General features: G+C 50.6%; 66 protein-coding genes and 1 riboswitch (1 of these 67 cut by a window edge). Of the genes, 55 read left to right on the top strand and 11 right to left on the bottom strand.

The window, feature by feature from the left end; translation table 11 throughout:
• Positions 1-130 precede the first annotated feature (130 nt).
• Together FE783_RS12420 and FE783_RS12415 are read left to right on the top strand one after the other, a co-directional pair.
• Positions 131-889, top strand: a complete 759-nt coding sequence (locus FE783_RS12420) for an HAD family hydrolase (RefSeq protein WP_138879662.1) — start codon at positions 131-133, stop codon at positions 887-889.
• 154 nt (positions 890-1,043) lie between these two features.
• Positions 1,044-1,370 carry a cupin domain-containing protein gene (locus tag FE783_RS12415; RefSeq protein ID WP_338015842.1) on the top strand — a complete coding sequence of 109 codons (327 nt, stop codon included), beginning with the start codon at positions 1,044-1,046 and terminating at the stop codon, positions 1,368-1,370.
• Positions 1,371-1,452: 82 nt separating this feature from the next.
• On the opposite strand, the gene FE783_RS12410 is transcribed toward FE783_RS12415, so the two are convergent.
• Genes FE783_RS12410 through FE783_RS12395 form a run of 4 tightly spaced genes read right to left on the bottom strand, consistent with a single transcriptional unit; the run spans position 1,453 to position 3,830 of the window.
• On the bottom strand, positions 1,453-1,752 hold the full coding sequence (locus tag FE783_RS12410) for a metal-sulfur cluster assembly factor (RefSeq protein WP_138879660.1): 300 nt from the start codon (positions 1,750-1,752) through the stop codon (positions 1,453-1,455).
• A 30-nt stretch (positions 1,753-1,782) separates the two neighbouring features.
• Positions 1,783-3,015 (bottom strand): hypothetical protein, encoded by a 1,233-nt coding sequence (locus FE783_RS12405; protein WP_138879659.1) that lies wholly within the window; start codon positions 3,013-3,015, stop codon positions 1,783-1,785.
• A gap of 13 nt (positions 3,016-3,028) precedes the next feature.
• Positions 3,029-3,583, bottom strand: coding sequence for a DUF2249 domain-containing protein (locus FE783_RS12400; RefSeq protein ID WP_138879658.1), 555 nt, complete (start codon positions 3,581-3,583; stop codon positions 3,029-3,031).
• A gap of 13 nt (positions 3,584-3,596) precedes the next feature.
• Positions 3,597-3,830: a DUF2249 domain-containing protein gene (locus FE783_RS12395; protein WP_138879657.1), complete on the bottom strand. Its 234-nt coding sequence runs from the start codon at positions 3,828-3,830 to the stop codon at positions 3,597-3,599.
• Between the two features lie 192 nt (positions 3,831-4,022).
• Here FE783_RS12395 and FE783_RS12390 point away from each other — a divergent pair, with 192 nt between their 5' ends.
• From FE783_RS12390 to FE783_RS12335, 12 genes are all read left to right on the top strand, one after another.
• Positions 4,023-5,063, top strand: coding sequence for a hypothetical protein (locus tag FE783_RS12390; RefSeq protein WP_138879656.1), 1,041 nt, complete (start codon positions 4,023-4,025; stop codon positions 5,061-5,063).
• The gene (locus tag FE783_RS12385) at positions 5,050-7,233 is read left to right on the top strand and encodes a molybdopterin oxidoreductase family protein (RefSeq protein WP_138879655.1); all 2,184 of its coding nucleotides are present in this window, start codon (positions 5,050-5,052) and stop codon (positions 7,231-7,233) included. The genes FE783_RS12390 and FE783_RS12385 overlap by 14 nt, the downstream gene beginning before the upstream one ends.
• An 18-nt stretch (positions 7,234-7,251) precedes the next feature.
• Entirely contained in the window at positions 7,252-7,815 is a 564-nt protein-coding gene (locus FE783_RS12380) for a 4Fe-4S dicluster domain-containing protein (RefSeq protein ID WP_138879654.1), read from the top strand.
• Positions 7,816-7,842: 27 nt separating this feature from the next.
• A complete protein-coding gene (locus FE783_RS12375) occupies positions 7,843-8,379 on the top strand; it encodes a Rieske 2Fe-2S domain-containing protein (RefSeq protein ID WP_138879653.1) in 537 nt (178 codons plus the stop codon).
• On the top strand, positions 8,369-8,557 hold the full coding sequence (locus FE783_RS12370; protein WP_138879652.1) for a hypothetical protein: 189 nt from the start codon (positions 8,369-8,371) through the stop codon (positions 8,555-8,557). The genes FE783_RS12375 and FE783_RS12370 overlap by 11 nt, the downstream gene beginning before the upstream one ends.
• Positions 8,554-10,083: an MFS transporter gene (locus tag FE783_RS12365; protein ID WP_138879651.1), complete on the top strand. Its 1,530-nt coding sequence runs from the start codon at positions 8,554-8,556 to the stop codon at positions 10,081-10,083. The genes FE783_RS12370 and FE783_RS12365 overlap by 4 nt, the downstream gene beginning before the upstream one ends.
• On the top strand, positions 10,076-10,396 hold the full coding sequence (locus FE783_RS12360) for a hypothetical protein (RefSeq protein ID WP_138879650.1): 321 nt from the start codon (positions 10,076-10,078) through the stop codon (positions 10,394-10,396). The genes FE783_RS12365 and FE783_RS12360 overlap by 8 nt, the downstream gene beginning before the upstream one ends.
• A complete protein-coding gene (locus tag FE783_RS12355; RefSeq protein ID WP_138879649.1) occupies positions 10,372-10,695 on the top strand; it encodes a hypothetical protein in 324 nt (107 codons plus the stop codon). Before FE783_RS12360 ends, FE783_RS12355 begins: the two co-directional genes overlap by 25 nt.
• A gap of 203 nt (positions 10,696-10,898) precedes the next feature.
• On the top strand, positions 10,899-11,903 hold the full coding sequence (moaA, locus tag FE783_RS12350; protein ID WP_138879648.1) for a GTP 3',8-cyclase MoaA: 1,005 nt from the start codon (positions 10,899-10,901) through the stop codon (positions 11,901-11,903).
• A gap of 27 nt (positions 11,904-11,930) precedes the next feature.
• Complete coding sequence (locus FE783_RS12345) at positions 11,931-13,223, top strand: molybdopterin molybdotransferase MoeA (RefSeq protein WP_238403002.1); 1,293 nt, start codon at positions 11,931-11,933, stop codon at positions 13,221-13,223.
• Positions 13,220-13,957 carry a YwiC-like family protein gene (locus FE783_RS12340; protein ID WP_138879646.1) on the top strand — a complete coding sequence of 246 codons (738 nt, stop codon included), beginning with the start codon at positions 13,220-13,222 and terminating at the stop codon, positions 13,955-13,957. Before FE783_RS12345 ends, FE783_RS12340 begins: the two co-directional genes overlap by 4 nt.
• Positions 13,958-14,472: 515 nt before the next feature.
• Positions 14,473-14,952 carry an NUDIX domain-containing protein gene (locus FE783_RS12335; RefSeq protein WP_138879645.1) on the top strand — a complete coding sequence of 160 codons (480 nt, stop codon included), beginning with the start codon at positions 14,473-14,475 and terminating at the stop codon, positions 14,950-14,952.
• A 43-nt stretch (positions 14,953-14,995) separates the two neighbouring features.
• Here the strand turns inward: FE783_RS12335 and pdxR are convergent, their stop codons facing one another.
• Positions 14,996-16,459 carry a MocR-like pyridoxine biosynthesis transcription factor PdxR gene (gene pdxR / locus FE783_RS12330; protein ID WP_138879644.1) on the bottom strand — a complete coding sequence of 488 codons (1,464 nt, stop codon included), beginning with the start codon at positions 16,457-16,459 and terminating at the stop codon, positions 14,996-14,998.
• Between the two features lie 213 nt (positions 16,460-16,672).
• Here pdxR and FE783_RS12325 point away from each other — a divergent pair, with 213 nt between their 5' ends.
• Positions 16,673-16,933, top strand: a complete 261-nt coding sequence (locus FE783_RS12325) for a DUF2164 domain-containing protein (RefSeq protein WP_138879643.1) — start codon at positions 16,673-16,675, stop codon at positions 16,931-16,933.
• Between the two features lie 175 nt (positions 16,934-17,108).
• Here the strand turns inward: FE783_RS12325 and FE783_RS12320 are convergent, their stop codons facing one another.
• Positions 17,109-18,191 (bottom strand): RNA-guided endonuclease InsQ/TnpB family protein, encoded by a 1,083-nt coding sequence (locus FE783_RS12320; protein ID WP_238403020.1) that lies wholly within the window; start codon positions 18,189-18,191, stop codon positions 17,109-17,111.
• Between the two features lie 324 nt (positions 18,192-18,515).
• Here FE783_RS12320 and FE783_RS12315 point away from each other — a divergent pair, with 324 nt between their 5' ends.
• From FE783_RS12315 to FE783_RS12220, 21 genes are all read left to right on the top strand, one after another.
• The gene (locus FE783_RS12315) at positions 18,516-19,064 is read left to right on the top strand and encodes a GNAT family N-acetyltransferase (RefSeq protein WP_138879641.1); all 549 of its coding nucleotides are present in this window, start codon (positions 18,516-18,518) and stop codon (positions 19,062-19,064) included.
• Between the two features lie 27 nt (positions 19,065-19,091).
• On the top strand, positions 19,092-19,262 hold the full coding sequence (locus FE783_RS37495) for a hypothetical protein (RefSeq protein ID WP_158301761.1): 171 nt from the start codon (positions 19,092-19,094) through the stop codon (positions 19,260-19,262).
• A 58-nt stretch (positions 19,263-19,320) separates the two neighbouring features.
• Positions 19,321-19,701: a VOC family protein gene (locus FE783_RS12310; protein WP_138879640.1), complete on the top strand. Its 381-nt coding sequence runs from the start codon at positions 19,321-19,323 to the stop codon at positions 19,699-19,701.
• A gap of 36 nt (positions 19,702-19,737) precedes the next feature.
• Positions 19,738-20,118: a VOC family protein gene (locus FE783_RS12305; RefSeq protein WP_138879639.1), complete on the top strand. Its 381-nt coding sequence runs from the start codon at positions 19,738-19,740 to the stop codon at positions 20,116-20,118.
• 65 nt (positions 20,119-20,183) lie between these two features.
• Complete coding sequence (locus tag FE783_RS12300; protein WP_138879638.1) at positions 20,184-20,954, top strand: methyltransferase domain-containing protein; 771 nt, start codon at positions 20,184-20,186, stop codon at positions 20,952-20,954.
• A gap of 38 nt (positions 20,955-20,992) precedes the next feature.
• Entirely contained in the window at positions 20,993-21,424 is a 432-nt protein-coding gene (gene fosB, locus FE783_RS12295) for a metallothiol transferase FosB (RefSeq protein ID WP_138879689.1), read from the top strand.
• A gap of 428 nt (positions 21,425-21,852) precedes the next feature.
• On the top strand, positions 21,853-22,098 hold the full coding sequence (locus FE783_RS12290) for a hypothetical protein (RefSeq protein ID WP_138879637.1): 246 nt from the start codon (positions 21,853-21,855) through the stop codon (positions 22,096-22,098).
• Positions 22,099-22,127: 29 nt separating this feature from the next.
• Positions 22,128-22,799 (top strand): 3'-5' exonuclease, encoded by a 672-nt coding sequence (locus FE783_RS12285; protein WP_138879636.1) that lies wholly within the window; start codon positions 22,128-22,130, stop codon positions 22,797-22,799.
• A 40-nt stretch (positions 22,800-22,839) separates the two neighbouring features.
• The gene (locus FE783_RS12280) at positions 22,840-23,409 is read left to right on the top strand and encodes a hypothetical protein (protein ID WP_138879635.1); all 570 of its coding nucleotides are present in this window, start codon (positions 22,840-22,842) and stop codon (positions 23,407-23,409) included.
• Between the two features lie 25 nt (positions 23,410-23,434).
• The gene (locus tag FE783_RS12275; protein WP_138879634.1) at positions 23,435-23,944 is read left to right on the top strand and encodes an NUDIX hydrolase; all 510 of its coding nucleotides are present in this window, start codon (positions 23,435-23,437) and stop codon (positions 23,942-23,944) included.
• A gap of 10 nt (positions 23,945-23,954) precedes the next feature.
• Positions 23,955-24,311, top strand: a complete 357-nt coding sequence (locus FE783_RS12270) for an NUDIX hydrolase (protein WP_138879633.1) — start codon at positions 23,955-23,957, stop codon at positions 24,309-24,311.
• A gap of 10 nt (positions 24,312-24,321) precedes the next feature.
• Entirely contained in the window at positions 24,322-25,137 is an 816-nt protein-coding gene (locus tag FE783_RS12265; protein ID WP_138879632.1) for a metallophosphoesterase family protein, read from the top strand.
• Positions 25,138-25,236: 99 nt separating this feature from the next.
• Entirely contained in the window at positions 25,237-25,542 is a 306-nt protein-coding gene (locus tag FE783_RS12260; RefSeq protein ID WP_138879631.1) for an NUDIX hydrolase, read from the top strand.
• 46 nt (positions 25,543-25,588) lie between these two features.
• A complete protein-coding gene (locus FE783_RS12255; protein WP_138879630.1) occupies positions 25,589-26,155 on the top strand; it encodes a histidine phosphatase family protein in 567 nt (188 codons plus the stop codon).
• Positions 26,156-26,228: 73 nt separating this feature from the next.
• Positions 26,229-26,867: an adenylate kinase gene (locus FE783_RS12250; RefSeq protein ID WP_138879629.1), complete on the top strand. Its 639-nt coding sequence runs from the start codon at positions 26,229-26,231 to the stop codon at positions 26,865-26,867.
• A 37-nt stretch (positions 26,868-26,904) separates the two neighbouring features.
• Positions 26,905-27,492 (top strand): histidine phosphatase family protein, encoded by a 588-nt coding sequence (locus tag FE783_RS12245; RefSeq protein ID WP_138879628.1) that lies wholly within the window; start codon positions 26,905-26,907, stop codon positions 27,490-27,492.
• 23 nt (positions 27,493-27,515) lie between these two features.
• The gene (locus FE783_RS12240; RefSeq protein WP_138879627.1) at positions 27,516-28,034 is read left to right on the top strand and encodes a hypothetical protein; all 519 of its coding nucleotides are present in this window, start codon (positions 27,516-27,518) and stop codon (positions 28,032-28,034) included.
• A 16-nt stretch (positions 28,035-28,050) separates the two neighbouring features.
• Complete coding sequence (locus FE783_RS12235; RefSeq protein WP_138879626.1) at positions 28,051-28,290, top strand: DUF3977 family protein; 240 nt, start codon at positions 28,051-28,053, stop codon at positions 28,288-28,290.
• Between the two features lie 16 nt (positions 28,291-28,306).
• Positions 28,307-28,600: a MazG nucleotide pyrophosphohydrolase domain-containing protein gene (locus tag FE783_RS12230; RefSeq protein ID WP_138879625.1), complete on the top strand. Its 294-nt coding sequence runs from the start codon at positions 28,307-28,309 to the stop codon at positions 28,598-28,600.
• Positions 28,601-28,693: 93 nt separating this feature from the next.
• The gene (locus tag FE783_RS12225; RefSeq protein WP_138879624.1) at positions 28,694-29,191 is read left to right on the top strand and encodes an NUDIX domain-containing protein; all 498 of its coding nucleotides are present in this window, start codon (positions 28,694-28,696) and stop codon (positions 29,189-29,191) included.
• 37 nt (positions 29,192-29,228) lie between these two features.
• On the top strand, positions 29,229-29,804 hold the full coding sequence (locus tag FE783_RS12220) for a plasmid pRiA4b ORF-3 family protein (RefSeq protein ID WP_138879623.1): 576 nt from the start codon (positions 29,229-29,231) through the stop codon (positions 29,802-29,804).
• 57 nt (positions 29,805-29,861) lie between these two features.
• Here the strand turns inward: FE783_RS12220 and FE783_RS12215 are convergent, their stop codons facing one another.
• Positions 29,862-30,263 (bottom strand): YmaF family protein, encoded by a 402-nt coding sequence (locus FE783_RS12215; RefSeq protein WP_138879622.1) that lies wholly within the window; start codon positions 30,261-30,263, stop codon positions 29,862-29,864.
• Between the two features lie 176 nt (positions 30,264-30,439).
• On the opposite strand from FE783_RS12215, the gene FE783_RS12210 reads away from it, so the two are divergent.
• The 7 genes from FE783_RS12210 (at position 30,440) to FE783_RS12180 (ending at position 38,173) form a co-directional block, all read left to right on the top strand.
• The gene (locus FE783_RS12210; protein ID WP_138879621.1) at positions 30,440-31,171 is read left to right on the top strand and encodes an ABC transporter ATP-binding protein; all 732 of its coding nucleotides are present in this window, start codon (positions 30,440-30,442) and stop codon (positions 31,169-31,171) included.
• Positions 31,155-32,180 carry an efflux RND transporter periplasmic adaptor subunit gene (locus tag FE783_RS12205; protein WP_138879620.1) on the top strand — a complete coding sequence of 342 codons (1,026 nt, stop codon included), beginning with the start codon at positions 31,155-31,157 and terminating at the stop codon, positions 32,178-32,180. Before FE783_RS12210 ends, FE783_RS12205 begins: the two co-directional genes overlap by 17 nt.
• Before the next feature lie 39 nt (positions 32,181-32,219).
• Positions 32,220-35,108, top strand: a complete 2,889-nt coding sequence (locus FE783_RS12200; RefSeq protein WP_138879619.1) for an ABC transporter permease — start codon at positions 32,220-32,222, stop codon at positions 35,106-35,108.
• Between the two features lie 3 nt (positions 35,109-35,111).
• Positions 35,112-36,017, top strand: coding sequence for an ABC transporter ATP-binding protein (locus tag FE783_RS12195; RefSeq protein WP_138879618.1), 906 nt, complete (start codon positions 35,112-35,114; stop codon positions 36,015-36,017).
• Between the two features lie 203 nt (positions 36,018-36,220).
• Positions 36,221-36,868, top strand: a complete 648-nt coding sequence (locus FE783_RS12190; protein WP_138879688.1) for a peptidylprolyl isomerase — start codon at positions 36,221-36,223, stop codon at positions 36,866-36,868.
• An 81-nt stretch (positions 36,869-36,949) separates the two neighbouring features.
• A complete protein-coding gene (locus tag FE783_RS12185) occupies positions 36,950-37,492 on the top strand; it encodes a ribonuclease FAU-1 family protein (RefSeq protein ID WP_138879617.1) in 543 nt (180 codons plus the stop codon).
• Between the two features lie 48 nt (positions 37,493-37,540).
• The gene (locus FE783_RS12180) at positions 37,541-38,173 is read left to right on the top strand and encodes a YdcF family protein (RefSeq protein WP_238403000.1); all 633 of its coding nucleotides are present in this window, start codon (positions 37,541-37,543) and stop codon (positions 38,171-38,173) included.
• A 16-nt stretch (positions 38,174-38,189) separates the two neighbouring features.
• Here the strand turns inward: FE783_RS12180 and FE783_RS12175 are convergent, their stop codons facing one another.
• Positions 38,190-39,476, bottom strand: coding sequence for a polysaccharide deacetylase family protein (locus FE783_RS12175; protein WP_158301760.1), 1,287 nt, complete (start codon positions 39,474-39,476; stop codon positions 38,190-38,192).
• Between the two features lie 294 nt (positions 39,477-39,770).
• Between FE783_RS12175 and FE783_RS12170 the strand changes: the two genes are divergently transcribed.
• The 7 genes from FE783_RS12170 (at position 39,771) to glnA (ending at position 48,589) form a co-directional block, all read left to right on the top strand.
• Positions 39,771-40,742: an AAA family ATPase gene (locus FE783_RS12170; protein ID WP_138879615.1), complete on the top strand. Its 972-nt coding sequence runs from the start codon at positions 39,771-39,773 to the stop codon at positions 40,740-40,742.
• Positions 40,743-41,080: 338 nt separating this feature from the next.
• Positions 41,081-41,749: an HAD family hydrolase gene (locus FE783_RS12165; protein WP_138879614.1), complete on the top strand. Its 669-nt coding sequence runs from the start codon at positions 41,081-41,083 to the stop codon at positions 41,747-41,749.
• Between the two features lie 131 nt (positions 41,750-41,880).
• Positions 41,881-41,967, top strand: a riboswitch (cyclic di-GMP riboswitch).
• A 112-nt stretch (positions 41,968-42,079) separates the two neighbouring features.
• The gene (locus tag FE783_RS12160; RefSeq protein ID WP_138879613.1) at positions 42,080-44,077 is read left to right on the top strand and encodes a diguanylate cyclase domain-containing protein; all 1,998 of its coding nucleotides are present in this window, start codon (positions 42,080-42,082) and stop codon (positions 44,075-44,077) included.
• 93 nt (positions 44,078-44,170) lie between these two features.
• Positions 44,171-45,487, top strand: a complete 1,317-nt coding sequence (gene hflX, locus FE783_RS12155; RefSeq protein WP_138879612.1) for a GTPase HflX — start codon at positions 44,171-44,173, stop codon at positions 45,485-45,487.
• A gap of 31 nt (positions 45,488-45,518) precedes the next feature.
• On the top strand, positions 45,519-46,742 hold the full coding sequence (locus FE783_RS12150; RefSeq protein ID WP_420799734.1) for a methionine gamma-lyase family protein: 1,224 nt from the start codon (positions 45,519-45,521) through the stop codon (positions 46,740-46,742).
• Positions 46,743-46,820: 78 nt separating this feature from the next.
• Complete coding sequence (locus tag FE783_RS12145) at positions 46,821-47,237, top strand: MerR family transcriptional regulator (RefSeq protein ID WP_138879610.1); 417 nt, start codon at positions 46,821-46,823, stop codon at positions 47,235-47,237.
• Between the two features lie 14 nt (positions 47,238-47,251).
• Positions 47,252-48,589 carry a type I glutamate--ammonia ligase gene (gene glnA, locus FE783_RS12140; RefSeq protein WP_138879609.1) on the top strand — a complete coding sequence of 446 codons (1,338 nt, stop codon included), beginning with the start codon at positions 47,252-47,254 and terminating at the stop codon, positions 48,587-48,589.
• A gap of 84 nt (positions 48,590-48,673) precedes the next feature.
• Here glnA and FE783_RS12135 read toward each other — a convergent pair whose 3' ends face one another.
• Positions 48,674-49,807 carry an RCC1 domain-containing protein gene (locus FE783_RS12135; RefSeq protein ID WP_138879608.1) on the bottom strand — a complete coding sequence of 378 codons (1,134 nt, stop codon included), beginning with the start codon at positions 49,805-49,807 and terminating at the stop codon, positions 48,674-48,676.
• Between the two features lie 183 nt (positions 49,808-49,990).
• Positions 49,991-50,614, bottom strand: coding sequence for a transcriptional repressor LexA (gene lexA, locus FE783_RS12130; RefSeq protein WP_138879607.1), 624 nt, complete (start codon positions 50,612-50,614; stop codon positions 49,991-49,993).
• Between the two features lie 207 nt (positions 50,615-50,821).
• On the opposite strand from lexA, the gene FE783_RS12125 reads away from it, so the two are divergent.
• From FE783_RS12125 to FE783_RS12110, 4 genes are all read left to right on the top strand, one after another.
• Positions 50,822-51,190 (top strand): LysM peptidoglycan-binding domain-containing protein, encoded by a 369-nt coding sequence (locus FE783_RS12125; RefSeq protein ID WP_238402999.1) that lies wholly within the window; start codon positions 50,822-50,824, stop codon positions 51,188-51,190.
• Between the two features lie 180 nt (positions 51,191-51,370).
• The gene (locus FE783_RS12120) at positions 51,371-51,577 is read left to right on the top strand and encodes a DUF896 domain-containing protein (protein ID WP_138879606.1); all 207 of its coding nucleotides are present in this window, start codon (positions 51,371-51,373) and stop codon (positions 51,575-51,577) included.
• Between the two features lie 179 nt (positions 51,578-51,756).
• Positions 51,757-52,269 (top strand): hypothetical protein, encoded by a 513-nt coding sequence (locus FE783_RS12115; protein ID WP_138879605.1) that lies wholly within the window; start codon positions 51,757-51,759, stop codon positions 52,267-52,269.
• Positions 52,270-52,329: 60 nt separating this feature from the next.
• Positions 52,330-53,124 (top strand): HAD family hydrolase, encoded by a 795-nt coding sequence (locus FE783_RS12110; RefSeq protein WP_138879604.1) that lies wholly within the window; start codon positions 52,330-52,332, stop codon positions 53,122-53,124.
• Between the two features lie 78 nt (positions 53,125-53,202).
• Here the strand turns inward: FE783_RS12110 and FE783_RS12105 are convergent, their stop codons facing one another.
• Positions 53,203-53,745 carry a 1,2-dihydroxy-3-keto-5-methylthiopentene dioxygenase gene (locus FE783_RS12105; RefSeq protein WP_138879603.1) on the bottom strand — a complete coding sequence of 181 codons (543 nt, stop codon included), beginning with the start codon at positions 53,743-53,745 and terminating at the stop codon, positions 53,203-53,205.
• Between the two features lie 202 nt (positions 53,746-53,947).
• Between FE783_RS12105 and metH the strand changes: the two genes are divergently transcribed.
• Positions 53,948-55,115 carry the 5' end (the start) of a methionine synthase gene (gene metH, locus FE783_RS12100; RefSeq protein ID WP_138879602.1) on the top strand. 2,270 nt of this gene lie beyond the right edge of the window, so the window shows 1,168 of its 3,438 coding nt (coding positions 1-1,168); it begins with the start codon at positions 53,948-53,950; its stop codon lies beyond the right edge, outside the window.

Below are 55,115 nucleotides of genomic sequence, written 5' to 3'. Positions count from 1 at the left end.
CAGTTTGCTCGTGCCCGCAGTTTTATCTCTACCCTCCGTAAGCAAGGCCTCCCGGTCCTCACCTCCCTAACCTCCGTTCTTTGTGGTGAATTTCGTTTTGGATGATTATGGAACCTAAGTAGTAACAAAAATGAGCATCATTCGAGAGTTAGCGGAAAAGGAAGGAATGCCAGTGAACCCGGACATTAAAGTCATCTTATTCGATCTGGACGATACCCTTATTCATTTCGAAGATTATTGGAAAGATAGTCTGCTGGAGACTTTTCAACGGCATTCTTGTACAAAGGATCTCGAACCCGATCCGCTGTTTGAGGTTTTTTGGGAAATGAATCAAAAATACGAGAAGCTGTATCATAAGCAAGAAATTACTTTGCGCGACTTCCGGAATTACCGATTAATAGATGCGCTGGCCCGATACGACAGAGAAATAGATATGGACGTAGCGGATGATTTCAACAGTTTACATAAAAGCTTAAGTAAAGAGTTTATGAAGGCCAGTCCTGAAATACTCGAGCTCTTGACAGAACTAAACAAAACCTATTCTCTAGGAATTGTAACTAACGGAACAAGCAGCTGGCAGCACGATAAGATCGACTCACTGGGCATACGGTCGCTTGTTGCAAAAGAAGCGATCCTTATTTCCGAAGATGTAGGGTATGAAAAACCCGCCCCGGAAATATTTTTAAAGGCGTTAGCCTGTTTTCAAGCCAAACCCGAAGAAGTCATTTTTGTCGGGGACTCGTGGAAGAACGATGTCGAAGGTCCGATGCGGGTAGGGATGAAGGCTATATGGTTGAACAAGAGAGGCGAATCAATTCCCGAGGGGGCGGAGCCATTCGGAATTATAAAGAACTTATTGGAATTAAGGGATAAATTCCAGCATCCATAACAACGAAGAGACCGTCAGATCGGAAACGTTCACCATAAAGACAAACTCTATATGATTTGTGTCACATTGCCCACGGATGTGTTCCTATATGCTGAAATCATAAACATCGATAGGACCTTAAAAATAAGGAGGAGCTTGTATGGAAAAAAAGTCATTGGAAGCGGTCAAAGAATATGGAGCTGATAAATTTACCAAAAGGATATTGTTTCAGAAAGGAGGAAGCGTGGCCTTTGTATTGAATTTCATGCCGGGACAGGCGCTTCCCCCGCATAAGCATCCGGGGACTGCCGTGTATATTCTCGTATTGGAAGGTTCCGGGACGATTACAGTCGACGGAGTACCTTCTGAAGTATCTAAAGAGGATACGATTTGCTGCGAGGGGGACGAGCAGTTCTCTTTTCAAAACACGGGCTCCGAGCCTGCACGCCTTTATGTGGTTTTAAGCAAAATCCCCGACGAAAGATACGTTCGGGAAGTTTGAAAATAGGATTGGAATACGATCGCCCATTTGGATTGCCGCCACGGCCATTCAAGCGGGCGATCTTCCATTTTTGCAATGACCTTCAAAAATACCCCAACCTATCCTTCGCTTCTTCCGACATTCTATTCGGCGACCACTTCGGCTCCCATACGATGTCGACGTCCACGGTTGCCTTGTCCGTATGTTCCGTCAGCATCCATCTGACGGCGCCGGCGATTGTATCGTGCATGGGGCAGCCGGGCGTCGTTAACGTCATCCGAACATAGATCCGATCGGGTTCTTCGCGAATCTCATAGACAAGGCCGAGGTCCACAATGTTTACGCCAAGCTCGGGGTCATAAACTTCTCTTAACAAATCGCGCAGATGTTCGACATTCCCCATACGAATCTACCTCACTTCCACTCAGTATACTCAGCGGGTAAATACGAGCCCGATCAACGAAATATAGGCGATGGAGAGCACGGATAAAGCCGTTCCGGCCATTTCGATTAACGTCTGCGAGCCCGCGATCAGTCCTGCGAGAAGAAGGAGGCTGCAGGCTGCGATCGCGGCTAGCCCGGCATTGACTTTTGACTCGCTCAGCAGGTCGGCCATCATCGGAGTTCCGGGTTTTCCCGCTTGCTTTCCATATTTGTGCGTCCACCATAAGAAAGGGACGATTTTGGAAGCGTAACCCAGGACCGTGAACGAAACCCAGCCGCTCAAATACACCCAGCCGGCGATCAGGATCGACTTGGCATGGAGCATTAGGTCCGGATATACGAAGGTATAGACGAGCATGATGATCATTACACACGCAAAAGCTTGGCTGCCGTACATGGACCACCTGATCCCGGAACCGGGATTGCGTTTATGCCGGCTCTTTTTGATTTGCAATAGATGAATATTGTAGATGATGACGGCCGCCGTGAGCAAAAGGTGCGCGGACCATTTGAACCAGACGCTATCGCCGGAAAGAAAGGAGAGGGCTCCGACAAGCACAGCGGCATTCCATAGGAGCAATACAACGCTCTGCGGTTTCGTAGGGTAATCATGCGCCAAGTAGAACATCGGCAGCATTTTGTAGCTGAATCCGGTAATGAGCAAACCGAACCATCCGACCGTTCCTAACCAGATGTGCGCGCCGAACAAGTTTTCGTGAACATCGACCCACAGACCGGTTACAAAATTGAGCCCCATGGCCATCCCGGAAAGTCCCGTCAGCACGAGATAAAGCACCGCGCATGCAGCGCTGATTGTGATTGCATTCCATTTCGATGCGCGAAGTAAAGTGACGGCCATATTCCACCCGAACAGGAGGATGCCTCCGAGCGTCAAGACGGCGAAAGCGGCGATCCAGTACATTTCGCCTTTGATGAAGCCGTACAACAGGCCGGATAGGCCGACGGTGAACAATGTGTAGTGAGCGTAGCCGAGTCGTTCGCTGTAGATGCCGGATTGCAGAATGACGTGAATCAGCTGATAGACCGCCCCCATTGCCAGCATGGTAGCCCATCCCAGCACAAACAGATGAACATGAAACCATCCGTTCGGGCCGCGCAGTCCGTCTCCAAGCCAACCGGATAAGGATGACAGGGAAGCCGCTTGAAACAACACAAAACCGATGATCCCCGTTACGATAAAAAGAAAGGGGAGACGGGACATCGTTCTCGCCTCCTTACACTTTTCGGATTGTCACCTTCGCCGACCCGTCGGGCTGTTCTTCCACCATATAAGGATATCCCAAGCCGCGAAGCTCCTCGATCAGGAACATGGGCACGCGGTCGTTGTGAATGATGACTTCATCCCCGGGACGGCTCCGTTCCAGGGCGGCCAGCGTACGAATCATCGGCTTCGGGGGTTCCAGTCCGCGATTATCCAATGCTATCGATTTTGGACCGTTCTCCGCGGACAAAGAGCTATCGCTTGGGAGCGATTCGGTATCGGCAAGCTCCTCTTTCCCAGAAACGTGCCCATGAAGCCAATGCACGTTCTTTTTGTTCACGAAGGTGGAGACCCAGTGGTCTTTGCCCGCTTGCTCCGCTTTTCCCGCGAATCCTTTCATTTTTAGAACGCCGAACAGTGGAGTCGGTTTAATCGTCGCATGAAGAACGAAAATGTCGTCTTGATCCAGACCTTTGACCGTATCCATGATCAGCTGAAACGGCTCCAGCTTCTTGCGAAGATGAGGTCTGACGTCCAGTTCCACTACTTTTGCGGCATTCCTCTCCATATAGGCCCCCCCTTTAGCATTTTCCGATCTTCACTCGGAAGGTTGCAGGCCCTTGTTCGATATAGTCCCAGGTGAACTTCCCCGGATGCATTGCCTGAAACTGAAAACGCAGCGGCACGGGATCGTGGTCGTTAATGAGAAGCATCGCTTCGTTCGGCTTCAGGCTGTCAAACGTTTCGAAGATGACCTTGTGCTTCAGCTGCGGCGGGTATTCGGGAGCATTGACGGTTGCGGCAAATTCGCTCATATCCATTCCTCCTGAAAAGTAGATTGCCTTACGCAGTTGATTATAGGGCACCCGGCAAACGCTCATTGTGAGCCTGATCACAAAAAAAATGGATATATTTTGTCTCCTGCAGGCAGTGTGATTTCCATCACTGCTATCGTGTCATTCGTTTGGTCTAATGTAAGCAAGAATCAAGGACGAAGGAGAATGGACATGAATCGTGCATTCGCATCGAAATTCGCAAAAATGGTATTTTTGACGGTTTGCGGGCTTATCATCCTGATGTACATCGGTTCGCGGTTTTTCACTCATATCGACTTGGCGCTTTATGGCTATATGGTCGGGACGGTAGTGTTTATCGGCGGTTTTTACTATCGCTTTATCGCTTGGGCCGAACGTCCGCCAACGAAACTGATTTTGAAAAAAGGATTGAAGCTGCTGTTTCGCAAATCGACGCCGAAAACGTCCGTCGAGCATATGGTCACTTACCGTTTCATCTGGAATCGCGGGTGGTATCGTTGGACGCAGCATATATTGCTGGGCTGGGGCTGCATCTTGTCCTGCTTCGTTACGTTTCCGCTCGTATTCGGGTGGATGTACTTTACGATGGGGGATAACGGCACCTATACCGTCGTAGGTTTCGGGATCGATCTGATGAAAGTAAAGGCGGACGGTATTCTTGCATTCCTATTCTATAATGCGCTGAACATCACGGCCTTTATGGTCATCGGCGGCGTCTGCATGGCGCTTTACCGCCGGCTCAAGGATATGCAGGCCCGTGCGGAGCAGACGTTCGTGTATGATTTCCTCCCCCTGTACCTGCTTTTGTTCATCAGCATCACCGGACTTTGGCTTACCTTCAGCAATATATTCCTGCATGGCTTCGGGCACCCGCTCATGAGTGTCGTTCACCAATGGTCGGTTATTATCACGCTGATCTATTTGCCTTTCGGGAAACTGGCTCACATTCCATTTCGTCCGATGAGCGTTCTGGCGCGCAACTATCGCGAGCATTACGGCGAGCAGCAAATGAAAGCTTGCAAGGTGTGCGGAACCGGATTCGTTTCCGTCGAACAATCCGATGATGTGATTGCGGTACTGAAGCAAAACGAGATCGAGTTCAACATGAAGGAAGGCTTCCATCTGGCTGAGCTGTGTCTGCCATGCCGACGGAAATACCGCATGTCCCGCTTTACCGGCGTACCTACTCATGAGATTCGAATCAAGGAGGCCAACCAGAATGCCAAAGGATAAATTTTTCAAAGAAATTTCGAATAAACACCACCCGAACGAGTCGCTTGTTCCTACTCATTGTTCGTACTGCGGCATGCAATGCGGCATGAATCTGCGGGTAGACAAGTCGACGAATAAAATAATCGGCGTCGAGCCGCGTTACGACTGGCCGGTTACGCTCGGCAAAATGTGTCCGAAAGGGGTAACGGCGTACCAGCAAACGAACCACGATGACCGGCTGCTTCGTCCGCTTATTCGCGATAATCCCGCTCTGAAAGGCACCAAGGATGGATTTCGCGAGGCCAGTTGGGAGGAAGCGTACGAGCTGATCGTCCGAAAATTTCAAGAACTGCAAGCAAAGTTCGGAAAAGACAGCTTATCCGTATTCAGCGGCGTGTCCATGACGAATGAAAAATGTTACTTGACGGGGAAATTTGCGAGAGTGGCGCTGCAGACGAGATATATCGACTATAACGGCCGATTCTGCATGTCGAGCGCCGCGGCGGGGTTCCTGCGCTCATTCGGGGTTGACCGGGGGTCCACCTTGCCGTGGACGGACCTGCATGAAACGGATTGTCTGTTTATCGCGGGAAGCAATACGGCCGAATGTCACCCGACGTCGATGTTTCGCGTCTGGGAGGTGCAAAATCGCGGCGGTTACTTAATCGTGGCAGACCCGCGGGAAACTCCGCTGGCAAGAAGGGCGGACGTTCACCTCGATTTGCGCCCGGGAACCGATCTTGCGCTCGCGAATTGCATGGTGAACCTGATCGTGCAAAACGGGTATGCCGACGAGGAGTTTGTAAGACTCCATACGAACGGTTTCGATGAAATGGTCGAGGTCGTGAAGACGTTCACCCCGGAATATACGAGTGAAATTACAGGCGTCTCCCCGGAGAAATTGATTCGGGCGGCGGAAATATACGGCAAAGCTCCGAATGCGATCGTCATGTTTGCCCGCGGAATCGAGCAGCAGCAGAAAGGATCGGACAACGTATCCGCCTATACGAACATGTGTCTTGTCACCGGGAAAATCGGTCGTCCGAAGTCCGGAGTAGCGACATTCACGGGGCAAGGCAACGGGCAGGGAGGGCGCGAGCATGGGCAAAAGGCTGACGCGCTTCCCGGCTATCGCAAAATAACGAACCCGAAGCATGTTGAAGAAGTATGCAAAGTCTGGGGCATTCTGCCTGAAGAAATGCCGCAGCCGGGCGTTTCGGCTTATGAAATGTTCGAGCTGATGGCGAATAAGACGATTCGCGGGTTATACCTGTTATGCTCCAACCCGGCGGTCTCCGCACCGAATCTAAATTACGTTCGCGCCGCGATGAAGAATCTGGACTTTATGGTCTGTTCCGACATCTTCCTGTCAGAATCCGCCGAATTTGCCGACGTCGTTTTGCCGTGCGTCACATGGTCGGAGGATGAAGGGACGGTCACGAACCTGGAAGGCCGGATTATCAAAATCAACAAAGCGCAGGAGCCGATCGGCGAGTCGAAACCGGATTGGCAGATTCAAATCGAGATCGCCGAGCGTCTCGGGAGGGGACAATACTTCCGCCATTTGAAGTCGGCAAGAGACGTCGCGGATGAATTCCGACTGGCGTCCAAAGGCGGCTATGCCGATTATTACGGAGCGACCTGGGACAAAATCGACAAGCAGAATGGCGTATTCTGGCCTTGCAAAAGCGAGGATGATCCGGGTACCCCGTATATGTTCCTCGACAAACAGTTTTATCATGCCGACGGAAAGGCGAAACTGTGCGCGCTTCCTTACCGGCCGCCTGCGGAAGAGCCTTGTGCCGAATACCCGCTCCGGTTAACGACAGGGCGCGTCGTCTATCATTACTTATCCGGCAACCAGACGCGCAGAATTCCGTTTCTGCACGACATGTGCCCGGAACCTTATGTGGAAGTGCACCCCGAAACGGCAGCCCGATACGGCATCGGGCATGATGAAAGGGTGCGGCTCTACACCCGCCGAGGGGAAGCCATCTATAAAGTGAAAGTGATTGAAGCGATTCGCAAAGATACGGTATTCGTTCCTTACCATTTCGGCCACGATCAATCGATAAACCTGCTTACCATTCCTGCTCTCGATCCGATGTCCCGCATGCCTGAATTTAAAGCGTGCGCTGCGCAAATTGAAAAAGTTTCCATGCAATCAAGCGCCGGCACCGTTCAATCTTAACGAAAGCAGGAGGAACCGATGAAACAATATTTATATATCGAAATGGACAACTGCATCGGCTGCCGAAGCTGCCTTGCCGCTTGTACGCAATGCGGCGGACATGACGAGCGCAATCGGAATTATGTATACGATGTGAATCCTCTCGTCAATCGTCAGACGATCCCGCTGATGTGCTTGCACTGCGTCAACCCGGCATGCGCGCGAAGCTGTCCGGCACAAGCGATTCAGATCACGCCGGAAGGCGCAGTGTTATCGGCTTTGGTGGAAAAATGCATCGGCTGCCAAAACTGTACGATCGCTTGTCCATATGGAATACCCAAGTTTGACGAGGAACAAAATCTGATGTATAAGTGCGACTTATGCTATGACCGAACCAAGGAAGGCATTCCGCCGATGTGCGCATCGGTATGTCCGACCAATACGCTGCAATGGGTAACGGAACAAGAATTGAAGGAGAAGAAGGAACAGCACAGACTGGGCAAATGGATGGCGAGCCGCGAGCCGTTCGACCCGCTTGAAGGCGAGACGAATGTAAAAATCAGTTTGCCGGGCATTTTGCAAGGGAAGCAGAAGCTATTTTAAGCAATCATTGAACAGGGGTGGTTCCCGATGGATCAAGGACAACAGAAAAACAACAACCGAATTCCTTTTGACGAAGACAACTACACGCATAATATTCGCAAAGAAAACGAGCGCAGCCTGGATCGCCGCAGTTTTATGAAATTGATGGTGGGTGGCGCAGGAGTTTTCGCCGTTTCAACGTTGCCATGGGGGGCGATCGCAGCAAGAGAGTTGACCGGACTTAGCGATAAGAAATACCCTGCAACGAAAGTAGCCGACATCAGCAGCATGAAGGTGGGCGATGCGGTGGAGTTCCACTACCCGGGCGAACACGATTCGGCTTTGCTCATCCGGCTTGGCGATAATGAATACAAAGCATACCAAAATGCATGTACCCACTTGAAGTGCCCCGTTTATTGGAGCAAAGAAGAAGGCGAGCTATTGTGTCCTTGTCATCACGGAGTTTTTGACCCGGCGACAGGTTCGCCGACTGCAGGCCCGCCAAGAAGACCGCTTCCTGAAATCGTCCTGAAGCAGGAGCAAGGCGCGATTTACGCGACGGGAGTGAAACGATATGAAACGTAGCTACCGCGGCGTCATTTTGCTCAGCATCGTTCTATTTCTGAACATTGTCTGTACGCAGCAAACGGTGAATGCCTTCTTTTACGACAAGCATGCGACAGTGGTCTTATTCGCCGTGTTAAATTTGGCGTTGTTTCCTGTCGCCGTCTGGATCTATCGTCGGGAGCGTGATGTGAAATGAATGTGAGAAAAGCGCAGCTTCCTCTTCAAACGATCAGCCTGGTGCTCGGGTTTATGGTGTGGGTCATACTTTCGTCGCTCATGCCGTACATCAAAGAAGAAATTAAGCTTACTCCGTCGCAGCTGGCATGGGTTACGGCAATCCCGATATTGTTCGGATCGGTCATGAGAATTCCATTCGGTTATTGGACCAATCGGTTCGGCGCCCGGAACATGTTTATGATCAGCTTCGTGCTGCTTTTGGCGCCGGTTTTTTGGGTCAGTCGGGCGAATTCGTTTACGGATCTGATCATAGGCGGCTTATTTCTCGGGATAGGCGGCGCCGTATTCTCGGTTGGCGTCACTTCGCTGCCCAAATATTATCCGAAAGAACGTCACGGCTTCGTAAACGGTATATACGGCATCGGTAATTTGGGTACGGCCCTATCCGCCTTCGGAGCTCCGTTCGTTGCCAAATACGTCGGATGGTCCCAAACCGTCCTCATGTACAGCGTCATTCTGATCGTGCTGGCCGGTTTGAACTTTCTGTTCGGCGACCGGAAGGAAGCTGCGGTAAAAACGCCGCTGCTGGAGCAAATCAAGACGGTATCGCGCAGCGAGAAGTTATGGTTTCTTTGCCTGTTTTATTTCCTGACGTTCGGCTCGTTCGTTGCATTCACGGTGTACTTGCCGAACTTTCTGGTCAGTCACTTTCATCTGGACAAAGTCGATGCAGGCATGCGCACGGCGGGATTCATCGTACTCGCTACCGCGATGAGACCGGTGGGAGGGTGGCTCGGAGACCGTTTTAATCCGTTCAAAATTCTCATGTTCGTATTTGCCGGGTTGACCGTAGCGGCGATTCTGCTGTCGTTTGCGCCGTCCATGCATCTGTACACTGTCGGTTGTTTGACTGTGGCGCTCTGCGCCGGAACCGGCAACGGAACGATTTTCAAGCTGGTGCCGCTTTATTTCACCAAGCAAGCCGGGATCGCGAACGGCATCATTTCCGCCATGGGGGGATTGGGCGGATTTTTCCCTCCGCTCCTCTTGACGATATTGTTCAACATGACCGGGCACTATGCGATCGGATTTATGGCGCTGTCCCAAATCGCATTGGTCAGCCTGATCCTTGTCATCGGGATGTTCTACCAGGAAAGATTGACACTTGCCGCCAACATCGTCGAAAATACGGTAGAAGGCATCCTGATTACGGATGTAAAGGGCGTCATCCGGTCCGTCAATGCGGCATTCACCCGTTTGACCGGTTATTCATCGGAAGAAGCGGTCGGTAAAACGGCAAATCTTTTGAAGTCGGGCAAGCAGGATAAACTATTTTATGATCAAATGTGGGATAGTTTGCGAAATCAAGGGTTCTGGCAAGGCTCTATCTGGAATCGTAAAAAGAGCGGAGATATTTACCTGGAGTGGCTCACGATCAGTGCGGTGAAAAATGATGCGGGCGAGGTCGTTTACTACGCAGGCATGTTTAGCGATATTACCCGGCAACAGCACCTTCGGGACAAGGGAGATGAGGCAAGTGCCTAGCGAGTATATGGTCGATCTGTGCTTCATTCGGCCGCAAACCGCGGCGCCGTCCCCGTTTCCGGAATTGGAAGTTCAAATGCGAACGCTGTTTTCGTCCGGGGCTTCGTGGTTTATTGACCGGAAACGGGAAGAAGGACTGGATATCGCCGTCGCCCAAGTTAACGGCCTGTCGTCATGGAGTTCCGAGCAGGAAGTGATCTCGCACATGGAAACCCGTATGCAGCCGGAAAGTCTTGAATGGCTTAGCGGTTATCGCATCCGGGTCATTCCCAAGGAGAATGCCGGCACTTGCCGCCTGAAGAAAAGAGGGTGAAGATGGACTGGGAGTTCCGATTAAGAAACTATAGCGGCAAAATGATCGATGTGATCATCGAAGATGTTGCCGGGAGCGATCCCCTGGCTCCGCCAACAACACGTTCCCTGCATCATGTCCGTTTAAACGATGAAAAGACGCATTTGCAGTTTTATTTCAATGACATTCAGTTTTTGGCGATTCCTGTCTACCCTGATGACAGAACACGTATGGACGAATCGGATGAAGAGACGGTGTTTGTGTCTCATGACGATAACGCCAAACTCATTTATAAGCTGCGTTTTGCTAAGAAGGGATGACCGGACGGTTATCTCGAAAGCGAGCAACCCCTTTTCCGACATGGAGAAGGGGTTAACGCGTATATGGCTGATTGGACCGGTCCGTTACGATCAATGTGATATGGGTCACACGGGAAGTATGGTTCCAATGCTATAATGAGATCACAAAGAATACCGTTTGAGAGATATGGGATATGACGACCAAGCAAAGGAGAGGAGCGCCGATGCCAAAGCAGCTCGTGGATAAGTTCGGCAGAGTTCACGATTATTTGCGCATCTCCGTGACGGATCGTTGCAATTTGCGCTGTGTATACTGCATGCCGGAGGAAGGTATGCAATTTGAACCGGATCATCGCATTTTGACTTATGAAGAGATAGCGGAAATCGTTAAGGTGCTCGCCCCTCTGGGAGTTAGAAAGCTGCGGTTAACCGGCGGGGAACCGTTGGTCCGGAAAGGGTTAGATCAACTGATCGGCATGCTGTCCAAGATACCGGGGATTGAAGACATTGCTTTGTCCACCAACGGAATCTACTTGGCTCAGTTTGCCGGTATATTGAAGGAAGCCGGTCTCACCAGGGTTAACATCAGTCTGGATTCGCTCATACCGGAGAGATTCGCCAAGATCACAAGAGGGGGCGATGTCGGGAGAGTGCTGAGCGGATTGAAAGCAAGCCGTTCTGCAGGTTTCGATCCGATCAAACTGAATGTGGTGTTGATGAAGGGGATGAACGACGACGAGGTTGCGAGTTTTTTGCGAATGACTTACGAAGAGCCGATTCATATCCGATTCATTGAATACATGCCTATCGGGTATGAAGGAAGCGGGTGGAAGGCGGGATATTTGCCTCTTGAGCACGTTCTGGATACGTGCAGGCGATTGAAATGGAGCTTTTCACGTTGCGAGGACGTATATGGCAACGGTCCGGCGGAAAGCTACCGGCTTGAGGGAGCGGCCGGCACGTTTGGACTCATTCATCCGGTCAGCGATCATTTTTGCGGCAGCTGCAACCGACTGCGTTTAACGGCCGATGGAAATATCAAGCCATGCTTGTATTGGTCGGACGAATATAATGTACGCAAGCATATCGGCGACTCTTCCGCGATCGAACAATTGTTTTTCAAGGCGCTGGATGCGAAGCCGGAAACCCATGAAATGGCCAAAGCGCTTTCCGGGGAACAGCAGAACCATATCCCGACCGTCCGGCGCATGTCGCAAATCGGCGGGTAATTTAGCGTAATGGACAAGAGGAGGACGGTGATCAATTTGGAAACAACCGGAAATGGCAAAGACGCCAAATTCCATAGAAAAGCGTTGACCGTGGAGGAAGCCCGGAGAACGGTGTTGAGCCGGGTTCATCCCGTGGAGGCGGTGGAGATCGGGCTCATGGAATCCATAGGCCGCAGGTTGGCGGAAGAGGTTAGGACGAAGGAGCCGATTCCCCATTTCAGGCGATCCGGTATGGATGGATACGCGGTACGAATCGAAGACATCGCCCAAGCTACTTCATCGAAACCTGTTCAGTTGGAGGTTATCGAGCAAATTCCATGCGGGAAAGAGCCTATACACCCGATCACAAATGGCAAGGCTTCGAGAATTATGACCGGCGGAATGGTCCCTGAAGGCGCGGATGCCGTGATCATGCTGGAGATGACCGAGGAAATCGCAGAGGGCGACCGAGCCTATGTCCATATTCGAAAGACGGACAGCCGAGGCGCCAATATTACCCCGATCGGCGAAGAGGCCGGCACGGGGGCTTTGGTATTAGGAAAAGGACAGGTGATCGGAGCGGGTCAGACGGCCATTTTGGCCGCTTTGGGCTATTCCTGCGTAAAGGTATTCCGGAAACCGAAGGTGGCGGTTATCTCTACCGGAACGGAATTGCTGCAGGTTTCGGAGCCCTTGCAAATGGGGAAAATAAGAAACAGCAACGCGTATATGCTTGCGGCGCAAATCCTTTCAGCCGGAGGAGAGCCGCGGCTCATCGGGCAAATTCCCGATGATTACGCGAGGGCGGAACGGATGCTATACGAAATTTTGTCTTCGGATGCGGATCTTGTCCTTACGACGGGCGGTGTTTCCGTAGGCGATTATGATATCATGGCCGATTTCTTCATGAAGTGGGAAGGAACGACTCTTTTTAATAAAATCGCGATGCGGCCGGGAAGTCCGACCACCGCGGGAGTGTGGAGAGATAAGCTCTTATTCGGTCTTTCAGGGAATCCTTCGGCATGCTATGTCGGGTTCGAGCTGTTCGTTCGGCCTGTTTTGATCGGCATGCAGGAAGGCGAGGAGGAATCAGCCCGAGCACTTACTGCTTATCTCGATGAAGATTACATGAAAGTGAATGCCTACACACGATATGTTCGAGGGTTTTGGCATAGCGATAACGGCAAAAACTACGTCAAGCCGGTCGGATTGGATAAATCGAGCGCCGTAATATCCATCAAGGATGCCAATTGCCTTATGGTGATACCGCCGACAAAAACAGGGATCGGTATGGGAGAAATCGTGAACATCATTCCTTTGACGGGAGCGATGTTCCCTTGAAGAAGCGGAGTGTCGTGATCCCGCACGAGCATGGCGGTTGGGCCATGGTCAGCGTACCGTTTCTGTTCGGAATGATGGCCGGAACACCCGGGCGGATGCATTTCCTATTATTTCTGGCGTGGTTTTTTCTCTACTTGTCCTCGTATCCATTGCTTCAATCCATTAAAAGAACCGCGAACAAAGGCTACTGGGTCAGATGGAGCGTTCTATACGGTTTGACCGCGCTTGTTTGCTTAATTCCGTCGCTACTTTACAAGCCATCGCTTTGTTATTTTGGTGCTCCTCTTATGGTGCTGTTACTGGTTAATATATGGCATGCAAAGCGCAAATCGGAAAGAGCGATGGTGAATGACGTGTGCGCCATCCTCATTTTCTCCATCGGAGGCGCTGCCGCTTACCTGCTCGGCGGAGGAGAGTGGGATAAAACGATGGCCGCGGTCGTTTTGTTCAGCTTCTTGCATTTTACAGGCAGCGCTTTTTTCGTAAAGACGGTTTTTCGCGAAAGAACGAATAAACGTTGGATCTCCTATGCATACGTATACCACGGGTTATTGCTCGTTATTCCGTGGTCATTCGGTTATCCTTTGTTGACCCTACCTTATATTTTCTCCGCCGCGCGAACATTCGCTTATGCAGGCAAATCACTGCGTCCATGGAAAGCGGGGATCGTTGAAATTGTAGGTGCGTTGCAATTTCTACTGTTATCGGCGTATTTTATACAATTGAGTTCTTAAAGGCTCGCGCCGCGGATGCCCTGGAAGCGGGAGGCAGCCGGCCGCGCTTTCGGAATGATACGGTACGTGCAAGGAAGCGGAACTTATAAGCAGTTCGGATATGCCTCTCCTGGGGGCGTTTCCGGACTGCTTGTTTCGCGTTTTCCCAGGCCGTTTGCCGATAGCGGAACTGCACTTCGTTAAACGGACAATTTTCCGGCATTTCTTGCTTATAACGGAACTAGGGTACGTTATAACATTCATTTTTTGCTACAATGATTGAAAAAAAGGCTCAATAACGGAACTAAGTTCCTTAATTTTGGCGGCATACTTGCTTAAGCGGTCCATAACGAATTACAGTTCCGTTAAAAATGACGATGCTCGTGCCTCTGAGCCTGCCCGTCCCGGCTTGTCCGGCAAACGTGTCGCAAGGATAAGAGTTTATCTTTCAATTGAACATACTGCCTATCGGGAGTACTATGGAAATTAACGGCAGATCGTCGGATAGCAGGAATAAGCCGAAAAAGAGGTGTTGAATGTACCATATTCGAGTGAGACCGACTGCACTGATTATTCGGGATGAGCATGTATTATTGGTCGAGTATCGGGATGAGGCGGGTGTCCATTACAATTTGCCGGGCGGCGGGGCTGAACCGGGCGAAACGTTGGAAGAAGGAGTGGCGCGTGAAGTATGGGAAGAGACGCAAGCGAAAGTGCAGGTCGGACCGGTCGCTTTTGTTTATGAGTACGCTCCGCACAAACAATCCGGAGAATACGACGCTGCGATCCATTCATTAAATATCATCTTTGAGTGTACGCTTAAGGAAAAGTCCGATCCAAGATTACCCGATAAGCCCGATGCAATACAAACCGGAGTACGATGGGTGCACATAAGTGAATTGGATGAGATCATCTTATATCCGAAGATCCAGAATTACATTAAAGACTATATAAAGAATAGAAAAACTATAGAACTTATAAGCGATTACATGTTGGACACTTATCCCAAAAAGTAGTGCTCCTGCCACCGCCGAGGTGTCTGCACTCGGCGGCTTCCTTTTAACGGGTATCGCCGGGGCCATGGCGTTCGTCGATCAGCGCCCGCAGCGCTTCGGCAAACTTGGCGATTCCCGGAGCGATCTCCTCTGCTTTCGGTCTTGCAAAAGTAAAGCGAACGAAACCGGAATCCGAACCGTACACGCTGCCCGGCACGAAAACAACCCCTCTTCGGATCGCTTCCTCCAGCAGCTTGCCGTAGTGTACCTCGGGAACGAGCTTGCACCATAAATGCAATCCCCCCTGGGGAATCGTGAACTGGACGAGGTCAGGGAGCTCCTTCTGCAGCGATTCGATCAGCAAGTCCCGTTTATATTGCAGCTGCATACGCAATCGGTCCAGATGAGGCTCGAAATGAGCCGATTTCAAAAACTGCGCGGCTACCTGCTGGGGAATGACGCTCAGCCCGAAATCCATCTGCTGTCTTGCATCCGCGAGTCTCTCCACAATGGTATGAGGGGCGACCATCCAGCCGATTCGCAGGCCGGAGGCGGCGATTTTGGAGAAGGAGCCGATATACAGGACGGAACCGATGGAATCGATGGACTTGAGCGGTGGGGGAGGCGCCTCCTCATAAGCCGTCAAGCTGAAAGGATCGTCCTCCACGATAGGGAGTCCCAGCTCGCTCGCAAGATCGAGCAGCTGTCGGCGCCGTTCGTCGCCGAGCAGCGAGCCGGTAGGATTTTGATAATTCGGGTTCATAAACACCATCTTGATCCGGTGTTTTTTGTACAAGGAGCGAATGTCCTCGGGACTAACTCCATGGCGGTCGACAGGAAGCCGGAACAACCGGAGGCCGGCCGATTGAAACATGGGCAGAGAGTAGCAGTAGGAAGGATCTTCGATCGCAACGGCGTCTCCCGGGGACAATAAACATTGGGTAATCAAATACAACGATTGCTGCGACCCGGACGTGATCAAGATGGATGACTCGGTAGTTTGGATGCCGCGATATCGGTCAAGATACGAAACGAGCGCTTGTCGGAGCGGAATATAACCTTGCGGATTGTCATAGCCCAGATAGGACGTATATTGATGTTCGCTCATCAGCTTGGTGATTTCTTCGATTGGAGCCAAATCCGCCGACAGCTCGCCGCTCGCGAAATCGATCAGAGAAGGGTGCTGAGTGAGCGCTTCCCGAATTTTACGCATAAACGGCAAGTTCGGCAAAAAGCTGCCGCCTTCGGCATATCGGCTCCAGTTCGGCGTATGTTTGGGCATAGCCCCCCATTTGGATTTGCTTACACGCGTCCCGCTGCCGGTCCGGCTTTCGATAATGCCTATCGATCGAAGCTCCGCGTATGCCAAAATGACGGTGCTCCGGTTTACGCCCAATTGCTCGGCCATTTTTCTTTCGGAAGGCAGCAAGCTGCCCGGAGGGAATTCGCCGTATGATATTCTTTGTTCCAAATGGTCAGCAATTTGTTCATACAGAGGCTTTTTGCTTTGGCGATCCGGTTTCCACACGGATTTCACTTCCTTCGGTTTGCGAATCGAATAGAACTAGATTTTTATCATACCACTTATTTTCACTGCTTTTCATCCTGGCCCTGACAAATGTTTATCCATTCACAGGAAGGTGTACAGGTATTTGTACCGATTGCTCGGTGTGCAGGATCGGTAGAGCTGGATAAATGGTCGCCCAGCCGGAATTATTTTAATACAAGAAGGAGAATGTATATGATCTCACCCATTAAGCTGCCCAAGGAAGAAAAGGCGGAAATGATTAAAAACGTGAAAGCCTATTTTGAAGAAGAACGATCGGAAACGATAGGAGATTTGGGAGCGGAACAGTTTATAGATTTTATGATCAAAGAGCTCGGGCCGTATATTTATAATAAAGGGGTAGCAGACGCCAGAGCTCTCCTCAATGAGAAAGTGGCTCAAATGGAAGATGAGCTGTATACACTGGAGAAACCGATTCATGGCCGAAGAAGATGATTGTTTTATATATAGGAATTTTATGGTGAATGCCTCCCACAGCCTGAAGAGGCGAGGGCTTCTTGTTTCAACGATCTCTGCCTTTCCTTGGAGAAAGGTCTTACATGATCTCCACAAGCGTTCAATGCTTTCCGCATCCCGTTCGGGGGCAACCCTCCCTACGGTGTTCGTTCCATCAAGCTGGTATGTTCAAGGCCCGCTGCAAGATGATCTTGGCCGAGACGATGTCTCTATCATGAATCAGTCCGCATGACTCGCATTCATGGATCCGGATGGACAATGTTTTCGGTACAGGCGCGCCGCACAGACAGGTTTGCGATGTGCCGTGGGCAGGCACTTGGGCGAATCGCTTCCCTTGTCTTTTGGCTTTGTAACACAGATACGTGATAAATCGTCTCCATCCGGCATCCGAAATGCTTTTGGCCAGGCGGCGGTTGCGGACCATGTTCCTGACCTTCAATTCTTCCACCGCGATCAGATCATGATCGCGAACGATGCGGTACGATTGTTTATGCAAAAAGTCTTTTCGCTGCCGCGCGACTTTTTGGTGGGCTTTGGCGACCTTAAGTTTGGCCTTCTTCCGGTTGCGGGAAGCGGGTTGCTTGCGGGAAAGTTGTCGTTGCTTCCGCTTCAGCCGCTTCTCCGCTTTGCGCAAATACCGGGGGTTGTCCACCTTCGTTTCATCGGACAGCGCCGCAAACGTGTTCAGCCCGACATCAATGCCCACAGCGGATTCCGCCGTTTGCGCCACTTCCGCATCAGGCACTTTCATGCCGATATTGACCATCCAGCTGTCCACATACCGTTTCACATTGATTTGCGTCACGTTCGCAGGGTCAAAGGGACGGTGGGCGTTCATTTTGACAACGCCGATTTTGGAAAGATAGACATACCCTGGTTTGGTAAATGTCTTTTCAACCGCACCGGGTTGCGGGTAGGTAAAGGAAACGTATCGGTCGGCCGACTTGTAGCGAGGGTACCCGGCTTTACCGCGGAAAAACTGCTGATACGCATCATCCAAGCGCTGCAAACAGTCCTGCAGTACCTGCGAATGAACGTTCTTATATTCGGGAAACTCCTTCTTGAAGGCAGGCAGTTCATTCTGCTGCATGGCATAGGTAATGGTTTTGGTTTCCTGTTTGTAGGCGGTCTCGCGTTGTTCCTTAGCCCTATTGTACAGCTTCCGGCACAATTCCAGCATTCGATTCATGATTTGTTCCTGTTCGGGAGTCGGATAAAGGCGAAACTGAAAGGTCATTTGCACATGCAGCCCTCCTGACGAGAACGTATATTCCCATTATATCATATGCACAACTAATCCTCCAAATTATAGAAAATGTTACAAGAGAAAAAATGAGGATCTCGACAAAAAACAGTTCAGTTAGGCTTCGCCTAACCGAAAATCATCCCTCCTTGCAGAGGAAGAGGACTTCTTTCGGATTGGTGTTAAAAATGCCTGCTGCTTGGTGTATACTCATTAATAAGCGCTGTATGATTGTGGAAAACATCGGGTTCCCGTGACTTGATGTTTTCTTTATTTGAAGGCCGTAAGCCGAATAACCGATTGGAAGGGATATAGCAGATGAGACCGTTTCCGGAACTAGAAACCGAAAGATTGCTGTTAAGACAATTGAGAGAGGAGGATGCACAACACCTGTTTCAATACTTCTCATTGGACGAAGTAACGGAATATTACGATCTGGATAGCTTCAAGGAAATCGGGCAGGCGGAAAGCTTGATCCGGAGCTGGAATCAAAGATGGGAGAAAGGGGAAGGCATACGCTGGGGAATTACCTTGAAGACGGAGGACCGCGTCATCGGCACGTGCGGATTTCATAATTGGATGAAGGAGCATTATAAAGCCGAGATCGGTTATGAATTAACTCCGGAATATTGGCGTAAAGGGATTATGACTGAGGCGATTGGGGAAATAGTCCGATTCGGGTTTAAAGAGCTGAGCTTTAACCGGATTGAAGCGTTCATCGATCCGGAGAATATAAGTTCAAGGAAACTGCTCGAGAAAACGGGACTAAAAGAAGAAGGGCTGTTAAAGGAATGTTTTTTTGAGAAAAACCGGTTTGTCGATGCCGTTATTTTCGCTGTTTTGAAGAAAGAGTACAAGATCCAATGAACGAAAGGCTGTGTAGGAGGTAAAACTATGAATATCAGGGCGATTAAATTCATGCTGCTTGGCATAGCTGCACTGTTAGTTTGTATTTACATTCAAGGAGAGCCAGGAATCAAGCTATACGGAAACGAGTTTTTCATCGGATTGTTTGGGGTGATTCTTGTCCTTGTCGGATTCTTTTTGAAAAATGATAAAGCGTAGTACATGCGGGAACGTGACGGGCGCTGAAGAAACAGTAAACGAAAAAAGGAGAAATTAGATGGGAACAGAACCTAAACTCACTAGTGTGGATAGTATCTATATTCCGGTTCATAATCGCGAGCAATCCATGAAATGGTATATCGAGCAATTCGATCTGGAAGTGGAGGGCGATCATTTAAAGATCGGGAATACGGAGCTCTTTTTCCTGGAGACATTGGAACAACAACGATTGCTATTTACGACCAAGGATTGGAAGACGGGAGAGGATTATTATAAAATGCCTGTCTTTTGTTTCAGGACAACCGACATTCATAGTCTGTATAACCAGCTTAAGGAAAAAGGAATAATAGTCGAAGACATCGTTGAACACGGATGGTTTGAAGAATTCGATCTATATGACCTCGATCAGAATAAGCTTAAGGTGTGGAAATCGAAATAATAGATAGCAGGAGTATAACAAAAGGCGGGAGGATAGATGATGATTCAGAAGATCAAGCAAATCGAGAACATCCAAATTCCGGTAAAAGATCTGGAAGAATCGGTTAATTGGTATCAGAATGTTCTAGGATTCAAGGAAGTCGGGAGAGAGAACAAAGATCTTGCCTTTCTTGCTCTAGAATCGGGGAACCACATTAATTTATGGAGAACCGGAGACCATTCTACGATTAATTTTACTAGAAATGGAGAGGAAATGGCTGCTTTTGTAATGGTTACGGAGGATATAGAGCATCTGAAAAAAGAGTTGGAACACAATGACGTCGATATATTGTGGTATAGCAATGAAGGATTTGCAACAGGCATGAAATTTAAAGACCCTACAGGTAATTTGATGCTTGTGCTTGAGTATAAGAAGTAAGAACACATCGGTTGTGTGCATCTCGTAAATAGAATGAGCGGAGCAAGCTGAAAGGACCAAGCCAAATGAAATCGAAAGCCGAAGCTTTTTCAAAATCGATCGACCCCTACTTGAACTATACCAAGATGCCGTGGGGGAAGCTGTTTTATTTGTCGGCATGGAATCAGATCGATGAACATCTGAGTGCGTCGAGTCAATCCATATTGGACATTGGCTGCGGATTCGGCCTATCCAGTTTGGAATATGCCGGAAGGGGAAACGAGGTAACCGGAATCGATCCGACTCCGGAAATAATTGAAATAGCAAAGGAATCGGCAGATCGTGAAGGTTTATCCGTTCGTTTTGCTGCCGCAGCATTTCAGTCGGCACTTCATTTAGTAGAACGATATGACTGGATTTTCTGCCATAACGTGCTTGAATATGTGGAGAATCCCGTAGAATTTATCGAGAAGATCAGTGCCTGCCAGGGCGCAGGGGGACATCTCTCCATCATCGCTCATAACCCTACTGCAAAAGTGATGAAGAAGGCGATCGTGAATAAAAACCCGGAAGAAGCTTTGGCAAGCATCGGGAGCACTCAAGAATATAGCGGCATTATTCAGACCGATATTACCATTTATACGCGTGATCAATTGGAAGCTTGGCTTGAACAATATGGCTATGAAGTGATCGGGACCTATGGCATCCATAATCTATACGGCTATATTACCGACAATGAAGTAAAGATGGACGATACATGGAATAACCAGATCATTAAACTGGAAATGGAATTGGGGAAGCTGCATCCGTATAAGGACATAGCGATATTTAGCCATCTTATAGCAAGGAAGAGATAACAGAACCGATATTCATCCTACATAAAGGAACAACAATGATGCAAATTCAAGAGCTTAACCATATTTGTTTCTCAGTATCTAACTTGGAGCAGTCCATCCGTTTCTATGAGCAAGTTTTCGATGCGACGCTGCTAGTGAAAGGCAGGAAGCTGGCTTACTTCGACTTGTACGGAATATGGATCGCCTTGAATGAAGAGTGTGACATACCGCGTAATGAAATCCAATACTCCTACACCCATTTGGCTTTTACCATTGAAGAGGAAGATTTCGACAAATGGAAATCAAAATTGGAAAGGCTGCATGTACGACTACTGCCCGGAAGAGAAAGAGATGAGAAGGACAAGAAATCCATTTATTTTGTCGATCCCGACGGGCATAAGTTTGAACTGCATACCGGGAGGCTAAAGGACCGAATGGACTACTACAAAAAGGATAAAAAATATATGCAGTTCTTTGATTCATTGCAGTAAGGAAGGTAAATTGCCATGAAGGAGATGATGGTATGAGTGACGGCTGGGCAGCTTGCCGCCGGCGATTGACAAAGCGGGGCAGAATGACGATCAGATAGACTTTATACATATTTTCGCCAAGTCCAAGTCGGAATATGAACAATACATAGACATGAAGAAAAGAATGAAGCAAACGGGGATGCTTTGGGTTTCTTGGCCGAAGAAATCTTCGAAGATCCAAACGGATTTGAATGAGGATGTTATCAGACAGATCGTATTGGATAACCGGTTGGTTGATGTTAAGGTGTGTGCTATAGACGAGACATGGTCGGGTCTTAAATTAGTAATACCGATAAAGTATAGAGCAGGTGCTGGAACATGACATCGCACATGCTCGGCATCACTTGAAACAGATTGTGGAAAGATGATCTCAATCACGGAGGAATAGGATGACTAAATTACTAGAGACAAAGCAGGAGATAGAACGTCTTATCTATAATCGAAATCTGGCAATGGAAATTCATAATGGTACTTTGCACTTGCGCGATCTTGAAACCAACGAAGTGCTGCTTATGGAAATAACAAGGGTCAATCGGAATATATCGACTAGTAAAAATCCGCTCGTTCTAATTGCTGTATTTTTGCTGATTTTTTTGGCAACCGTTGGAGTCGTGCATTTTATATCGAGTCAGTAGAAGCGGAAATAGTCAGAAGGAGACTTTTCATGCAAATTTCATATTTATCAAAGGACGAATATAGGGTAAGCGACGTCCAATTAAGTAACTTGCACGATCATAAATTTTGCGTATTTGATTTTGAAGGAACCGGGATTCATTTTGAAACGGAATGCATTACGCAAATTGGCGCAGTTCTCGTGGAGGACAGCAGCATACATACAACCTGTGCCTTCAATTCGTTAGTGCGATCTCCCAAACCAATCCCGCCCGCGATTGAAGAGCTGACGGGCATAACGAATCAAGATATGTGGAACACCCCTACTTTTCCGGAAGTGTACGAGAATTTTATTTTATTTACTAGAGATACCGTTCTGGTTACTCAAGCCGGATACGAGTACGATGTTCCGCTGTTGGAGAAGTACTGCAGAGAACATCAATTGCCAATGCTGCCAAATCCTATACTGGATACAAAGGCGCTGTTTACTTATTTGCATCCGGATATCCCAGACGTAATCTCGACGGACTTTTTGATCCGATATTATGCTATTGATATTGGCGATGTTAAGCGACATGATGCTTTAGGCGATTGCACAATAATCGGTAAAATCTTCATTGAGATTATGGAAGAGTACAAAGAGAGAGCGATAAAGGATCTTCAAATCAACAATCTCCATGTAAAACGATTTATTATTCCCGGCATGTATCTCGGCGATGGCTGACCGACCCATCAGCGAGAAAAACGGAGGTGGCGATGCGTTGGTGAAACGATCTCGTTACATGGTGCCGCTCCTGCTCCTATGCGCGCTTACGGTATACGCGTATATATCCTATTACAGCCAAGAGAGCATTCTCGATCGAGTCGTTCAGAGGAATGGATATGAGCTATACCAACGACAACAATCGGTTCCGTTCGAGTTTTACTTAGACCCCGACTGGCTGCCTAAAACTTCCGAAGAAGTTGAATATCACATACAGCTTGGCAGTCTGCACAATACGGATATTATTTTGGACCGGATTATATCAAGAGATAAGTCGATTTATATCGGCTTGAAAGCTGTGCCCCATATGAAAATATTTTTAGGATCTTTTCTATACATTTGGGACATCAAAGACAATAACACGTCATCTTCTTATGATCCGATCGATGAGTGGCAGTTGTTGGACAAAAACCGATTGCCCCTGCAGCAATTCACGATGAATTATGGAACAGGAGAAGGCCCGGGGAATACGTTTGGAATCGAAATCGATAAGAAATACATGGAGCTGCTGCAACAAGGGCTTTACTTTAAGTTTTCCGGGTTCATTTTGTACGAGTACTGGAAAAAATAAAATTTAGTGGCAAAAGGAGAAACGAATGAAGCTGCTGGCTGAAATTGCGGAAGAGGATATCGGATATGAAATGCCGCAGACAGAGAACAACTATCGGGTTAGGAAAGCTTCGAGAGCGATAGTCGTGAACGCTTTGAAACAAATAGCTCTGCTGTATGTTTCGAAGCAAAATTATCATAAACTGCCGGGTGGCGGAATCGAACGGGGGGAGAGCATCGCCGACGCACTGAGTCGCGAAATCATGGAAGAGGTAGGCGTCGAGATAAAGGTAAACGGAGAAGTAGGGCTCATCATCGAGTATAGGGATCGGTTCGAGTTATTGCAAATATCCTATTGTTTCTTTGCAAGTATGGAGCGAACCAAAGAAGGTCCGTCTTTTACGGAAGAAGAGCAACAAGATGGATTTGAATTGAAATGGGTTGAATTGGAAGAAGCGATTGAACTGGTTCGGGATGATGTCCCGACGAATTACGTAGGAAGATTTATACAAAAGAGAGACTATGCCTTTTTAAGAGCTTTTCAAGAAAGGAAGTAGGAGTGAAACCATGACAGCTCAAGGATTAATCGTTCAAGACAACCGGTTCTTAATGGTGAAGCAACAAAAACATGGGCGAATTTTTTGGAACTTTCCCGGAGGGCATATCGAGGAGGGCGAGTCGCCCGAGGAAGCGTGCATCAGAGAAATCGAAGAAGAGACGGGTTATCGCGTAGCCATTCAACAGCTCGTTTATGCGACTCCGACGAAATATTCTTTCACGGCTGCCATCATATCGGGGACGATGAAGTTGGAAGACAAATTGCTTGATATTGCGTGGGTATCGGAGCAAGAGGCGGATAAGTGGGATGGCAAGACATTAAAAGTTTTAGAACAGTACAAAGCATTCATGAGTAAGAGAGGATAGGGAAATTGGAATGAAGACCGCCTTTGTTGCCGATTTGCATAGCGATGTGAAGCAATATCTCGAACTCCGGAATTTGATTCATGAAAACAAAATTGAATCCTTATTGATAGGCGGGGATTTGTTAGCGTACAGCCGAGACATGAAAGAGCAAATCGATTTCATCGAACGGTTTCTGATCGAGTATTTTCAATCTCTCTCCATACCGATCCTATTGATTCCGGGGAATGTGGAGTGGCTTGGCGCGGCTGCCTATTATGAGGCATTGGCAAAGAAGCGGCAAATTTCGTTGCTGGGCTTGAACCCGCTTGAATGTAATCGATGGAAAATTATCGGATATTCATACTCCAATCCGAGTCCTTTTCCACGGAAAGACTTCGAACGAAGAGATATGAAGCATGAGAAATTTGTAACGGACAAACCGATCTATACTTCGGATATCAATGGCGTTCTGGTTGAGGAAGACCCGGCTTATTTAAACCGGCAGCCCAGCATAGAGGACGATCTCGATCAGCTGAACGATCAAGGAATATGGGTGATGCACGCTCCACCCTTCGATACAAAGCTTGACGCAATCCATGGCGGTAACCATGTAGGCAGCAAGGCGATCAGAAAGAGAATCGAACAAATACAACCCACGCTCACTTTGCATGGACATATTCATGAGTCTCCCTACGTAACGAACGGATGGTTCGATACGATTGGAAAGACGATTTGCATCAATCCCGGGAGAGGAGCCGACCTGCACGCAGTCATTCTGGATCTGGGAGAAAACGGCGAGATTGCATCGGCAGAGCATACGATATTCGGTAAACAAATATTTGGTTAATACGGTAATGAGAATGTGCAAAGGCGAGTGATAAGATGGGAACCCGGAGCTGTGTCGCAATGATTCGGGAAAATCGGATTTTAATGGTGCAACAGGAGTATAAAGGCGAGACGATGTATAGAAGAAGGGGAGACGCCAGCGGAGGCGGCGATAAGGGAAGTTCAAGAAGAGACGGGATTAAGAATTGAAATAGTCAGACTGCTGTTGGAGATGCATAACGAGAAAATAAATGGGATGTACTATTGTTTCTTGGGCGAAGTGATAGAGGGTACGGCCAGACTGGGGAGAGACCCGGAGCTGGACGAGCATAGCCAGCAATTAAAGCAGCTGAAATGGACGGACCTGGCGGAATTGACCGAGCATGCTGAAATTATGAGAATACGACAGGCGATAGCCGGCGCTTAGCATATTGAGTCCGGTGCAATCTAAGAAGGGAATGTGGAAGCAAGCGATGAACACTTGCATATATTTCATAAGGCATGCGGAATCGGTTTATATCGAAGGGAACGAGCGGGAGCGGGGACTAACGGACAAAGGCATGAAGGATGCGGCGGCGATACGGGAATTGTTACTGGGCGAGCAAATCGATGTATTCGTTTCCAGTCCTTATCGAAGAGCGGTACATACGATCCAGGAGTTGGCGGATGCAGCCGGACAATCCATTCTGATCGAGGAAGATTTGCGTGAACGGCAATTATCGGGAGCAGACGTCGGCAAAGACCGGTTTATGGAAGCGAAAAGAAAAGTATTCGAAGAGCCCGATTTCTCCTTTCCGGGAGGGGAGTCTAGCCGTGAAGCTCAAAACCGGGCCGGCGGGGTCGTTGCAAGACTGCTTCAGCAATATAGCGGGAAAAAAATAGGAATCGGAACGCACGGGGATATTATGACGCTGATGATGAATCGTTACGACGAGAAGTATGGCTACGATTTCTGGAGAAGTACGACGATGCCGGACATATATAAATTGAAGTTTGACCGGAACGATATGCTGATAGAAGTAACAAGGCTTTGGAAATGAGAGAGGGTTAACACAAGGGACTAGAAATGGATTATAATGGAATCCGAGGTTTACGTACAAAAGGAGGTTTTTCATGAATATCGTACTGCTAGGTTTACCCGGAGCAGGTAAGGGGACGCAAGCCAAAATTATCGTCAATCATTTGTCGATACCTCATATCTCTACGGGCGACTTATTTCGGCAAGCTTATCAGGCCAAAACGGAACTAGGACTTAGAGCAAAGGAATTTATGGATAAGGGAGAACTCATACCGGATGAGGTAACGATCGGACTTGCCTTCAGCAGAATAGGCGAAGTAGACTGCGCCCGCGGTTTTTTACTGGACGGATTTCCAAGAAACTTGAATCAAGCTCGAGCGCTGAGGAATTATTTGGATAGCGGCTCCAAGCAAATACGCCATGTAGTGTATGTCGAAGTCGATGAGAATCTGCTGCTGGAACGGCTGACCGGCAGAAGAGTATGTGTCGGCTGCGGCACAACTTTCCATCTAATCTATAACCCGCCGGCAAATGACAATGCTTGTGATTGTTGCAATGGAGAGATCATCCAGCGGGAAGATGATCGCGAAGAAACGGTCAAAGAAAGGTTAAAAATAAATAAGGAACTCACTCATAAACTCGTACAATTTTATGGGGATGAAGGGATACTGAGAAAGGTGGATGGGGCGAAAGGAATTGACGAGGTCACGAAGGACGTACTGGGCTTATTCTAAAGCGGATCCTAAATGAACGTTATTCAAGGAGGCTTCGATGAAAACATACATTTACTTTGTCCGACATGCAAAATCGCTGTTCGTCCCTTCCGTGGATCAAGAAAGAGCGAGGGGATTAACGGAGCAAGGGAAGCGGGATGCCGCCAAAGTAACGGACTTATTGGCGGAGGAAGGAATAGACGTACTGGTTTCGAGTCCTTATGCCAGAGCGGTTGAGACGATACAGGGACTGGCCGATCATCTAAACAAGAAAATTGCGGTTTATGAGGAGCTTAGAGAAAGACCAATCGCAAGCTTGGCTTACGACATTCCCGAGGAGATGGTGCAGCAGGCCATCGAGAAGTCTTTCACCGATGCGGACTACTGTCTGACCGAAGGCGAATCGACCAGAATGGCCCGGGAAAGAGCGATGCCCATTATACAAAGCCTATTGTCGGAACATAAAGGAAGAAACGTCGTAATAGGGACTCACGGAAATATTATGACGATCATCATGAACGGGCTGGATCGCGACTACGGATACGGCTTCTGGAAACAAACGACGAAGCCGGATGTATATAAGCTTGAATTCGAAGAAGAACGTTTACGGAAAGTAGAACGGCTATGGAAGCCCCAAGAATCATAAATGCTAATAGGAAAGGAGACATAATGAGGACTCGAATTTCCTGGTCCATTGGAGCGATTGTGGTGATCTTATCTTTGCTGTTCATACTGTGCATCAGATTCGACATCGGTCCGAGATCGCTCCATTATTATATTACCCGGAGCACGCCGATCTCTTATGAAGAGATAGACGGCATTCGATTGCGAACGAACTTGAGTGAAGCGGCTCCGGTTCACGGACAAGCCAAAGCGACGAAGGAAACCGATCAATACGTTTACTATGAATTCGATAGCGGAATCGAGGCTGCCGCACTAAAAACAAATCATGATATTGTCCGGATCAGCATAGACGGGAAAGGAAAACAAAAGACGGGTAAAGGAATATCGATCGGTGACAGTACCCGGGACGTAAAAGCGCGGTACGGCAAAAACTGCTACAAGCGAAGCGAGCAGGGGGCCGATATTATCGGCTATATCGATAAGAACAAACAAGTAACGCTGGAGTTTTGGCTTCAGGGAAACAAAGTATCGTTGATCCGCTATGATTTGAAGACGATGAATTGAACCGAAGGGGCGTTCAATGAAAAAGTATATAGAAATCGGAATCGGGAACAGCTGGTTCGTAAGAACGGAATACGAGCATGACGACGGAACAGAGTACGAAGTGAAGGGGGCCCAATTTCCAATAACCGTTCGATCAATGTATATTAGAATATGGGTAGGAAAGAAGGTATGGATAATAGATACTGCAGAAGGTATAAAGCTGTCGCGGAAGGACAGACATAGAATCAAAATTGTGGCAGGAATAGCCGGAGAATAGAGGTAGAGACATACAGATGCACGATGATGGATGGACTCTGAAGAAATTTCAAGAATATATTAAAAGGTCCGATTACAGTCCCGAACGTAAACACGATTATTTTCTAAAACTGGTAGAAGAAGTGGGGGAGCTATCGGAAGTAATAAGAAAAAATAAGAGAATGACGGAAAATGCGATAAAAGGAACTATAGAAGAAGAACTATACGATGTTTTATACTACGTTGCAGCATTAGCGAACGTTTACGAGATCGATTTGGAGCAGTGCTTCGAGCTGAAGGAAGAGATAAATAAGTTGAAATGGAATAAGTGATAGGTAGCTCCTATTCATCTGATAAGTGTTATATATTTCTCTAATAAACGCTTTTCCTGTACATTAGAAAGAAATGGAACAGGAGTGGTCGGGATGAACAAGCCGTTATCCGCCGGGGCGGGAGGAGTATTGCTTCAATCTGGTAACGTTCTGTTGGTTCAAGTCAATTACGGCGCCAATAAAGGACTATGGATGCTGCCAGGTGGATTCGTAGAACCAGGGGAAAGTATAGAACAAGCGGGAATCCGCGAGTTTATGGAAGAAACAGGGTTGGACGTAACCGTAAAACGAATCGTCGGTATTCGATCCGGGGTAAGAGAATCTTCAGACGGTACGGAAGCCGGAATCTATATCGTTTTCGAAATGGAGTATCGATCAGGCGATATAAGGAAGGATGACCGGGAAATAGCCGCGTGCAAATATTGGAACGTGGAAGAAGCTTTGCAAAGCGATGTTGTGATTGATCTGACCAAGCAGTTTATTGAAAGTGCTTTATGCTCGAATGGAGGACTATCCCCGGGGCGTACCGGCTTAAAAACGAAAACAACCTATAAAACGTATGAGTATTACAAAATAATCGGAGAATCATAAGGAACGGGAAAATTGATAGTGAGGAGGTAGGTCTTGGATGAAAAAGGAAAAAAGCGTTTATCAATTCAAAATTACATTAAAAGGCACGAAACCGCCTGTCTGGAGAAGGATACAAGTCCCGGAAACTTACACCTTTTATGACTTGCATGTAGCAATACAAGACTCGATGGGCTGGATGGATAGTCATCTCCATGAGTTCAACGTCGTAAATCCGAAAACTGGGAAGCTCGTAAACATAGGGATTCCAAGCGAAGAGGATGATTACGGCAGCCGAGTTCTTCAAGGATGGAGCCATAAAATAGCCAAGTATTTCAACATGGAAAATACGAAGGCGACGTATGTTTACGATTTCGGCGATGGCTGGGAGCATACCGTCGTACTTGAAGCCATAAGTCCGAGAGAAGCGGATCGGTCGTACCCGGTCTGTATGAAAGGCAAGAGAGCGTGCCCGCCCGAAGATTGCGGCGGAGTTTGGGGATACCAAGATATTTGTGAAGGCAAGCATGACTTCCAGGAGGAATACGCGGATTATGATCCGGACTATTTCGAGCCTGACGAAGTAGTATTTGAAGATCCGAAAGCAAGATTCGATCAAAATTTCGAGCTGGTATAAACACTATAGGGAAGACGCCTTGCCGGACAATATAGGCCAAAAAGGCGTCTTCCTTTTTCACCAGCCGGCAGGCTCATAGCCAAGCCCCGTGCTTGTAGCGCCGGAGTAAAGATGCGTATGCCGCGGGATGGTAAGGACGGTTTTGTAGCTTCCTCCTTCAAACAGGAAGGGCTCGTCGTTTACCTCTCCGTTAATGTGATGGTAGTGGGAGCCGTCCGGAAGAGCGATTGCCGGTCCGGTAATACCGTAGAACCGGTGGAAATGGATTTGCCCGTCATAGGCAGCTACCCGCGTAACCCCCTGGAAATCATGATGATGACCATCCGAACCGGAGCCGTTGACCGGGTACGTAAAAAAATCTATTACGTGCGAATGTCCAAGCTCGGAGGAGGATCGGACCCGGGCGTAGTGGGCATGCGACGGACAACCATACCTATCGATCGGCTTGTGCGGGAGCATAACGGCATACCTCCTTTGTGCTAGCGTATGCGGTCTTAGGGCGATTCATCACAGACGCGTTTTGAAACGGTCATCGAACAAATTCCCCCCTTTTCTAACAAAACATATCTTTTTTGTTCGCTTGAAACCGATTACAGTAATAGCATCGACGCTTATGTAAAAAATGGGGTGAAAACATGGAGACGATTCGCAAAACGGATCTGGCACTGTACGATCCGACTCGAGACAGCGATCCGATCCTGAAGGCGGTCGGAATCAAGCGCGTGTTCGGCCGGGGATCCGCTGCTGTTCATGCATTGAAGGGCGCGAATTTATCGATTCCTTACGGTCGTTTAGTTGCGCTAAAAGGACGCTCCGGCTCCGGGAAAACGACGCTGATCAATATGCTCGGCGCGTTGGACGTTCCGACTGAAGGAGCGATCTATTTTTGCGGGCAAGAGATCACGACGCTGGGGGAGAAAACCCGAAATCAACTGCGGCGCACCCAAATGGGCTTTATTTTTCAATCGTTTGCACTAATGCCGCTCATGTCGGCTTACGAGAATGTCGAGTTCGGCTTGCGGATCGCGGGTATTCCGACGAAACGTCACCGCGAGCTAGCCGAACGGGCGCTCGACAATGTGGGGCTGAAAGCCCGGATGAATCACAGACCGTTCGAAATGTCGGGAGGCGAGCAGCAGCGTACCGCCATTGCGAGAGCGATAGCCCACCGCCCGAAGCTGCTGCTGGCCGACGAGCCTACTGCCGAATTGGACAGTAAAATGGGGCTGCAAATTATTAAAATTTTCAAAGATTTGGTCCAGCAGGAAGGGATGACGATCGTCATCACGACACACGATCCGGCGATCATGGAAATCGTCGACCAAGTCTACGCATTGGAGGATGGGCAAATTGTCGACCAAGGGTAAAACGTTTACAAGCCGCGCGTGTATCGCCGCACTCATCATCGCCGCCTGTTCCGGCTGCTCCCTGATCCCGAAGGAGGACGAACCGCTTAAGCCGCCGCTCGTCAAGCCCGTCAAGGAAAATTACCAGATTGCCGACGTCAAAACCGGATCGGTTACGAAAGCCATTAAAGGCGTCGCGACTGTCGAATCGACCAATGTGAAAAATCATGAATTTACGGGCACTTCGGGTAAAATTCAGGAGGTTCTGATCATCAAAGATACAATGGTCAAAAAAGGGGACCCGTTGATCACTCTCGACGCCGGCGACTCGGCCATCGTGCTGAAGGAGAGGGAACGCGATTACGAGCAATCGAAGTACAATCTGGATCAAGCGAAGCTGACCCAGGATGAGAACAAAATGAAAATTCGGCTCATGGAGCTGGAAATCGCCCAATTGAGACTGAGCGACGCCCGCAAGGCGGTCGAAGGCAAAACGATGCGGGCGCAAATGGACGGCCGTATCACATTTGTCGATCCGGCTAAGCCGGGCGATACGGTGCAGGCGAACAAAACGTACGTCATCATCTCCGACCCGAACTCGATCCGGCTTGCTTATACGTCGGGGAATACGAGCGATATGCTGGAAGTTCAGGTTGGCGTTCCGGTAGATGTAACTGTAAAAGGGAAAAAGTTGGTCGGCAAAGTCGTCCAGTCTCCTTCGAATACGCCTCCGACCGACAACAAGCAGCTTGCGGACCGGTATGCGAAAACACTATTTATCGATGTCCAGAATCCTACCCCGGATATGACGCTCGGCTCGACGGCCGACATCAATATCGTGACGCGTAAGAAAGATAATGTGCTGATTGTCCCTGCAAGGGCGCTGGCCCAATATTTAGGCCGAAACTACGTGAAGGTGCTGGAAGGCGACAGCATCAAGGAAATCGATGTCGAGAAGGGGCTCGAGACCGTGGACGGCGTTGAAATCGTGAAAGGGCTGAAGGAAGGACAGAAGCTGATTTTACAATAAATTCGATTGCCGCCCCCCTCGGAAGGAGGAACCGTTTTCGTGGCTATTCTAGTCATGATTTTCCGCAAAATGCTTAAAAATAAATGGCTCGAGCTCAGTCTGCTGTTCGGGCTCGTGCTCTCGGTAGCGCTCGTAAGCAGCATGCCGATTTATACCGAGGCGATTTTGCAGCGAATGCTCGTCAAGGAGTTGGAGAACTACCAGGTTTCTTCGGGCTCGTATCCGCTTACTTACCGGACCGGAATATTCCTTACCGGGGAAACGCCCAAGGAGAACGGCGACAGTGCCCGCAATGTGGATCAATTCATGCAGCAGATGGGCAGCCGGTTCGATCTTCCGATCCGCGCGTATGTGAAGGAGCGGGGAACGGACACATTCGCGTTCAGTCCGAAGGACACGGAGCGGATGGACGCTTCGGTCAAGCGGAATGTGGATATCGTCGCGCTGTCGGACTTCGAGGAGCATGTCAAGCTGGTGGACGGCGTTATGCCCGCCAAAGAGCCGGTCAACGGAGTGTTCGAAGTGCTCGTTGTGGAAAGCGCGTTGACTCAGCTCAAAATGGTGCTCGGCAACGAATTCGTGATCGAGGACGAGCGGGTGAAAAACCCGATTACGATCAAGCCGGTAGGCGTAATTAATCCGAAGGACGAGCACGATTTGTACTGGAATACGCCGCTCGAAAGCTACGGAAGATCGTTCATTATGGATTACGATACGTTCGAGAAATATATTACCGGCGGGGGCGACATAACGGTTCGGGCCGGTTTCTGGTATTTCGCGCTCGAGTATTCCCGCATGAACATGAGCTCGATCGAATCGTTCATCCGCACTCACCAACGGATCGAGTCGTATGTTGTAAATACGTTCCCGAGTCAAGCGATCAAAGCTCCCGCACTGGGCGTTATTTCGAAATATATGGACCGACAGGAGCAGCTTCGCGTCATGCTGTGGTCTTTGAACGTGCCGGTCATGATTATGCTGGGCTTCTATTTGTTCATGGTATCGAACTTGATTGTCGAAAGGCAGAAAACCGAAATCGCCGTATTGCGAAGCCGCGGCGCAAGCCGGATGCAGATTTTGCTCAGTTACGTAATCGAGGGAGTGATGCTCGGGGCGATCGCCTATGCGATTGGACCGTACGCGGGAATGGCGCTGACGAATATGCTTGGCGCGTCCAACGGATTCCTGGAGTTCGTCCAGAGATCGGCCTTGATCGTAACCGTGAACGCAACAGCTTACAAGTATGCGTTATACGCGGTCGGGTTTTCGTTGATCATGACCTTGATCCCGGCTTTTCTCGCGACACGCACTTCGATTGTCGGGCACAAGCAGCAGATGGCGCGCATGTCGAAGATGTCGTTTACGCACAAATATTTTATCGATATCCTGCTTCTCGGCGTATCGATTTACGGCCTCCAAAGCTTCAAACGCCGCATGAGCGACCTGCAGTCGCTGGGCCTGGATTCGGCCAATTTCAAAGTCGATCCATTGTTGTTTCTCGTACCGGCTCTGTTCACGCTGGGTCTCGGACTTCTCCTGCTGCGCGTGTATCCGCTCTTCATCCGGCTCGTGTACTGGCTCGGACGCAAGCTGTGGCCGCCTTCGTTGTATTCGACACTGATTCAGGTCGGACGCTCCAGCAACCAGTACAACTTCCTGATGGTGTTCCTGATGATTACGCTCGCAACCGGCTTATTCAGCGCAAGCGCCGCGCGGACGATGAACAGCAATACGCTCGAGAAAGTGAAATACAAGAACGGCACCGACGTCGTCCTGAACGTCAAATGGGAAAATGATGCGCCTCCTCCGATGATGGGGGGCGGGGAAGAGACCGAAGTGGAAGAGGAGGAGCCATCCTCAGCCGTTCCGATTATCATGGGGCCGAAGCGGATCCAATATACGGAGCCGCCGTTCCAAGTATTCAGCGATCTTCCGGGTGTCGCGAGCGCGGCCAAAGTGTTCGTGAAGGACGACGCGGTCGCGCAGTTGGGCAAAGCCTCGTCGAAAATCAAACTGATGGGCATCGATACGGATGAGTTCGGCAGAACGGCCTACATGAAGGACCGGCTGCTGGAGCATCATTTCTACGATTATTTGAATCTGATCTCGACCGAGCCTTCCGCTATCCTCATCTCCCGGACGATGGCCGAGCAGATGGGCGTGAAGGAAGGCGATTCCGTCAACATCGGCTGGAATAACGTCTCGTATAAGCCGTTCACGATCTACGGGATCATCGACTATTGGCCGACGTTCAATCCGAATCCGCTGCAGGCCGCGGCCGCGAATAAAAAGCCGGAATTGCCGAAAGTGGTCGTCGGGCACTTAAGCTACATCCAGAGCGCTATCGCCCTGGAGCCGTACCAGGTTTGGATCGACTTGAAGGATGAGCCTTCCGCGAAGCAGCAGTTCAACGAAGCGCTGAATGCAAAGGAAATCCCGATCGAAAGCTTCGTCGATACCAGCTATGAGCTGACTCAAGCGAAGAACGACCCGTTCCAAATGGCCATCAACGGCGTTATGACGCTAGGCTTCCTGATCAGTGTCGTAATCAGCTTCTTCGGGTTCTTGCTGTACTGGGTGCTTTCCTTGAATGGCCGGGTGCTGCAATACGGGATACTGCGGGCGATGGGCATATCGTTCATGCAGCTGATCGGGATGCTGATAACGGAGCAAGTATTGACGTCCGGAGCGGCGTTCCTGCTCGGAGCCGGCATCGGTAATGTGACGAGTCTGCTCTTCGTGCCGCTGTTCCAGCTGTCGTTCAACTCGACTACTCAAGTCCCGCCGTTCCAGGTCATGTTCGACTCGACGGATTCCGTGCGCCTGTACATTATCGTAACGATCATGATCACGATCGGGCTCGGCATACTGGGATATCTTCTCTCGCGCATCAAAATTCATCAGGCCGTCAAGCTGGGGGAGGACTAATCGATGATCCATTGCGACAATTTGGTGAAAATATACAAGGTTGCCGATCTGGAGGTCGTGGCGCTTCAGGGACTCGATCTGCACGTCGAGCCGGGCGAGCTGATGGCGATTATCGGGAACAGCGGAAGCGGCAAATCGACGCTCCTGAATATGCTGGGCGGTCTCGACCGGCCTTCCGCAGGCAACCTGGTCGTGGACGGCAAAGACTTGTTGAAATTTACGGAAAAAGATATCGTCCGCTACAAAAGGGAGACGGTAGGGTTCGTTTGGCAAAACAATGCGCGCAACTTGATTCCTTACTTGACGGCGCTTGAAAATGTCGAGCTGCCTATTCTGCTGCAGGGCCGCAGACGACGGCAAAGAGCGCTCGAGCTGCTGGAAGCGGTAGGACTCGGACATCGGATCAAAAACAGGCTGAACCAACTGTCCGGCGGGGAGCAGCAGCGCGTTGCGATCGCTATCGCTCTGGCGAATCATCCGCGGCTGCTGCTTGCCGACGAGCCTACCGGTTCGCTCGATACGAAAATGTCCAATCAAATTTTGGACTTGTTCCGCGAGCTGAACCGGTCGCTCGGTCTGACCGTTGTCATCGTTACTCACGATCCGCTTCTAGCCAAAAAGGTAGACCGTGTCGTCGCGATCCGCGACGGTAAAACGGCATCGGAATTCATCCGCAGCCGATCGTACGCCGACGAGCTGGCCGAGCTGACGCAAGGAGCTCCCGCCGAGGAGGAAACGCATGTGGAATACGCGATTCTGGACAAGGCGGGCCGGCTGCAAATTCCGTCCAATTATTTGGAGGCGGTCGGGATGAAAAATTCGAACAAAATGGTCGTATCGGTCGAAGACGGCAAGATCGTTCTTCTGCCGCCGGAGCCGGAAAAAGAGAAGGAGAAGGTAGCCAAGTAGGCGGCTGCCGAGATTTCCTCCTTTTGCAAACTTTCTCAACAGTCCCATCCCCGCGAACGGCGGGGATTTTTTGCTATCACTTCAAGGCGGGAGAGTCGCCAAATTTGATCGGCGGCGCGAACCAGTGGTATAATTTGGGGCGGGAAAATACATCGAAGCGGGAGTGGGTCGAATTGATCAAGCAACGGTTCCATGCGCTGCGCATGATGGCGGCGGTAGCAGCAATCGCACTGGCGCTTGCCGGATGCGGCGGGGCACAACAAGGTGGAAATGCTTCCGGGAACGCCGGAGGAACGAGCGGAGTAAGCGGGGAGAAGAGCTGGAGCTCGCCGCCGCCGATGACGTTGAAATCCGATAAGAAATACGAAGCGGTGTTCGATACGACCGAAGGCAAGTTTACGGTCAATTTGTTCAACGACACGGCTCCGAAGACGGTGAACAGTTTCGTATTTTTGTCCAAGCAAGGCTTCTACAACAATGTGATCTTTCATCGGATTATGAAGTCGTTCATGATTCAAACCGGCGATCCGACAGGAACCGGAACGGGCGGCCCGGGCTACACGATCGAGGATGAATTGAAGACGACTTACAAATATGATCCGGGTATCGTCGCGATGGCCAATACGGGAGCCAAAAATTCGGGAGGAAGCCAGTTTTTCATCTGTACGGGACCGGACTGTGCGGCCAGCCTGAATCCTCGGCCGAACTATACGATTTTCGGACAAGTGACTTCCGGGATGGACGTCGTTCAGAAAATTGCCGCGACGCCCGTGAAGCAAAGTCCTAGAGGAGAAATGAGCGTCCCGACCAAGGAAGTGAAAATCAACAAGATTGAAATTAAGGAACTTTAACGGAATAACATAATTCCGTTAAAGTTCCTATCGAGAAATAAACGGGTTGTTCATAACCTAATGGGAGAGGATTGAACCGAATTGATTCGAAAATATGCGGATCGAACCGAATGGGGGAGAATCGTTGAGAAGAAATTTACCGTTGTGCCGAAGAAAACGATCGGTTTCTCCGGAACGGTAACGCTATTTGAGATGGTGAAGGTGAAGGCGCCGCTGTACAAGCAATATGAGCAGGACCAGGAGAAGGTATGCATCGCCGCCGACGGCTACAAGTGGCTGCAGCAGTTTCCCGAGCTTGCGAATTACATCGTTACGGCGATGTATGACGATGGGGACCGGCTCGTCCAATGGGTCATATCGATATGCAAATGCCAGGGCGTCCTGCATAATAACATTCCGTGGTATGACGATCTTTACTTGAATATTGTCATTTTGCCCGGTGGACAGTTGTACGTGACCGGACAAGACCGGCTTGACGACGCCGTCCGGCGAGACGAGCTCGGAGAAGAAGACGTCCAATTGGCATGGAATACGGCCAATCTGGTGATGGACGAGTATCGCAAAGGCTCGTTCGATATGCTGCTGATGTCGGACAAGCATCTGCAAGAAATGTTGGAGGAGTAATCGTTCGCGGGGCGCGGTTACGGTCCGGGAGGAGGTGAAGTATACGCATTGAACACGATAATGAGTACCCGAAAGTCAAGCCGGTATCGCAAGCTTTGGGTGCTGGCTTCCGTCGCGGCGGTCATTGGCATCATCTGGGTCGGCTACATCCAATGGCTCATTCATTCCGCCCAAAATCGCACGCCGGGCCCAAACGCCGATGTCGCGATCGTGCTGGGCGCTTCACTTTGGAACGATAAGCCGAGTCCCGGACTGCGCGAGCGATTGGACCTCGCCTACGAGCTTTATCGGGATAAGAAAGTGAACCGTCTGATCGTATCGGGAGGATTGGACGCGAACGGCGCCACGATTACGGAAGCCGAAGGGATGAAACGGTATTTGCAAGAGCGGGGCGTGCCGGGCGAAGCCATTTTCGAGGAGCGGGAAGCTACTAGCACGTACGAGAATTTGTTGTACAGCAAGCGGATTATGGACCGTGAAGGCTGGGCGCATCCGATTATCGTCACACACCAGTTTCACGGCGCCCGTGCCATGGACATCGCACGTTTCGTCGGGCTTTCCGACGTGACTACGTCCTTGACGGAATCCCAAGTCATGTGGATGCCATGGCACAAATTCAGGGAGACGCTTGCTTTTACGAAATGGTACGCCGACAAGCTGAGAATGAGTTTAACACGTTAGGATTCGTAATAGCTCATTAGGCGATATAACGGATTTTCAGCTCGTTTTTGGAAATGGCCACGATTTTAGGCTCGAGCAAATCGGTCTTTTCTTTTAATCGTTTTTTGCCGTTAGGATGAACGACGTAGAGCAGAAATTTTAAGTAGATCCGGGTCGCACGGGCGAATAGTCCTTCCGGTAAATCGAAGACGGTAAAGCCGAGCTGTTTGGAGCCGCGATGGATCATCGTAATTCCGTATAAGCCCTTCACATTTTGATACAACGGATCGGTCAGCAGCAGTTTGCTTATTTCCGGCATCAGCGTACGGGTTCTCCGGATCAATTGGGTGGCCAATTGTACGCTGCTGCGGGCATCGAGCCCGAGCTTAAACAACGTGTAATTGTCCAGATGCATTTCGGCCACCAGATCGCCCTTGCGGATTTGCTCGCCGTCCGGGAGCAGGATCGGCTGTTTGCCTAAATATTCGCGCACGCGAAGCTTCAGCAGAGGATCGCTGCGGTCAACCGCCTTCAAACGGAACAGCTTGACGAAGCAGCGCTCCCAGGCCATCCATACGTTGAAGAGCATGCGTTTGAACATGCCGAGCCGATGCTCCGTCGAGGCATGCATCAATTCATCCACGCGTACCGGTTTCAAGCCCCTTTGTCTCATGCTGGCAAGGACTTCGTCCAGAGCGTTCAACATGTGAGCCGGCGCATCGCGGTCCGCCCCGAATGTCTCTCCGCTATCGTGCAGCAGAACGACCGACCCTTCCTTTATCCCGTTCATAAGCCTGATCTTCAGCTTCGTTTTGCCGATTCGGCTGCGCCAATCTTTGGGCATGACGGACCAGAGCACGACCTTGTAAGGTTTAAGCGTGATCAGATCGAATAAATTCAAAATGCCCCAGGGAGGCCTGTAATAAACCGGCTTCGCCCCGGTAATGGAGGCCACGATTTCGGCCGACCGGTCCGCTTGCTTTCTCCGGACATTCCAAGGAAACTGGAACCAGTTGGACATGTGTGAATAATTGTGGATGCCGATCTGATGCCCTTCCTTGTGGATTCGCTCGATCAGGCCGGCCTGTCGCTCCGCCTTCGAGCCCAGTACGAAAAAGGTAGCCTTGGCCTCATGCTTTCTAAGCAGATCGAGCAAAAGCGGAGTATACACCGGATCGGGACCGTCGTCGAACGTCAGCGCGACTTGATTGGAAACTTTCCCTCTGCGGAATACGCCGATAGCGAATATGCGCGTCACCACCCAGGGAACGATTGTATAGGCTACCACGATTAGTACGAAAGAGAATAACAGACGTTCTCTCATGGACATCCTCCTATAGTTTCGGACCACCCGATGCAGGTTGCTTTCAGGTGAAGTCTACCATACCGGCTTGCGAAGTCCAAGTGAAAAAATCGTTGAAATAGGGGAATATTCGCCTGGTTGTCCGGCCGGCTGCAAAAATCGGAAATTTGTGCAAAAGAGCTTATTTTGATTCATAGGACAACTTCTTGCTTTGTACATTATAGGCAGGGGATATTTCGCTAGCAGCCATACGGCGAATGGTTCCGACGGGCTTAAAGCATCCGTGCCTGCACCTTCGAAGAAGAGGTGATTCCGATGAACAGTCGAGTGATTTCCAGCGATATGGCTAAAGCTTCCAGGCAAATCAATGTCGTGCTTCGTACGCCCGAGCCTATATCCGCGCCCGTATCCGAGCCGGAGCCTCAACCAAGCGGCAAATCGGTTCCGTCACAAGGCCCTTTCGCGGATATTATGAAAGAATTGGATCAGATGGTCGGTCTGGAAAACGTCAAGGAGCTCGTGTATGAAATATACGCCTTGCTGCAGATCGGACAATACCGCACAGACGCGGGACTTACGTCGAATCAACAAGTATACCATATGGTTTTCAAAGGAAACCCCGGAACCGGCAAGACGACCGTTGCCCGCATTATCGCCAAGCTGTTTCAAGCGATGGGTTTGCTGCCCAAAGGTCATCTGGTCGAGGTGGAGCGGGCCGATCTGGTCGGCGAATACATTGGCCATACGGCACTCAAAACGCGGGATTTGATCAAAAAGGCGATGGGCGGCATCTTGTTCATCGATGAAGCGTACAGCTTGGCTCGCGGCGGCGAGAAAGATTTCGGCAAGGAAGCGATCGATACGCTCGTGAAAGCGATGGAGGATTATAAAAATCAGTTTGTGCTCATTTTGGCTGGATATTCGGAAGAAATGGAGTTTTTTTTGGCAACGAATCCAGGTCTCCCTTCGCGCTTCCCGATTGCGATCGATTTCCCCGACTATACGACGGATCAGCTTGTTCAAATCGCCGAATTAATGGTTAGAGAACGGGATTACACCTTAATACCCGCCACCATCATGAGGCTTCGCCAGCTGCTTGCCGCGGAGAAGAGCCGCGACCCTTCGGCCTTCAGCAATGCCAGATTCGTCCGCAATCTGATGGAGCGCTCCGTAAGGCACCAGGCGGTCCGACTGCTGAGCCAATACAATACGACGGCTCCGGGCAGACAAGAGCTGATGTCGATCAAGCCGGAGGACATGCGCACGGACAAAAAGAACGGCTTCTGAGCTTGCCGACATGAAACCGGCAAGGAGCAAGCATACTAATAGGCGCAGCGCCATAACCGAACAAGGAGGAACTACAGATGCCTGATAACGATAACGGCTCCCAGAAACGCGCGCCGGAACCGAACGACCCGAAGAAGCAGGGGCGGTCGGCCGCGAAGAAAAAGTCGAAGTAAGCAGAATGCTGAAACCGGGAAGCCGCCATGTGGCGGCTTTTGTACTTGTTGCTTCCGGGGACTTGTATAGTGGGGAGGGGAGACCGGGACAGGAAAAGCAAGTTTGATGTATAATACGTTCAATCGGACGGAGAGCCGGTGAATCGGATAGTTGGAGGAATGGAAATGATACGCGCGGTCGTATTCGACTTTGACGGACTTATTCTGGATACGGAAACAAACGAATTTCATGCGTATGCGGACGTTTACCGGCATCATGGGGCGGAGCTATCATTGGAGGTTTGGTCGAAAGTAATCGGTACGGACATGTTGTCGGTATTCGATCCTTATGAATATTTGGAGAAAAGCATCGGCAGACCGATCGATCGCGGGCAATTCCAATCGATGCGCAGGAAGCTGTTCGCGGAGCGCATGGAGAGGGAGCAGCTGCGTCCGGGTGTCGTTTCGGTTTTGGAGCAAGCGAGCCGGCTCGGCTTGGCGATCGGGCTTGCTTCCAGTTCCGGCAGCGACTGGGTTACGGGGTATTTGAGCAAATTCGGGATATCGGACTATTTCTCGTGTGTGCGGACGCGGGACCATGTGGCGAGAGTGAAGCCGGATCCGGAGCTTTACAGACAGGCAGTCGAGCATCTCGGCGTGCGGCCGGAGGAAGCGCTCGCTTTCGAAGATTCGGCAAACGGCGCCTTGGCGGCTCATAGGGCCGGGCTTCACTGCGTGATCGTACCGAATCCCGTCACGGCATCGCTAACGTTCGGACCGCATCGCAAAAGAATAGATACGATGGAAGGATTGCAGCTCGCGGAGCTGATCGCTGAAATAACGGCCCGTTCCTGACATTGATTCCAGACTTGATAATTGGAATTCGAATTTTCGGACTTAACAGAAAACTTTGAATCGTTAGAATTATTGTATCGCGAAATGGCAAGGTATGGTATATTAGGTTTCAGGTGCACGTAAGAATATGGAAATACATTTGGCAAACTTGCCGAAAGGCAGGGACGCAAAGCCACAGGTCTAAGGTTCGGGCGGACTATGACAGCTGGGTTGCCGAAACGCAAATTTCACGATCTCGTTATCGTGTGATCGGCCGTCCCTGTAATCAGGGGCGGCTTTTTTTGCCGGTATACAATTCCGGCTGCAATTAAAGCGGAAGGGAAGAACCCAATGCACTTATCGCGCTCATTACGGCCGATTCGTATGGCCGCTGTCCGGAGGAAGGATTCGGTGCTCGCCGCACTCGTTTTGTTTGTCGGCGTAAATGCATGTATCGACGCTATACCCGATTTGACAAGGAGTGCGGCTTCGGTTCTTTTTACGGGGCTGCTGCTCGCGGCGGTATTCCTGAGCAAGAAAAGGAAGGCGGCTTACGGTATGTCGAGTTTGGCTTTACTCGTGTACGTAGCCGCTGTCCAGCCGGAGCAGATGTTCGCAACCTTGATGACGGTTTACCCTCTGCTGCTCTTTTACGCCCTTCTATTGCCGAATCCTTTGTATACACTTGCAGCCGCAATAGCCGTCGGTATTAACCTGTACGCTTACGCTGATTTTTCGGAGCATAACGAATGGATGACCCACTTGTTTTTTATTTCGATTAACGCGGTCGCCTATACGATCCTTGCCTACTATGCGCGGAAGCTGGAGAAAGAAAGAAACGAATACCGCCACTTGAGCATGATCGATTCGTTGACCGGGCTTGCCTCGCTGCAGCAGACGCTGCAGTTCGGCGAACAGCTGATCAAGGAAGGCAAGACGGTGCGAGTACTGCTGATCGATCTCAATTTCTTCAAGCAAATTAATGACACGTACGGACATATGGTAGGAAACAAAGTCATTTTGCTCGTCGCGGACTACTTGCGGAAGCTGGTCCAGCCTGCGAATGGCATAGCCGGACGGCTGGGCGGAGACGAGTTCGTCGTCGTCGTGGAAGACGAGCCCGCTTTTGTCCATATGCGGCAGCGTTTGCTGGATGAGCTGAACGGACAATCGTTCGTCCCCGATGAAGGGCTTCCGCCCGTTTCGCTATCGTTCTCCGTAGGCGTTTCCGTTTCCGTCCCCGACCGGATGCTGGGCATCGAAGATTTGCTCCATGATGCAGATCTGAACATGTATGAATTCAAGCTGCATCACCGGCTGCCGACGTTCCACGGGAAAACGGCGGATTTGATCGAGCATAACCCCGACCCGATCTGCACGTTCGACCGAAAAGGGAAGCTCGTTGCGGTCAATCCGGCTTCGGTCAAGCTGCTCGGGTATTCGGCCGAGGAGATGACGAAGCGACAGTTCGTTTCCATGATTCATCCCCAGGACCGGTTGAAGGCGCTTACTTATTTTCAGGAGACGATGGAAGGAAATTCAAATCATTTCGAGCTTAAGATGATCCATAAGGAAGGGCATACGGTAACCGTCGATGTGACGAACATCCCGATTATCGCCGATCATCAAATCGTAGGCATTTATGGCGTAGCCAAAGACGTAACGGATCGTAAGAAGGCGGAGGAGCTGCTGCGAAATTCCGACCGGCTGGCTGTCACCGGACAGCTTGCCGCGGGTCTTGCGCATGAAATACGAAACCCGCTTACAGCGCTCAAAGGCTTTGTCCAGCTGCTGCAATCTTCGCGGATCGAGAACAAAGCGTACTACCCGGTTATGCTGACCGAATTGGAACGAATCAATTTCATCGTGAACGAGTTTCTGCTGCTGTCCAAGCCCCGGCCGGCGAGCTTCCGGGAAACCGATATCCGGACCGTAATCGATCATGTAGTGACGCTGCTGGAGACGCAAGCGATTCTGAATAAGGTTCAGATCGTTACCGAACAGGTAAAAGACATGCCCCTGATTCGCTGTGACGAGAATCAAATGAAGCAGGTGTTCGTCAACTTGTTGAAAAACGCAATCGAGGCGATGCCGGACGGCGGGCAAGTAGCCGTTCGGACGGAGAAGTCGGACCAAGCCCTGACCGTCCACATTACTGACCAGGGGGGCGGAATCCCGGAAGAACTGACGCCTAAGGTCGGGCAGCCTTTCTTCACGACGAAGGAAAATGGAACCGGACTCGGCATCATGATCTGCCACAACATCATGGAGAACCACGGCGGGAAGCTGACTATAGCGAGTGCGGCGGGAAGCGGAACGACTGCAGAAATCGAGCTGCCCTATACGTAACCGCGCTAGAAACGGATATAATATGAAAGCTTATTCGGAAATATGTTACAATGAACCGTACACACGGCAATGACGGGATAAAGGAGTTTTGGCATGAAGCAAACGACGCATGAAGTGACCGACGGCATCCCGGATAAAGCGGTTGTCGTCAGTCTCGTTTTGAAAAGCGACCGGTTATCCGATGGCATGGTGCAGTATTCGCTTGACGAGCTGATCAGCCTGGCCGAAAGCGCCGGAGTCGAGGTGCTCCATTCGGCGGTTCAGGCCAAAGACTCGATCGATCCGAAATGGTTTATCGGCAAAGGGAAAGTGGAGGAGCTTCGCGATGTCGCCGACCGACTCGGAGCCAATACGGCGATATTCGACCAGGAGCTGTCCGGGGCGCAAGTCCGCAATCTGGAGCGTGCGCTCGATCTGAAAATTATCGACCGGACCCAGCTTATCTTGGACATATTCGCACAGCGTGCGAAGACGAGCGAAGGCTTCCTGCAAGTCGAGCTTGCCCAGCTCAGCTATTTATTGCCCCGCCTGTCGGGTCACGGCGTCAATTTATCCCGTCTTGGCGGCGGTATAGGTACGCGGGGACCGGGGGAGACGAAGCTTGAGACAGACCGGCGCCATATTCGCAACCGGATCAGCGAGCTGAGAAACGCGCTGCAAGAAGTAAGGCGCCACCGTGTGCTGCATCGGGAACGCCGGAGAAAGACAGGCGTGTTCCAGGCGGCGCTGGTCGGTTATACGAACGCGGGCAAGTCAACGCTGCTCAATCGTCTTACTCAAGCGGACGTATATGCCGAGAACCAATTGTTTGCAACGCTCGATCCGACATCGCGCATGCTTCGTCTGCCGAACGGTCAGGAGATCGTTCTGACCGACACGGTAGGTTTTATACAAAATCTTCCCCACGATCTGGTCGCGGCGTTTCGGGCGACGCTCGAAGAGGTTTGCGAGGCGGATCTTATTCTGCATGTCGTAGACAGCTCAAGCGAGATGAAGGAACAGCAGATGCGCGTCGTAGACGAGGTGCTTCAAGAGCTCGGAGCACAAGGCAAGCCGACGATCGCCGTATTCAATAAAATCGATCTGCTGTCGGGAGCGAATGCCGAACTTTTGACCGCAGAAGGGGATATGATCCGGGTTTCCGCCTTCTCCGAAGCCGATTTGGAATCGCTCAAGCTTTCCGTTCAAGAGAAGCTTATGGGCGATACGAGACGGTTTCGCATACCGGCGGGACGCGGCGATCTGATCTCGCTCGTGTACCGTGTAGGCGACGTGCTGGAGCAGGAAGTGGAAGGGGAAGACATCACCTTCGACGTGCGATTGAAACAACTCGAATTCGACAAGAAAGGCTATATGCTTCAGGCGTTTATGGCGCATGAAGCGATTCAGCAAGAGGGAGAGAATCATTGAAATGAACGTACCGGATAAAATCGCCCGGCTCATGGATGAAGCGGAGGCTATTGCGGAGCCTAAGCTGAAGCAGTTGGACAGACGGGTGGACCGCAATCAGTGGAAGGTGATCGAAGCTTTCCAGAAGCATAAAGTAAGCGACTATCATTTTGCAGGATCAACCGGGTATGGATATAACGACCGCGGCAGAGAAGTGCTGGATCTCGTATATGCCGACGTGTTCGGGGCGGAGGCGGGGCTTGTGCGGCCCCACTTCGTCTCCGGAACCCACACGATCGGTACCGCCTTGTTCGGCATCCTGCGCCCGGGAGACTTGCTCTTGTACATAACCGGCAAGCCGTATGACACTTTGCATAAAGTAATCGGCAAGCCGGGAGACGGAACGGGATCGCTCCAGGATTGGGGAGTGCGCTACGATGAAGTGGCATTGGCCGATGATGGGCTCCCGGCATGGAACGTACTGCGAGACAAGCTGATGACGAACCCGCCGAAAGTGGTCGGCATCCAGCGGTCGAGAGGATACGATTGGCGGCCATCCTACACGGTGGAGCAAATTGCCCAAATGGTGCGGTTCGTCAAGGAAATTGTGCCTGACGTAATCGTATTCGTCGACAACTGCTACGGCGAGTTTACGGAAGAGAAGGAACCGACCGAAGCCGGAGTCGATTTGATGGCAGGTTCTCTTATCAAAAATCCCGGGGGCGGCATAGCACCGACGGGAGGGTATATTGTCGGCAAGCGAGACCTTGTCGAATTGGCCGCCTATCGGCTTACGGCTCCGGGCATCGGGGGGGAGGTCGGGGCGATGCTCGGCACGACCCGGGATATTTTCCAAGGACTGTTCCTGGCCCCGCATCTTGTCGGACAAGCGCTCAAAGGCAGCGTGTTCGCCGCCGCGTTGTTCGAGCTGCTCGGCTTCGATACGCATCCGCGCTGGAGCGACGAACGGACCGATTTGATCCAGGCGATCCGGTTCTCGGGACCGGAGCATTTGATCGCCTTCGTGCAAGGGATTCAGAAAGCGGCGGCCGTCGACTCCCACGTCGTACCCGAGCCGTGGGACATGCCCGGCTATGAGCATCCGGTCATTATGGCTGCCGGGACGTTCATTCAAGGCGGAAGTCTTGAGCTATCCGCTGACGCGCCGATCCGATCTCCGCATATTGCTTACATGCAAGGTGGACTTACTTACGCGCATGTGAAATGGGGAGTCGTGATGGCGCTTACGAATATGATGGAAAAAGGGCTATTGTAATTAAACCTAACATACATTGACACATTTATGTCCGATATGTACAATTAAGATATCCTCTACATGTTGGAGTGGTGTAAAGTGAGCGATGAAATCCGCCGTAATATGGCATTGTTCTCGATCGGTACCGTCATGAAGCTGACCGATCTGACCGCACGGCAAATCCGTTATTACGAGCAGCATGAATTGATCGTTCCGGCGAGAACGAATGGCAATCAACGGCTGTTCTCGTTCAACGACGTCGAAAGACTGCTGCAAATCAAGGCGCTGATCGAGAAGGGCGTCAATATTGCCGGCATTAAGCAAGTGCTGAATCCGGTATCGAAAAACTCCGAGGAAGCGACGATCATTACGGATCAGACCGAAGTGAAGCGCAAGGAGCTGGACGATGCGCAGCTGCACAAAATGCTGAAGCGGGAATTGATGACCGGCAATCGGCGCGGTAAAGTTTCCCTGATTCAAGGGGAGCTTTCGCGGTTTTTAAATCATAAAACTTAAGGAGGAGTTGTACGATGACCCAACCGACCTACACAAAAGAGGACATTTTACGCATCGCGAAAGATGAAAATGTCCGCTTTATCCGACTGCAGTTTACCGATTTGCTCGGGACGATCAAAAACGTCGAAATTCCGTTAAGCCAATTGGAAAAAGCGCTTGATAACAAAATGATGTTCGACGGCTCCTCCATCGAAGGCTATGTCCGGATCGAGGAATCCGACATGTACTTGTATCCGGACCTCAGCACTTGGGTTATTTTCCCTTGGGTAACCGAGGATCGCGTGGCCCGTCTCATCTGCGATATTTATTTGCCGGACGGTCGTCCGTTCCCCGGAGATCCGCGCGGCATTCTGAAGCGTGCGCTGAAGGAAGCCGAGGATATGGGTTACACGGCGATGAACGTCGGACCCGAGCCGGAGTTTTTCCTGTTCAAGACCGACGAGAAGGGCAATCCTACGATGGAGCTTAACGATCAAGGCGGTTACTTCGATTTGGCTCCTACGGACTTGGGCGAGAACTGCAGACGCGAGATCGTCTTGACGCTCGAGGAGATGGGTTTCGAAATCGAAGCTTCGCACCACGAGGTGGCGCCGGGGCAGCACGAGATCGATTTCAAATACGCGGATGCCATCAAGGCGGCCGATCAGATTCAAACGTTTAAGCTCGTCGTCAAAACGATTGCAAGACAGCATGGACTTCACGCTACTTTTATGGCCAAGCCTTTGTTCGGCGTGAACGGCTCCGGGATGCATTGCCATCAATCTTTGTTCCGGGGAAGCGAGAATGCGTTTTTTGACGATAGCGACAAGCTCGGCTTAAGTGAGACGGCGCGTCACTATATGGCCGGCGTACTGAAGCATGCGCGGGCGTTCGCAGCGATCACGAACCCTACCGTCAACTCGTACAAAAGACTCGTTCCCGGCTACGAAGCGCCATGTTATGTCGCGTGGTCGGCAAGCAACCGCAGCCCGATGATCCGGATTCCGGCTTCTCGCGGTCTAAGCACCCGTGTCGAAGTGCGCAATCCCGACCCAGCGTCGAACCCGTATTTGGCGCTTGCCGTCATGCTGAAAGCGGGCTTGGACGGGATCCAAAACAAAACGCCGCTGCCTGCGCCCGTTGACCGCAACATTTATGTCATGAGCGAGGAAGAGCGGGAGGAGCAAGGGATTCCTAGCTTGCCGTCGGATTTGCGCGAAGCGCTCGTGGAGCTGCTGAACAACGAGGTTATCTGTGATGCGCTCGGCGAACATGCATTATCCCACTTCATCGAACTGAAAGAAATCGAGTGGGACATGTACCGGACTCAAATTCATCAATGGGAACGCGATCAATATATGACGCTGTATTGATTTGGATACAAAGAAGCCATGGACGCAGTCCGGCATAACGCCGGAATCGATCCTTGGCTCTTTTTTCTGGAAAAAAATATGTCGTTATTTCAAATCGATCCGAATCGGTGTTACACTCGAACGGAAAGTGCCGTCGCTCAATTGGCCGTAATCGTTCGAGCCCCATGCCCAAAGGGTGCCGTCGTTTCGAACCGCCAAATGGTGAGCCCCGCCGCAGGCGATCGCGACTACATTGTCCAACCCGGCCACTTGGTGTAGGTTCGGATTGATTTTAGCGCCATGCTCCGGAAATTTGTCGAGCGTAATTCCCCAAGACCAGACCGTGCCGTCCTCTTTCAGGCCTAACGAACGGTCGAAGCTTCCTTGGATGGCGACGATGCCGTCCAGCGCCGGGATGCGCACCGGCGTCGCGACTATTTTTTTTTCGTCCAACCCAAGCTGGCCGCGGAGGTTGCTTCCCCAGCCCCAAACGGAGCCGTTCTTTTGAATTGCAAAGAAGCATTCGTCGCCGGCGAATACGCTGACCACGTTCGATAAGCCGTCCACTCTCTTAGCTTTAATCGGCGCGATGCTTCCTAAAGGCGTTGCGCCATCCCATGTCCAAACGGAGCCGTCTTTCCCTACGATCGTCAGAATGGACTGTCTGGACCATTTGGCGAATGCGATATCTGCCGCATCGGAAATGTTGGGAATCTGGACTGGAGTATCGCCATATCCGTGAGGGACGGGACGCCATACCCAGACGGATCCGTCCTTCTTGACGGCGGAATGAAACGAATCGCCCGCCGCCACTTTTACGATGTCCGCAAGATCGAGCTGAACGGGATCCTGGATTTGGAATTCCAAGCGGTGATCGGAGCCGCCAACCGGGAACGGGCCCGCCAACCAAGTCCAGACCGTGCCGTCTTTTTTCAGAAACAAGTTGGACGAAACTTGCGCGATTTGCTGCATCGTCCCCATCCGGATCGGGGTATTGTCGCGAAGCTTCCAGTTCGGAAATTCGAAATCTCCAATACCACCCCAGTACCACACATCGCCTTGATCGTTATAAGCGATATTGTGCGAGCCGTCAGCCGATATGTACAGCTTCGGTTGCGGCGTATGACCGCTCGTCGGCGACTCCGCATAGGCGAAAGTACCTGACGCCATAGTCAGCACGGCGACCCACAGGAAGAAGCGAATTCGGATGTTTCTCAGTACAGCGGTTAACCGGTTCAAGCCAATTCCTCCTCATCTTTATTGATCAAATTGGTTCCCTTGCCATGATTACCAATAAATGGCCGGATTTACCTATTCGTTAGACGACAACAAGCGCGATTTGGTTTCATTACGGTATCATTTCGAAACGAAAAAACAGCCTTCCGGTTATGCACCGAAAGGCTGTTTCGTTAGGGCGCGCGATTAATGAATGTCGCGGAACAGGCCGATCACTTTGCCGAGAATCGTCACGTTCCGCAGGCGAATCGGGTCCATCGCCGGATTCTCCGGTTGAAGACGAATATGGTCCCGTTCCTTGTAGAACGTCTTGACGGTCGCCTCGTCGTCTTCCGTCATGGCGACGACGATGTCGCCGTTATTGGCGGTCTGCTGCTGCTTGACGATGACGTAGTCGTTATGATGGATGCCGGCTTCGATCATGCTCTCGCCGACGACGCGCAGCATGAAAACGTTATGGTCACCGACGAAATGGCTCGGAAGCGGGAAATACTCCTCGATGTTCTCGGTAGCCGTGATCGGCATGCCTGCCGTTACTTTCCCGATTAACGGGACGCGGGCGATCGAGAACGAGAATGCGGAAGCCGATTCGTCATGGCCGTTCAATATTTCGATTGCTCTCGGCTTGGTAGGGTCTCGGCGAATAAGACCTTTTCTCTCCAGGCGGTCCAAGTGGCCGTGTACCGTGGAGCTGGACGCAAGCCCAACGGCTTCGCCGATTTCCCGCACGGAAGGAGGGTAGCCTTTGTCGCGCACTTCGTTCTTGATAAATTCGAGTATCGCTTGTTGGCGATTGGAAACCTTGCTCACGATTATCACTCCATATAGACAGATTTATATGGGTAAATTATACCACAGAACTCGAGTTCGTACAAACATAAGTTCGTTATTTGTTGCATAAAGTTAGTAGAACGTTAATCGTTAAAAAAATGCGAACAACCGTTCCCTGAATGATTGACACGAATATGTGTTCGTGTTATTCTGATACCAGAACAAATGTTTGGGGAGGAATTCAAAGTGCAATATGCAACTTTCCATCATAATCAATCGTTTCATCATTCGGGAGTTCGTATGGCTCGAACCGTTTCTGATTCCGGCATCGTTCGCGCCAAAAGGCTGCGACTCGCGGCGTTAGCCGTCATTATGCTGATCTGCATCGGGTTTGGAGCTCTAATCCATACATTTACCGGCGACAATGAAGTTCAGGCCGCGGCCATTCCCGTCCTAGAGCAAATCGTCGTAAAACCGGGCGATACGCTTTGGTCGATTGCCGAACAGCGCGTTCACCAAGGCGAAGACATTCGCATCTATATTCAGAAGCTGAAGAAGACGAACGGTCTAACGTCGTCGGCGCTTCAAGCCGGTCAAGTACTGCAGCTGCCATAAAGCGCATTCATCCGACCCATTGCATTATATATTCGCATCCAATCATCCGACACGGATACCTACATAACGTTCCAGCCCGGCGCTACGTGCCCCGGGCTTTTGAGTGTTTCCGCCCGCTCGCCTTGACAATCGACTCCGAACCGTGCAAAGTAGGAGATAACCGACACAAGGAGGCCGAATATGATTACCGAACAAATGATCGCCCGTATTAACGAATTAGCCAAAAAAGCGAACACGGTCGGCCTGACCGACGAGGAATTGGAAGAACGCAACGATCTGCGCAGACGTTACATTGATGCGTTCAAAACGTCGCTCAGGGCGCAGCTCGATTCGATCGAATTCGTGGACGGGGACAACAACGAAAGTCCCGGCAAGAAGCTTCACTAATGGAGCTGCTACGTGAACACAGCATTCCGGACCCGCTGCAACTTGCCCAGCAGTCGCCAATGTTCGATCGACACGACGGATTACCTGCAAATTCAGTGAATTTATAAGGGTAGGGCAAGGATGAAGCGCTTCTATTAATGCCAATAAGTACGAAGCACTCTTAAGAACGGAGGAACGGCATGTCCCGCAAATGGGAACGGATGGTCCAAAGAAACAGCAAAGAAATGAATCGCAAACGGGTAAAATCGGGCAAAACGCCGATTTCCGTATCGACGGAAGAGCAAATGGACGTATTCAAAGGGAGAAGCTGGTTTTTGCCGACTCTCCTGGTCGCCTGTTCGCTCTTTTTCGCGATCGTGTCCGTAGCGTACTACGAGACCCAGACGTTATACTGGGTTACGGTAGCCGGTTACTTGGCGCTAGGAGTCATGTACTTCTTGCGCAGGCCTTATGTCAAGGTCGGCAAACAGAAGCTGTCCACGCGCCGGATGGGAATGGACAAAGTGTTCGGTGCGGATGAAATCGAATCGATTTCGGTACAGCCGGGCAGTGTGGCGATTCAATTGAAAGGAAAGCGCACGCGGTGGGTGCTGTCCAAGTTCCAAAGCTTGTACGACATCCCTGCCCTTGCAACCCGGTTGAAAAAATTCGCCGAAGTCAACGGAATCGAATACACGGAAAACGCGGCTTAGGCGCTGCTGCGTATCGATTTGCACAGCGTCTTAATGGGAATAAAGGGGAGAATACGGTTCATGGCGATACGAGCGGTTTTGTTCGATTTGGACGATACATTGCTTTGGGACGACAGAAGTGTGAAGGAAGCGTTCCAGGCGACCTGCGCGGCCGCCGCCGAGGCGGTTTCGGTCGATCCGGTCAAGCTGGAAGAGCAAGTGCGGAGAGAGGCGCGGGCGTTATACGAATCGTTCGAAACGTTCCCGTTCACGAAACAGATCGGCATCAATCCGTTCGAAGGATTGTGGGCGCGCTTCAGCGAGGGAGAACAGGAAGAGTTCCGCAAGCTGGAGAAGCTTGCTCCGGGATACAGGACGGCAGCGTGGACGAGAGGGCTGAAGGCGCTAGGCGTTGATGATGAAACGCTCGGCTTTCGTCTCGGGGAAATGTTTCCGCAAGAACGGAGAGCAAGACCGATCGTATACGACGAGACGTTCAACGTTTTGGACGATTTGAAAGGCAAAGTCAAGCTGCTGCTGCTGACAAACGGCTCCCCCGATCTGCAAAAGGAAAAAATTGCCGGTGTGCCCGGGCTTTCGGCGTATTTCGATCATATTGTTATTTCAGGAGCGTTTGGCGTAGGAAAGCCGGCTCCATCTATTTTCCGATATGCGATGCAGCTTCTGGATATTCGTCCCGATGAAGGAATGATGGTGGGGGACAAGCTGACTACCGATATTATAGGGGCAAACGGAGTAGGCATGAAGTCGGTTTGGATGAACCGCCACGGCATTTCCCGCAATGACGAGATCGTCCCTGCTTATGAAATCGACAACTTGAGAAGCATTCATACGATTATAGAAGAGCTCGGCTGAGATGACGAACTAAATTGCAGCAAAAAAGCCCGATGCTTTCAATAGAAAGCGCCGGGCTAGTTTCGTACCGGGAACAGCTTATGCTTTTTGGAACGACGGGTCGTCGTAAGGATGCGCGATCCAGCCTTCCGTCTCGATAAAGAGGCGGACGGCGACGATTTTACGGTTTTCCATCAACGTGAAGAAGTGGGCTTTGTTCTCGGGAACCGAGATGACGTCGCCCGCTTCGAGCTCTACGTCGAAATAGCCTACGTCCTCAGTACCTTTGATGATGAAGATGCCTTTGCCGGCCGTAATCGCCCGGACTTCATCCTCGGTGTGCGTATGCACCTGCTCGAATTTTTTCAACAGCTCGTTCAAATTCGGAGTGGCGTCGGACAAGGCGACGATGTCCCATGTTTTGTACCCGCGGCGGCTCGCCAGATCGCGAATTTCGCTGTCGAATGTCTGCAGAATTTGCTGCTTCTCTTCGTCGGAGAGGACGAACTTCTCCTGCAGTTCAGGGGCCAGCTTGCCAGGATTCCAGTGCTCGTACAGCACCTCTTGATTTTCCAGAAACGATCTGACGTTATCTTCGCCCGTGATGCGTTCGTTCGTATTGCGAATACGGATTTCTGCCATGACTATCCCTCTTTCCCGAAAATAGATGATTGCCGTGTTAATAGGTATTATATTCGAAAACGTTTCATGTGTCGATGGATCGCCGGCGATTAATTGCTTAATTCCGATAAGAAAACAAGACAATATCGCTCTTTCGAAAAACGGCGTATTCTGGTAGACTAATCTTTATTGCGAGAAGGTTATAGGACTAGGGGTGGACTTCATGCCGAAAATGGCTCTAGCGGAACGGCTTAAGCAAAAAATATTGATACTGGACGGCGCGATGGGTACGATGCTCCAGCAGGAAAACTTGACGGCCGACGACTTCGGCGGCGAGGAGCTCGATGGCTGTAATGAAATTTTGGCGGTTACGAGACCGGACGTACTGACGAAAATTCACGAAGCTTATTTGGATGCGGGCGCCGATATATTGGAAACGAATACGTTCGGATCGACAAGCGTCGTATTGGCCGAATACGATATACCGGAGCGGGCTCGCGAGCTTAATTTGGCGGCGGCCCGATTGGCGGTAGAGGCGGCCAACAAATATTCGACGCCGGAATGGCCCCGTTACGTGGCGGGAGCTATGGGGCCGACGACCAAAACGCTATCCGTTACCGGTGGGGTTACGTTCGAAGAGCTTATCGACAGTTACTACGAACAGGCGCTGGCTTTAATAGAAGCCGGTGTGGACGCGCTGCTGCTCGAGACGTCTCAGGATACTTTGAACGTCAAGGCGGGCAGCATCGGCATTCGCAACGCGTTCGAGACATCCGGCGTTACGCTCCCCATCATGATATCCGGCACGATCGAGCCGATGGGTACGACCCTTGCGGGGCAAAACATCGAATCGTTCTATATCTCGCTCGAGCACTTGAATCCGGTTTCGATCGGCTTGAACTGCGCGACGGGTCCGGAGTTTATGAAAGACCATATCCGTTCGCTGTCGGCAATCGCCAAATCGGCGGTCAGCTGTTATCCGAATGCCGGGCTTCCCGACGAGAACGGGCATTATCACGAATCGCCCGCTTCGCTCGCGATGAAGCTGGGCGCTTTCGCCGAACAAGGCTGGCTGAATATCGCGGGCGGCTGCTGCGGTACGACGCCGGATCATATCCGCGCGATCGCGGAGAAGATGCAGGAGCTGAAGCCCCGTTCGACGTACGGCGATCACCCTGCTGCGGTATCGGGCATCGAGACGGTTTATCTCGAGGAAGACAACCGGCCGATCATGGTCGGAGAACGGACGAATATTTCCGGCTCGCGCAAATTCAAGCGTCTGATCAAGGAAGGCAAGTTCGAGGAAGGTTCGGAAATCGCCCGGGCGCAAGTGAAGAACGGTGCGCAAGTGATCGACATCAATTTGCAGGATACCGATATCGACGAAGCTT

It is taken from the genome of Paenibacillus mesophilus (assembly GCF_005938385.1).
Lineage (GTDB): Bacteria > Bacillota > Bacilli > Paenibacillales > NBRC-103111 > Paenibacillus_AB > Paenibacillus_AB mesophilus.
This window is presented reverse-complemented; position numbering and strand designations above follow the sequence as displayed.

What these genes read in the sequence shown, in the direction of transcription:
- FE783_RS12420 (WP_138879662.1), top strand. Translation starts at nt 131, where the DNA reads ATGAGCATCATTCGAGAGTTAGCGGAAAAGGAAGGAATGCCAGTGAAC.
- FE783_RS12410 (WP_138879660.1), bottom strand. Translation starts at nt 1,752, where the DNA reads ATGGGGAATGTCGAACATCTGCGCGATTTGTTAAGAGAAGTTTATGAC.
- FE783_RS12405 (WP_138879659.1), bottom strand. Translation starts at nt 3,015, where the DNA reads ATGTCCCGTCTCCCCTTTCTTTTTATCGTAACGGGGATCATCGGTTTT.
- FE783_RS12400 (WP_138879658.1), bottom strand. Translation starts at nt 3,583, where the DNA reads ATGGAGAGGAATGCCGCAAAAGTAGTGGAACTGGACGTCAGACCTCAT.
- FE783_RS12395 (WP_138879657.1), bottom strand. Translation starts at nt 3,830, where the DNA reads ATGAGCGAATTTGCCGCAACCGTCAATGCTCCCGAATACCCGCCGCAG.
- FE783_RS12390 (WP_138879656.1), top strand. Translation starts at nt 4,023, where the DNA reads ATGAATCGTGCATTCGCATCGAAATTCGCAAAAATGGTATTTTTGACG.
- FE783_RS12385 (WP_138879655.1), top strand. Translation starts at nt 5,050, where the DNA reads ATGCCAAAGGATAAATTTTTCAAAGAAATTTCGAATAAACACCACCCG.
- FE783_RS12380 (WP_138879654.1), top strand. Translation starts at nt 7,252, where the DNA reads ATGAAACAATATTTATATATCGAAATGGACAACTGCATCGGCTGCCGA.
- FE783_RS12375 (WP_138879653.1), top strand. Translation starts at nt 7,843, where the DNA reads ATGGATCAAGGACAACAGAAAAACAACAACCGAATTCCTTTTGACGAA.
- FE783_RS12370 (WP_138879652.1), top strand. Translation starts at nt 8,369, where the DNA reads ATGAAACGTAGCTACCGCGGCGTCATTTTGCTCAGCATCGTTCTATTT.
- FE783_RS12365 (WP_138879651.1), top strand. Translation starts at nt 8,554, where the DNA reads ATGAATGTGAGAAAAGCGCAGCTTCCTCTTCAAACGATCAGCCTGGTG.
- moaA (WP_138879648.1), top strand. Translation starts at nt 10,899, where the DNA reads ATGCCAAAGCAGCTCGTGGATAAGTTCGGCAGAGTTCACGATTATTTG.
- FE783_RS12335 (WP_138879645.1), top strand. Translation starts at nt 14,473, where the DNA reads ATGTACCATATTCGAGTGAGACCGACTGCACTGATTATTCGGGATGAG.
- FE783_RS12325 (WP_138879643.1), top strand. Translation starts at nt 16,673, where the DNA reads ATGATCTCACCCATTAAGCTGCCCAAGGAAGAAAAGGCGGAAATGATT.
- FE783_RS12320 (WP_238403020.1), bottom strand. Translation starts at nt 18,191, where the DNA reads ATGACCTTTCAGTTTCGCCTTTATCCGACTCCCGAACAGGAACAAATC.
- FE783_RS12315 (WP_138879641.1), top strand. Translation starts at nt 18,516, where the DNA reads ATGAGACCGTTTCCGGAACTAGAAACCGAAAGATTGCTGTTAAGACAA.
- FE783_RS37495 (WP_158301761.1), top strand. Translation starts at nt 19,092, where the DNA reads ATGAATATCAGGGCGATTAAATTCATGCTGCTTGGCATAGCTGCACTG.
- FE783_RS12310 (WP_138879640.1), top strand. Translation starts at nt 19,321, where the DNA reads ATGGGAACAGAACCTAAACTCACTAGTGTGGATAGTATCTATATTCCG.
- FE783_RS12305 (WP_138879639.1), top strand. Translation starts at nt 19,738, where the DNA reads ATGATGATTCAGAAGATCAAGCAAATCGAGAACATCCAAATTCCGGTA.
- FE783_RS12300 (WP_138879638.1), top strand. Translation starts at nt 20,184, where the DNA reads ATGAAATCGAAAGCCGAAGCTTTTTCAAAATCGATCGACCCCTACTTG.
- fosB (WP_138879689.1), top strand. Translation starts at nt 20,993, where the DNA reads ATGCAAATTCAAGAGCTTAACCATATTTGTTTCTCAGTATCTAACTTG.
- FE783_RS12290 (WP_138879637.1), top strand. Translation starts at nt 21,853, where the DNA reads ATGACTAAATTACTAGAGACAAAGCAGGAGATAGAACGTCTTATCTAT.
- FE783_RS12285 (WP_138879636.1), top strand. Translation starts at nt 22,128, where the DNA reads ATGCAAATTTCATATTTATCAAAGGACGAATATAGGGTAAGCGACGTC.
- FE783_RS12275 (WP_138879634.1), top strand. Translation starts at nt 23,435, where the DNA reads ATGAAGCTGCTGGCTGAAATTGCGGAAGAGGATATCGGATATGAAATG.
- FE783_RS12270 (WP_138879633.1), top strand. Translation starts at nt 23,955, where the DNA reads ATGACAGCTCAAGGATTAATCGTTCAAGACAACCGGTTCTTAATGGTG.
- FE783_RS12265 (WP_138879632.1), top strand. Translation starts at nt 24,322, where the DNA reads ATGAAGACCGCCTTTGTTGCCGATTTGCATAGCGATGTGAAGCAATAT.
- FE783_RS12255 (WP_138879630.1), top strand. Translation starts at nt 25,589, where the DNA reads ATGAACACTTGCATATATTTCATAAGGCATGCGGAATCGGTTTATATC.
- FE783_RS12250 (WP_138879629.1), top strand. Translation starts at nt 26,229, where the DNA reads ATGAATATCGTACTGCTAGGTTTACCCGGAGCAGGTAAGGGGACGCAA.
- FE783_RS12245 (WP_138879628.1), top strand. Translation starts at nt 26,905, where the DNA reads ATGAAAACATACATTTACTTTGTCCGACATGCAAAATCGCTGTTCGTC.
- FE783_RS12240 (WP_138879627.1), top strand. Translation starts at nt 27,516, where the DNA reads ATGAGGACTCGAATTTCCTGGTCCATTGGAGCGATTGTGGTGATCTTA.
- FE783_RS12235 (WP_138879626.1), top strand. Translation starts at nt 28,051, where the DNA reads ATGAAAAAGTATATAGAAATCGGAATCGGGAACAGCTGGTTCGTAAGA.
- FE783_RS12230 (WP_138879625.1), top strand. Translation starts at nt 28,307, where the DNA reads ATGCACGATGATGGATGGACTCTGAAGAAATTTCAAGAATATATTAAA.
- FE783_RS12225 (WP_138879624.1), top strand. Translation starts at nt 28,694, where the DNA reads ATGAACAAGCCGTTATCCGCCGGGGCGGGAGGAGTATTGCTTCAATCT.
- FE783_RS12220 (WP_138879623.1), top strand. Translation starts at nt 29,229, where the DNA reads ATGAAAAAGGAAAAAAGCGTTTATCAATTCAAAATTACATTAAAAGGC.
- FE783_RS12215 (WP_138879622.1), bottom strand. Translation starts at nt 30,263, where the DNA reads ATGCTCCCGCACAAGCCGATCGATAGGTATGGTTGTCCGTCGCATGCC.
- FE783_RS12210 (WP_138879621.1), top strand. Translation starts at nt 30,440, where the DNA reads ATGGAGACGATTCGCAAAACGGATCTGGCACTGTACGATCCGACTCGA.
- FE783_RS12195 (WP_138879618.1), top strand. Translation starts at nt 35,112, where the DNA reads ATGATCCATTGCGACAATTTGGTGAAAATATACAAGGTTGCCGATCTG.
- FE783_RS12190 (WP_138879688.1), top strand. Translation starts at nt 36,221, where the DNA reads ATGATGGCGGCGGTAGCAGCAATCGCACTGGCGCTTGCCGGATGCGGC.
- FE783_RS12175 (WP_158301760.1), bottom strand. Translation starts at nt 39,476, where the DNA reads ATGAGAGAACGTCTGTTATTCTCTTTCGTACTAATCGTGGTAGCCTAT.
- FE783_RS12170 (WP_138879615.1), top strand. Translation starts at nt 39,771, where the DNA reads ATGAACAGTCGAGTGATTTCCAGCGATATGGCTAAAGCTTCCAGGCAA.
- FE783_RS12165 (WP_138879614.1), top strand. Translation starts at nt 41,081, where the DNA reads ATGATACGCGCGGTCGTATTCGACTTTGACGGACTTATTCTGGATACG.
- FE783_RS12160 (WP_138879613.1), top strand. Translation starts at nt 42,080, where the DNA reads ATGCACTTATCGCGCTCATTACGGCCGATTCGTATGGCCGCTGTCCGG.
- hflX (WP_138879612.1), top strand. Translation starts at nt 44,171, where the DNA reads ATGAAGCAAACGACGCATGAAGTGACCGACGGCATCCCGGATAAAGCG.
- FE783_RS12150 (WP_420799734.1), top strand. Translation starts at nt 45,519, where the DNA reads ATGGATGAAGCGGAGGCTATTGCGGAGCCTAAGCTGAAGCAGTTGGAC.
- glnA (WP_138879609.1), top strand. Translation starts at nt 47,252, where the DNA reads ATGACCCAACCGACCTACACAAAAGAGGACATTTTACGCATCGCGAAA.
- FE783_RS12120 (WP_138879606.1), top strand. Translation starts at nt 51,371, where the DNA reads ATGATTACCGAACAAATGATCGCCCGTATTAACGAATTAGCCAAAAAA.
- FE783_RS12115 (WP_138879605.1), top strand. Translation starts at nt 51,757, where the DNA reads ATGTCCCGCAAATGGGAACGGATGGTCCAAAGAAACAGCAAAGAAATG.
- FE783_RS12110 (WP_138879604.1), top strand. Translation starts at nt 52,330, where the DNA reads ATGGCGATACGAGCGGTTTTGTTCGATTTGGACGATACATTGCTTTGG.
- FE783_RS12105 (WP_138879603.1), bottom strand. Translation starts at nt 53,745, where the DNA reads ATGGCAGAAATCCGTATTCGCAATACGAACGAACGCATCACGGGCGAA.